The sequence below is a fragment of the Streptomyces ficellus genome, from assembly GCF_009739905.1.
GTDB lineage: Bacteria > Actinomycetota > Actinomycetes > Streptomycetales > Streptomycetaceae > Streptomyces > Streptomyces ficellus_A.
The window spans coordinates 2403101-2458792 of record NZ_CP034279.1 but is presented as its reverse complement, the minus strand read 5'-3'; the positions used below and the strand labels follow the sequence as shown (position 1 = coordinate 2458792).

The window sequence follows — 55692 nt, the reverse complement described above, 5'->3', positions numbered from 1 at the left end:
CTGCTCTCCCGCCGCCGCGGCAGCAAGATGTTCCTCGCCCACCCGCGCGCCATCGCCGCCTTCGGCCGCGAGTGCAACAGGCGGGGCCTGGTCCCCGGTTCCGTCGACGTCGCGGGCCACCAGATCCCGGCCTGGCGCGGCGTACCGATCTTCCCGTGCAGCAAGATCCCGGTCTCCGACGCCCGTACGACCTCGATCCTCTGCATGCGTACCGGCGAGGACGAGCAGGGCGTCATCGGCCTCCACCAGACCGGCCTGCCCGACGAGATCGAGCCGAGCCTCTCGGTCCGCTTCATGGGCATCGACGAGCAGGCGATCATCTCCTACCTGGTCACCGCCTACTACTCGGCGGCGATCCTCGTGCCCGACGCGCTCGGTGTGCTGGAGAACGTGGAAGTCAGCCGCTGGAGGTGACGCCCCGGCGAGGCGGCCCGGGTGCGGTGAGGCGGACGGCCGGTGCGGGGCCGGGACAGGGCCCGGCGCCCGGTCGTGCGCGGGCGCGCCCGCCGGTTCGCCGCATCCGCTCCGTCCGCCGTGACGCGGTGCGTGTGATCCGTGCAGTCCGCGCCGGCGTCGTCGCGCCCCTGTGCCCCTCGCTTGTTGCCCGTTGCCCGTTGCCCAAGGAAGTGATTGTGACCAGCACGGATATCGCGACGGCCGAGGGCCGGGGCGCCGTGGTGCTGCTCGACCGCACCCGCAGCGTCGTCACCCCGCAGCTGCGCTCCACCGTGGAGACCCTGCCCGGGTCGATACGGCGGGTGGCCATGTACCACTTCGGCTGGGAGCAGCCCGACGGCACGCCCGCCACCGGGCAGGCCGGCAAGGCGATCCGGCCCGCGCTCGTGCTCGCCGCCGCGCGGGCCCTCGGCGGCGACCCGCACACCGCCGTCCGCGCGGCCGCCGCGGTGGAGCTCGCGCACAACTTCACGCTCCTCCACGACGACATCGTCGACGAGGACCCCACCCGCCGCAGCAGGCCCACCGCCTGGGCCGTCTTCGGCGTGCCGGACGCCCTCATGGCCGGGGACGCCATGCTCGCGCTCGCGTTGCGGCTGCTCGCCGAGGACCGGCACCCCGCCGCCGCGACCGCCTCCGCGCGGCTCGCCGCCTGCGTGATCGAACTGTGCGCGGGCCAGCAGGCCGACTGCGCCTTCGAGGGCCGGGAGCCGCACGAGGTGACGCTCGACGAGTGCCTCGGCATGGCGACCGCCAAGACTGGCGCGCTGCTCGGCTGCGCCTGCGCCATGGGCGCGCTGTACGCGGGCGCTGACCCGGAGCAGGTCGCGGCGATGGACGCGTTCGGGCGGGAGGCGGGCCTGGCGTTCCAGCTGATCGACGACCTGATCGGCATCTGGGGCGACCCGGAGTGCACGGGCAAGCCCGCGGGGGCCGACCTTGCGGCCCACAAGAAGTCGCTGCCGGTGGTCGCCGCGCTCGCCTCCGGCACCGCCGCCGGCGCCGAGCTGGCCGAGCTGTACCGGCGGCCCGCACTGGACGCCGCCGACGTGCGGCGCGCGGCGGACGCGGTGGAGCGGGCGGGCGGCCGCGACTGGGCGCAGACGGAGGCGGCCGACCGGATGGCGCGGGCGGTGCAGCAACTGTCGCTGGCGGTACCGGACCTGACGGCGGCGGGTGACCTGCTGGCGCTGGCGGAGTTCGTGACCAGGCGTACGCGCTGACGGGGCGGGGGCGGGGCGCATGGTCGCCCCGTACCCGTACCTCCCCTGAGGGTCACCGGGGCGCGAGGGTCACCGGGGCGGGACGACCGTGTTCACGACCCGTTCCACGATCTGGTCCAGCTGCTCGACCGACAGCACTCCCGGCAGGGTGAAGTGCTCCAGCAGCACGCCCGTCATCGCCAGGTAGAGCATCAGCACCGTGTCCTCGTCCCCGGGCAGTCCGGCGTCCTGGTGGAAGCGGACGTTCTCGTCGAACTGGACGCGGACCGCGCGGGTCAGTTCGGCCTGGAGGGCCGGCCGGCGGGTCGCCTCCAGCCGTAGCTCCAGCATCGCCAGGTAGCCGGTGCGCTCGTCGTCCATCCGCCGCACCAGCCACTTCATCAGCTCGGTGACCAGCTGACGGCTGGGCTCCGGCCGCATGGCCTCGTCGACCTTCTCGGGTGCGGGGACCATGCGCGCGGTGATGCGGGAGCCCGCCTGGGTGAGCAGGTCGTCGCGGTTGGCGAAGTAGTTGGACGCCGTACCGGCCGGGACCCCGGCTCTCGCGTCCACGGCACGGAAGGTCAGCCCGCGGGCCCCCTCACTCGCCAGGACGTCGATGGCGGCGTCCAGCAGCGCCGTTCTGCGTTCCGGGTTCCTCGCCATACGGCGGCCTCCTCGAAAAAGCCCCTTGCGTAACCACTACACGTGGAGCACTATAGCTGTCGTGGTTGCGCGCCGCAGCCGCTACGACCAACGATCAACCGTCCCGGGGGGACCTCTTCATGCGCAAGCTCACTTACTTCGTCGCGTGCTCGATCGACGGCTTCATCGGCGACCCGAACGGCGACGCCAGTTCCTTCTTCCAGTTCGTCAAGGACGACTTCCTGCACTTCATCACCACCGAGTACCCCGACACCGTCTCGGAGGAGGGGCGGCGGATACTCGGGCTGGAGAGTGCGGAGAACAAGCACTTCGACACCGTCGTGCAGGGCCGCGGGAGCTACCAGCTGGGGCTCGACGCCAACATGCCGAGCCCGTACGGCCACCTGCGCGAGCTCGTTGCCTCGCGCACCATCGAGAAGTCCCCGCACCCCAACGTGGAGATCGTCACCGAGGGCCTCGTCGACCGGATCCGAGAGCTCAAGGCGGAGGAGGGCGGCAAGGACATCTGGCTGTGCGGCGGCTCGCAGATCGCCGGCGAGCTGGTCGACGAGGTCGACGAGCTCGTGATCAAGACGTACCCGCAGGTGTACGGCTCCGGGATGCCGATGTTCGGCTCCGGCTTCGCGATCGCGGACTTCGCGCTGGACTCCGTCCGCGCCTTCGACGACGGCATCGTGGTGCGCTGGTACAGCCGGAAGCGGTGACCCCGGTCCCGTGGTGAGCCGGGCCGCGCGGCGCCGCCCGATCCGCGCGGCGGGGCCCGATCCGCGCGGCGGGGCGTCGCGGCGCGGCGGGTCGTTGCGCCCGTCGGCGAGGCCCGTCCGCCCGGCGCGGGCGGGCGGCCGGCGGGCGAGCGACCCGACCCGGGCAAGAGCGTCAAGACCGGTCCAAGTCCGGCTCCCGGGGTGACCGGCCGCACGTCGGAGGCGGTCTACCGCTACAGTCCGCGCCATGTCATCGGAGTCGACGGAAGTCTGGACCGGCTGGTACCGGGACCGCCGCGGTGCGGAATCGATCGTGATCGCGACGGACGGGCGGCGGATCGCCACCCGTGTCAGGGGCGTGGAGTACGCGGGCGCGAGCCTCGACGGGCTGCGCGCGGCGGAGGAGAACGGCGGCCTGCCCTTGGCCGGCTGTGTGCTGGAATGGGACCTGCCCCTGCCGGTCCTCACCGACGGCGCCGCCCAACAGGCCACGCTCAGCTGTCTGTTGGCGCTGGGTGAAGCCCTGTCCGACGGCTCACCCGAGCGAGTGGATCTTCAGCTCACCCTGCACTGCGGGGGAGCGGCGTACGAATCGGGCCTGGCCGGTGGCGACTTCGACCAGGCCCTCGACCGCATCCTGCGCCAGCTGCCGCCCGGCAGCCGGTTCGGCCGCAAGCTCCTCGCGGACGCCGGGGCGGCGGCCTGACGAACCCCGACGGGCCGGGCGCCGTACGGCACCCGGCCCGCGGGTCGTGCCGGGCGGTGTTACGAGACCTTGGCCACGGCGGCGGCCAGACCGTTCCGCCACAGCGCGTCGACGCGGGAGCGCTCCTGCGCGTTCGGCTGGGCGTTCTGGCAGGACGTGCCGGGGCCGCCACCGGACATCAGCTCGCTGCACGGACCGGAGTAGTGGTCGGGCAGGCCGAGGACGTGACCGGTCTCATGGGCGGTGACGCGGGTGGAGTTGTACTGCTGGTTCTGCCGGTAGTCGAGGAAGATGTAGCCCCGCCCGTGCCCGTCGGTGCTGGCGTACGAGCCGCGCGAGTCGTTGCCCTCGTAGTACCGGAAGTCAGGGTTGCCGCCCTCCTGCAGCTTCACGTTGTTGACGGAGCTGTTCCAGATCTGGGTGGAGCGGGCTATCTGGGTGCGGAAGCTCGGGGCGCCCGTCGCGGAGTAGACGACGGTGACGGCCTGCGCGCCGGGGGTGGCGGCCCGCTTCTCGGCCACCGACTCCATGACGGCCGCGAAGAAGGCCCGGTTGGCCTTGGCCTCCTCGGCGGAACCGGCGTACGCGGCGGGGGATGCGTACGCGGCGTAGGAGGACGACGCCGCCGGTGCCACGGCCGGGGCCGGTGCCGCGGTGGCGGTCGCGGCCGGTACGGCTGCCAGTGCCGCGGCCAGGCTCACGGCAGCGGCCAGCACGGTCTTGGGGTGTCTCATGGGGGGCTCCTCGTGATGCTGAACGGCTGGGTGGGCCGTTCGGTTGGGGAGAGTGTCGAGGAGCGGACGGCCGGTGCGGATGATGTCAACGGGCGATAGAACCGGCACATCACGTCGTTCAAGTCCCCTGCCGTGTCTAGTGGTACGACCGTCAACCGTCCTACTCTCGGCTCATGGAGCTGGAGGTGAGACACCTGCGCGCGCTGTGCGCCATCGCGGACACGGGCAGCCTGCACAAGGCGGCGCGTCAGCTCGGCGTCAGCCAGCCGTCCCTGACGACCCAGCTGCGGCGCATCGAACACGCGCTCGGCGCCGAGCTGTTCGCCCGTGAGCGGACGGGCTGCCGGCCCACCCCGCTGGGCCACGCCGTCCTCAGCCGGGCCCGCCCGCTCGTGGCCGAGATGGCCGTCCTCGTCACCGAGACCAGGGCCGCCGCGGCCCGCGCCGACGGTGCCCGGCTGCGCGTCGGCTCCACCGCCAGCCGGGCGCTCGCGGGCTGGCTGCGGCGGCTGCGGGGCCGGCTGCCCGGCACGGACATCACGCTGCACATGGACGTCTCGGCGGGCGCCCTGCTGCGGGCGCTGGCGGCCGGGCGGCTCGACGTGGCGTTCGTCCACGAGGTCGAGGGGTGCCCGCTGCGCGTGCCGGAGGGACTGGAGCGGCGCGTCCTCGTGGAGCGGGAACCGCAGTTCATCTCCATGGCACGGGACCACCCGGCCGCCGCCGCGCCCGTCGTGGAGCTGGCCGACCTGGCCGCCGACCGCTGGATGGTCGACCCGACCGTGGACGGCGAGTGGGACGGGCTGCGCCGGGTGCTCGGCGCGGCCGGCATCGACCCGCCCGTCCTGCACGGCGACTACCACACGGCCACGTCGCTCATCGTGGCGGGCGAGGTGGTGGCCCCCTGCCAGCCGACGTCCGGGCCGCGCGACGACATGGCGATACGCCCGTTACGGGGCGACCCGCTGGCCGTGCGGCTGCTGCTCTACAGCCGCCCGGGAACGGACACCGACCCGGGGCTCGCGGAACTCGCGTACGCCGACCTGGCCGCCGCGTACCGCGAGGTCGCGCTGCGCACCTCGGCGTACCGCCAGTGGCTGCTGCGCCACGGCAGCCCGCTGGCCCAGGCGGCCTGACCCCCACGAAAGGCGCCCATGGGCCCCCTCACCCTCACCGACGGCGAGATCGTGCTGCGCGAGTGGACCGACGCCGACGTCCCCGCCATGGCCGAGCTGTTCGACGACCCCGCGGTCGCCCACCGCACGCCCCTCGCCAGTCCCTTCGACGAGGCCGCGGCGACCGCGTACCTGACGATGATCCGCCGCACCCGCGCCGACGGCACCCGGCTGCACCTGGCGATCACCCGGGACGGCGGCACCCCGCTGGGCGAGGTCCTGCTGGGCGTCACGAGCGGCGCCATCGGGTACGCCGTGGGCGCCGCCCACCGCGGCCAGGGCCTCGCGCACCGCGCCACGCGCCTGCTGACCGCCCACGCCCACGCCGTGCTGGGCCTGCGACGGGTGATCCTCCAGATCGAGCCGGACAACGCCGCCAGCACGGCCGTGGCGCGTGCGGCCGGTTTCCGCCCCACCGGCGAACCGCCCGCGACGGTACGCAGCAACGGCCGCCCCCACACACTCCTGACGTGGGCGCACGACGCCGCATACGCGCCCGGCGCCACCCCTTGAGCGCTGTCCCTTGAGCGCCGGCCCTCGAGCCCTACCCCTTGAGCGCGTCCAGCGTCGCCCGGGCGTCGGCCTCCAGCATCGCGCGGATCTCGTGCTCGGCCGGCGGGGCGGCCTTGTCGTCGGGGCCGCCGCCGAACCAGCTCCAGCGCATCTCGAACGTGAACCAGCCGTCCCGCACGGCCAGCGTCATCGCGCCGAGCGCGGGCTTGTCCGACCCGCGCCGCTCGGTCACCACGTACGCCTCGTCGCCGTATCCCTTGAGCGGCTCGGCCTCGTACGTGTACGTCTTGTCCGTCCTGTCCTCGTTGGCCAGCTGGAGCGAGGCGAACTCGCCCGCCGGGTCGGTCACCTTGTGCCATTCGGCGCTGGTGGACACGAAGACGCTGCTCAGTGAGTTCTCCCCGGCCTTGGGGTCTTCGAGGCTGCGGCCGCAGTAGCTCTGGTCGATCGCCTTCTGCTGGGAGGCGAAACGATTGTCCGAGTCGCTCTCCTCCACGGTGTACCGCTTGCCGAACGCCTTCAGGGGCGTGCTCTCGCACAGGTTCTCCTGGTACTGGTGCCCCGCGAAGTCCGCCTCGCCCCCGGACCCGAGGGTGCCCGTGGCGAACAGGGCACCCGCCCACACCGCCGAGGCCACCACCACACCCCCGAGCGCCCACACCCACCCCGGCACCCGCCTCCGCCCACCCGGCCCACCCGGCCCACCCGCGGGAGCCCCGAACGGCGCCGGCGGCACCTGCCCGTAGGGCGGCTGGGGCTGGGCGTACGGGTTGGGCTGCTGCGGCGGAACGTTCGGGTACGGGCTCTGCTGATACGGATTGGGTGTCGACATGCCCGCAAATCTACCGGCGCCCGCCCACCCTCAACGCCCCGCCCGCCAGAGCGGGATGACGGGGGAGGGAGCCCGGAACGTACGGAGCCCGGGCCGGGGCCGCGTACGACACCTCAGTCCCCGACGGGCAGGAGCTGCACCACGCCAACCAGCACGTTCTCCTCGCCGGCCTCGGCGTGGACGGCGCGAACTCTCCAGCGACCAGGGGGCAGCGAAACCCGCGCCTGAGCGGGGAATCCACCACCCGGGTACTCCGTGTCCAGCACATCGCCTGCTACGGCGGAGTCCATGAGGACGGCGGGACCGTCCGTGACCCACGTCCCGCACTCCTCCCACGGGGTGGCGGGATCTGCGAGGACAGTTTCGGCCACGGCCCTGAGCCCGGTTTCGGAGGGGGCGGCGAGCCGGCGGAGGAAGGCGTGATGCTCAGGCACGTAACAGGTGGTGGCGGGCTCGTCCCCCAGGACCAGCGCCCCCGCCCCCTCCTCGCCGACGGCGATCACCGCAGCCAGATCGTCCACCGCGCAGGCCCTGTCGTAGTCGTCCGGACCGTCCCCGTCCGCCATGACCATCCCGCTCTCCGTGCACCCACGCCATGTATCCAGCGCGGAGACCGGAAGCACGATCAAGGGACCACCCATCGACTCCACCCAGTCGAAGGGGGCGCGTGACGTCACGGCTGCGAGGGGCGAGGAGGCTCTCATGGCGGCAGTGTGCACTCAGGCACTGACAATGCCGGCGTCAACGGCATGCTCCGCCCGGAGCACACAACCGTACCCAGTGGCGCTGGAGGTCGACCTCGGCGACCACCACCGCGATCAGCTCGCCCTCGCGGACGAGTTGGGCAGGGGTATCAAAGGGCTCGTCGGTCAGCTCTGAGATGTGAAGGAGCCCTTCGACCTCCGGAGCGAGCCGCACGAACACGCCGAAGGGGATGATCTTGGTGATCCGACCTGTGACGACGCGGCCGACCTGGTCCGAGAAGCGGATGAGTGGATCTTCCTGCAGGGCTTTCAACGAGAGGGTGACCTGGCCGGATCGCGTTTCGGCGACAATCACCTCCGCCTTGATCCGCTGGCCGGCTTTGACGGCTTCCGAGGGATGGTCGATCCGAGACCACGTCAGGTCTGGCACTCGGATGAAGCCGGTACATAAGCCATCATCTCCACCCGACTCCGGGAAGCCTCACCTTGAGGAATCCGACCCACCTGGCCTTTTCGGCCCTGTCATCCGCAGGCCTCACGAGGACATCGGCTCCCTCGAACCCGACGACCTCCACCCTTCTCACGGGACCCGGCTGGAGCTTATTGAGCAGAGATCGCACGCGAGCGTAAGGAACTTCAATTGGCACAAGGGCGAGCCTAGATCGAACTCCGTTCAGAGCGTGCCCGTAATCGGTGCGGCGGACTGCGACGACCTCGCGCCCGTGGCGCTCAGCCGCGTGGAGGCTGCCCTGGCAGCATCCTCGTTTGCCGTCGGTGAGATCACCCCCGTGGCGGCCAGGACCCGTCCAGCAGTCGGGCCGCGGATTCCTCAGAGGGCTCGGGAGATCCAGCTTGGGAGCTGGATCTCCGAAAGCGCAAGGTGGCCTCCGCCTACCTCAAGTACGGTGAATCGGCATGATCGAATCCGAGATTGAGATCAGCGAGGGTCTGGTCCGCGACTTGCTTCGGGAACAGCATCCGGACCTGGCCGAGTTGCCCATCCGGGAAGTGGCGGGCGGCTGGGGCAACCAGATGTGGCGCCTCGGTGACGAGTTGGCCGTCCGGATGCAGCGGATGGACACGAGCCCCGATCTGCAGCTCAAGGAGCGGCGGTGGCTGCCGACTCTGGCCGCGCGCCTGCCGCTGCCGATTCCTGTCCCCCTACGGGACGGTGTGCCCTCCGAGCGCTTCCCCAAGATCTGGACCGTCATGACATGGGTCGAGGGCACGCCGCTGGACCACGGCTCGATCACTCGCGGCGACCACGCGGCCGAGACGCTGTCGGGTTTCCTCAGGGCGTTGCACGTGGAGGCGCCCGCCGACGCACCGACCGCTTCGGACTTCGGCGCTCACCCCAAGGACTGCACGGACGGCTTCGAGCACTTCTTCCAGGATGTTGCCCCTGCCGACCTTGCCGACGAGATCCGTGAAGTCTGGGGTGAAGCGGTGGCGTCCCCGGGGTGGGAAGGCCCACCGGTGTGGGTGCACGGCGACCTGCATCCCGCGAACGTCGTCGTCGCAGACGGGACATTGGCGGGTGTCGTCGACTTCGGCGCACTCGTCGCCGGCGACCCGGCGTGGGACCTCGCGGCCGCCTGGCTGCTCCTCCCCGCGGGCGGCGCCGCACGGTTTTTCAACAGCTACGCGCAGGCGGACGAGGCAGCGGTGCGCCGGGCGCGCGGACTGGCCGCAATGAGGAGCCTGTTCCTGATGGCGATGGGCCAAGCCGGGGATCGCGGCCTGCCTGGCGGCAAGCCGAACTGGGGGCCCGCAGGCCGGTCCGCGCTTGATCGTGTCCTGAAGGGCCTTTGACGTCGGCGTGGCTCGACGGGGCCTCCCCGGCGGCCATGCACGTGCCGACCGGTAGTCCCGCACCAGACGCCGGTGGGCGGTCAGCCGCGACAGCGTCCGCTCGCCTCGCCTACTTCCAGCCCTCGAGCGATACCTGGGGCCCGTCATTGAGGTAGCGGTGGAGGGCGCTGGCCATGGTGTCGACGAACGCCTCGGGAATGGCGGTGGCGTCGACCCACCGGACCTGGGAGTGCTTGTGGGGCTCGCGGTTTTCGGGTTCGCCGGTCCATGCGTGGGCTGCGAAGACGACCGTGAGGAAGCCGTTGGGGGCTTCGACGCCCCAGGCGCCGTGGATGATGTGGGCGACCTTGAGGGACTCGGGCTTCACCGTGAGGCCGGTCTCCTCGTAGAGCTCGCGGACCGCGGTTTCGGTGATGGGCTCGCCCGGCTCGCTCTTGCCGACGGGGAGGTCCCACATGCCCTGGGCGAACTTCGCGTTCTCGCTGCGCTGGAGGAGGACGACACGGTTGGTGGCCTTGTCGTGGACGATGACGGCCGCGACCAGCAGGGTCATTGATTCGAGCGCCGGCTTGAGGGCTTGGGAGCGGTCGTCGGTCTGCTGGGCCACGGTGTTCCCTTCGTCGGGCGGGTTGTTGGGCATGTTAGGCGAGGGCCTCGCGTGCGCGGCGGGCGAGATCGGCGGCGCCGGGAACGCGGCGGCGCTGGTAGACCGCGAGCGTGGAGCGGATCGAGGTGATCGCCTTGCGGGTCCGGTCGGAGGTCATGCCCTCCATGAGGACCAGGGCCTGGGTCCAGGCGGCGACGGCTTCGTCGGCGCGGGCCTGGGCGGCGAGGCTGTCGCCAAGGTCGGCGTGGGTGAGGGCGTGGACACGCTTGTACTTCGCGGGGTCCCAGCGGGTGAGCGCGTCCCGGTGCTGCTGTTCCGTGCCGATGTGGTCGGCGAGGTCGGTCAGGGTGCGGGCGGTGTGGCTGGCCACGGTGCCGGCGGCGGGGCCACTCACGCGGGAGTAGCTGGGCTGGGGACCGTCCTCGCGGAGGAGGGCGTCCTCGGCGGCGAGCAGGGCGCGCGCGGCCGATGAGTTCTCGTCGGTGGCGGCGTAGGCGCGGGCGTGGGTGATGTGGAGGAGGGCCTCGGTCTGGCCGTCGACGTGGCCGAGGCCGCGCCGCAGGGCGCCTTCGACGAGGTCGACGCAGTGGTGGGGCTGCTTGAGGCTGAGAGCCTGGTGGGCGAGGGCGCGCATCATCCAGGCGGCGTGGCCGTGGGGGTTGGCTTCGCAGGCGAGCTTGTAGCCGACCTGGTAGTAGCGCTGGGCGGCGCCTTCCTGGCCGAGGCCAGACCGCACCCGGACCGTCACGGGCGCCGGGTTGCGGCGGTCGTGCGGGCCGGGTGCGGACGGGCGGGCCGGGTGAAGGCTCAGGCCTTCTTGGTCTCCCAGAAGATCTTGTCGATCTGCGCGATGTAGTCGAGCGCCTTCTGGCCCGTCGCGGGGTCCTTCGAGCCCTTGGCCGCCGAGAGCGACTTCAGGGTGTCGTTGATGAGCTGGTGCAGCTCCGGGTACTTCTCGAAGTGCGGCGGCTTGAAGTAGTCGCTCCACAGGACGGAGACGTGGTGCTTGGCGAGCTCCGCGCGCTCCTCCTTGATGGTCGTCGCGCGCGCCTGGAAGTGCGCGTCGTCGTTGGCGGCCATCTTGTCCTGGATGGCCTTGACCGACTCGGCCTCGATGCGGGCCTGGGCCGGGTCGTAAACACCGCAGGGGAGGTCGCAGTGCGCGCTGACCGTCACCTTCGGGGCAAACAGGCGGGAGAGCATTGAGCTGTCCTTCCTCGTGATCGTCTTCTCAGGTGGGACATTACTCCGTGGCAGGCGGCTTTTCGCGGGTGCCCCCATGGGCTTACGACAAAAGTCCAGGGTGACCATGGGACTCGTGGAGGAAGGTCCAGGACGGTCCAGGAGGTGTGCCGGATGACGGAGCAGGGGCGCGAGCCCGAGCGGGGGCCGAGGGCGCCGTTCGGGGTCGCGGAGGTGACGGGGCCGTCGATGGTGCCCACCCTGCACCACGGTGACCAGCTGCTGGTGCACTACGGGGCGTCGGTGCGCGCCGGGGACGTGGTGGTGCTGCGGCATCCGCTCCAGCAGGACCTGCTCATCGTGAAGCGGCTGGTCGGGCTGCGGGACGGCGGCTGGTGGGTGCTCGGGGACAACCGGTCCGCCGAGGCCGTGGACAGCCGGGCCTTCGGCCCCGTACCGCCCGAGCTGGTGCTGGGGCGGGTGCGGGCGCGGTACCGGGGGATCCGGCCGGGGCGTCAGCGGTCGGTCGGCGTGGTGCTCTCCTGGCTGGTTTCGGCGGTGCGGCCGGTGCTCGCGGACCGTTCCGTCTCCAGGCGCTTCCGGGCCCGGTAGGCGGCGACGTTCGCACGGGTCGCGCAGCGGTCCGAGCAGTAGCGGCGGGACCGGTTGGTGGAGGTGTCGAGGTAGGCGTTGCGGCACGGGGCCGCCTGGCACAGGCCGAGCCGGTCGACGCCGAACTCGGTCAGGTGGAAGGCCAGGCCCATCGCCGCGATCGCCGCGTACCCGGCGGTGGCGTTGGACGGGTGGTCGGCGAGGTGCATGTGCCAGCGCGGCCGGCCCTCGTCGTCCAGGATGTCGTGGCCGGAGATCTGCGGGCTGACCGGGAACTCCAGCAGCAGCGAGTTCAGCAGGTCCACGGCCTGCGTGTGATCGCCGGCGTCGGCTGCGGTGAAGACCGCCCGCAGCCGCGCCCGTACCGAACGGAACCGGGTGACGTCCGCGTCGGTCGCGCGCCGCGCCATCTGCGAGGCCTCGCCGAACAGGTCGCGCACCACCTCCACGGAGGTCAGGGCGTCCTTGTTGCGCGCCGGCTCCTCGGTGTTCACCAGACGTACGGCGTAGTCCGAGTAATAGGCCAGTTCCACTTGTAGTCCTTACGGCGACGGTCTAGGGTCGGACAGCGAACTTGTAAGAGACAGGTCTGATACGAGGGTATTACGGAGGGTGGGGTTCGTGGTGGCGGAGACGGCGGCGGGAACGGACTGGCGGGCCTGGCAGGACAGCTGGGACCGGCAGCAGGAGTGGTACATGCCCGACCGCGAGGAGCGGTTCCGGGTGATGCTCGACATGGTCGAGGCGTTCACCGGCCCCGCGCCGAGGGTCCTCGACCTCGCGTGCGGTACGGGAAGTATCACGAAGCGGCTCTTCGACCGGTTCCCGGACGCCGTCAGCACCGGCGTCGACCTCGACCCCGCGCTCCTCGCGATCGCCGAGGGGTACTTCGCCGGCGACGAGCGGGTGACCTTCGTCCGGGCCGACCTCACCGACCCCGACTGGGTGCGCGCGCTGCCGTACGACTCGTACGACGCCGTCCTCACCGCCACCGCCCTGCACTGGCTGCGCACCGAGCCCCTGACCGCGCTGTACGGGCAGCTCGCCGGCCTCGTCCGGGAGGGCGGCGTCCTCATGAACGCCGACCGCATGCGCGACGGGACCACGCCCCGCATCGACGCCGCCGAACGCGCCCACCGGCACGCCGCCATGGACCGGGCCAAGGCCGCCGGCGCCGTCGACTGGGCCGCCTGGTGGGAGCTGGCCGCCAAGGACCCGGTCCTCGCCGCGCCCACCGCCGAGCGGTTCGCCCTCTACGGCGAGCACGCCGAGGGCGAGACCCCGTCCCTGGACTGGCACGCCCGCACCCTGCGCGCGTCCGGCTTCGCGGAGGCCCGGGCGGTGTGGTCCTCGCCGTCGGACGCGCTGGTGCTGGCGCTGAAGTAGCCGCGGGACGAGAGAAGGGGCGGTACGGGATTCCCGTACCGCCCCTCCGTGTGCGGCCTAGAGGACCTTCGACAGGAAGGCCTTCGTCCGCTCGTGCTGCGGGTTGGTCAGGACCTCGCGCGGGTGGCCGGACTCGACCACCACACCGCCGTCCATGAACACCAGCGAGTCGCCGACCTCGCGGGCGAAGCCCATCTCGTGCGTGACGACGACCATCGTCATGCCCGACTCGGCCAGGTCCCGCATGACGTCCAGGACGTCACCCACGAGCTCCGGGTCGAGCGCCGACGTCGGCTCGTCGAACAGCATCAGCTTCGGCTCCATCGCCAGCGCACGGGCGATCGCCACGCGCTGCTGCTGGCCGCCGGAGAGCTGGGACGGGTAGTTGCCGGACTTGTCGCCCAGGCCCACCCGGTCCAGCAGCTTCAGCGCCCGCTCCCGGGCCACCGCCTTGGACTCGCCCTTGACCTGGACCGGCGCCTCCATGACGTTCTCGACGGCCGTCATGTGCGGGAACAGGTTGAAGCGCTGGAACACCATGCCGATGTCCCGCCGCTTGAGCGCGACCTCGCTGTCCTTCAGCTCGTACAGCTTGTCGCCCTTCTGCCGGTAGCCCACCAGCTCGCCGTCCACGTACAGGCGGCCGGCGTTGACCTTCTCCAGGTGGTTGATGCACCGCAGGAAGGTCGACTTGCCCGAACCCGAGGGGCCGATGAGGCAGAACACCTCACCGGGTGCCACCTCCAGGTCGATCCCCTTGAGGATGTGGGCCGTGCCGTAGGACTTGTGCACGCCCTCGGCCTTCACCATGGCGGTCGTCATCGCGCCACCTCCGGGCGTCGCAGGGTCGACAGATTGGCCTTGACCTTCTGCCACGGGGTCTGGGGGAGCGCGCGCAGCGAACCACGGGCGTAGCGGCGCTCCAGGTAGTACTGGCCGACGCTGAAGATGCTGGTCAGCGTCAGGTACCAGAAGGAGGCCACGAACAGCATCTCCATCACCGCGTACGTGCGGCCGGAGATGATCTGGGCACTGCGGAGCAGGTCCGGGTACGAGACCACGGCCACCAGTGACGAGGTCTTCAGCAGGTTGATGAACTCGTTGCCGGTCGGCGGGATGATCACCCGCATCGCCTGCGGCAGCACGACCCGGCGCATGGTCTGCGTCTGGGTCATGCCGAGCGCGTGCGCGGCCTCGGTCTGGCCCTGGTCGACGGACTGGATGCCGGCCCGGACGATCTCCGCCATGTAGGCGCCCTCGTTGAGGCCCAGTCCGAGGAGTGCCACGACCAGCGGGGTCATGACGTCCGTCATCTCGTCCTTGTAGATGAACGGGATCTCGAAGATCGGGAAGATCAGCGACAGGCTGTACCAGAGCAGCAGCTGGACGTAGACCGGGGTGCCGCGGAAGAACCAGATGAAGAGCCAGGAGACGCCACCGGTCACCGGGTTCTTCGACATCCGCATCACGGCGAGCACGACGCCGAGCACCAGGCCGATGACCATCGAGATCACGCTGATCATCAGCGTCCGGCCCGCACCCGCGAGGATGTTGCCGTCGGTGATGTAGTCGCCGACCGTCGCCCAGCGGACGTTGCCGCCCGCGAAGGCGGAGACCAGCCAGACCAGGATCGCGAGGACGAGCGCGCCGCTGACGTAGCGCCCGTAGTGGCGGACGGGTATCGCCCGGATCGGCTCGGAGGAGTCGCCGTCCTCCTTGGCGACGCGCGGCGTACGCCCGGAGCCACCGGCGTCTCCTGCGTCCCCGGCCGTGGGCTCCTTGGTGAGCGTGGCCGCCCCCTTGGCGTCCGCGGGCGCGGCGCCCTTGCCGGCGGCGGCCGCGTCCTGGGGGGCTCCGCCCTTGGCCGTGCCGGGGGTCGCGTCGGCCACCGGGACGGCGTCGGCCACCGGGGTGGCGTCGGCGGGCTCGGGGGTCTCGGCGGTCTCGGCGGCGACCGGACCTGCCTGGGCGGGTACGGCGGGCGCGGTGCCCTTCGTGTCCGTGTCCGAGGCCGTGTCCGTGGCCACGGCCTTGGACGTGACCGAGTTCGCGGTCGTGACCGAGTCCCCGGCCGTGACCGTCTCGACGGCCTCGGCCGCGGCGGCGGCCGTGGCGGCCGTCTCGGTGGCCTCCGCCGCCTTGGCGGCAGCGGTCGCGGCCGTCGTGGCCCGCTTGGCCGGGGCCTTCTTGGCGGCCGTGGCCGACTTGGCCGCCGACTTGGTCGCCGTCGTCTTCCGCGTGGTGGCGGTCTTCTTGGCGGCCGTGGTCTTGCGAGGGGTGGTGGCCTTCTTGGCCGCCGTCTTCCTCGGGGTCGAGGTCTTCTTCGCGGCGGCGGTGCCGGCGGCGCCGGTCGTGTCGCCGCCGGTGCCGGCACCGGTGCCCGAGCCGGTACCCGTGCCCGGGTCCTCGGAGGGGGTGCCGGAGGACCCGGGGTTGAGCTTTTCAGTCACGATGACTGCCTTTCACACAGAGCGCGGGTGGATCACTTGCCGCCGTTGATCACGGCCTTGTCGATCGCACTCTGCGAGGCGCCCCACTTGTCCAGGATCTTCTTGTACGAACCGTCCGCGATGATCGCGTCGAGCGCTTCCTTGATCGCGTCCCGCAGCTGGGCGTTGCCCTTGTCGACGGCGATGCCGAACGGGCCCGCGTCGACCGGCTCGCCCGCCACCTCGAAGGCGTTGCCGGCGTCCGCGGTCTTCGCCACGTGCACGGCGACCGGGTAGTCGTTCAGGTCGGCGTCCGCACCGCCCGACTTCACCCGCACCTGCGCCTCGGCGTCCGTGTCCGGGGTCTCGATGGCGATCTTGGCCTTGCCGTCCTTCTCGCACTTCGCGGACTGCGCCTTGGCGGCGTCCGCGTACGTCGTGCCGAGCTGGACCGCGACCTTCTTGCCGCACAGGTCGTCGAGGGTCTTGATGCCCTTCGGGTTGCCCTTCTTGACCAGGATCGCGGTGCCGGACTGGAAGTAGTCGACGAAGTCGACGCCCTTGCCGGTCTTCTTGCCCTCGTCCAGGCCCTGCTGGCGGTCCTTGTTGTCCGTCATGCCGGACATCACGAGGTCGACGCGGCCCGAGTACAGGGAGCCGACCAGACCGTCGAACTTGCCGTTCTCGAACGTGAACGTCACGCCCAGCTTCTTGCCGAGCGCCTCACCGATCTCCGGGTCGATGCCGACGATCTTGTTGCCGTCCATGGACTCCATGGGGGCGTACGCGGCATCGGTGCCGACCTTGATGACACCGGACTTCTTGTACTTCTCCGGCAGCTTCGCGAACAGCGGGGCCGAGCTGCCCTGGGAGGCGGAGCCCGAGTCCTTGGCCTGGCCGGCCTCGGTCTGGTCACCGCAGGCGGTCAGCAGCATGGAGCCGGCGACCGCGATCGCGGCGACCGCGGCTATCCGGGACGTCCGGGGCGTCCCGGTCTTCGCGGCGGTCGTACAGCGGGTGGTGCTTGCGGTCATGGTCGGGTTCCTCCGGCGGGTGAGGGAGTTGCCAAAGCAGTCGCGCACGCACCATCGGGTGTCGCAACCGCGTGTGATTACGGCATCTTGCCATTCGGACTAGCCCAAACAGGGGGGCCCGCATGTCAAAATCGGATAACGGGAGACCCCCGAACCCCAACAGGCCGGTACATCAGGGCCGGACCTTCTTCGGGGTTGCCTTCTTCCAGCCGGAAAATCTCCGGTTGATCTCGTCATTCGGACGCGATAGCAGCCGCAAAACCGGTCTCGTGCGGACTTGTCCCTAAATCCGGCCATGAGTCATGTGACCGGACCCACGCTCTTCGCGGGGTCGAGGCTCATATGAGATACCGACTCGTCGTCGGAGCGGTCCGTCCGGTAAGAAGGATCCTTACACCCCTCATCCGGGGCTCAGGGCGCGTGTGCGGCGCGCCCGACGCGTGCGTACCTCCCCTGCCGGGCGGGCCAACCGCCTTCCGCAGGCACGGACGCGGTGCCCGCCCACCCCTCCTCAACCAGGAGTGGCCACCCTCGAACGAAATGACTTAAGGGGTCAACAAATGGCAGCGGAGATCGTCAATCCTCGCAGCGACAGTGACAACGGCACCGAGAGTGCCGACGAGCCCTTCGATCCGGCGTTCGCGCTGCATCGGGGCGGCAAGATGGCCGTCCAGGCGACGGTTCCCATCCGGGACAAGGACGACCTGTCCCTCGCGTACACCCCCGGCGTCGCCAAGGTGTGCAGCGCCATCGCCGAGCAGCCCGAGCTCGTGCACGACTACACCTGGAAGTCCCAGGTCGTCGCCGTCGTGACGGACGGTACGGCCGTGCTGGGACTCGGTGACATCGGCCCGGAGGCCTCCCTCCCGGTCATGGAGGGCAAGGCGATCCTCTTCAAGCAGTTCGGCGGCGTGGACGCGGTGCCGATCGCGCTCGCCACGACCGACACGGACGAGATCGTCGACACCGTCGTCCGCCTCGCGCCGTCCTTCGGCGGCGTGAACCTGGAGGACATCTCGGCACCCCGGTGCTTCGAGATCGAGCGCAAGCTCCAGGAGCGGCTCGACATCCCGGTCTTCCACGACGACCAGCACGGCACCGCCGTGGTCACCCTGGCCGCCCTGCGGAACGCCGCCAAGCTCACCGGCCGCGGCCTCGGCGACCTGCGCGCCGTGATCTCCGGCGCGGGCGCGGCCGGCGTGGCCATCGCCAAGTTCCTGCTGGAGGCCGGCCTCGGCGACGTGGCGGTCGCGGACCGCAAGGGCATCGTCAGCCGGGACCGCGAGGACCTCACCTCCGTCAAGCGCGAGCTGGCGGAGCTCACCAACCGCGCCGGGCTCTCCGGCTCGCTGGAGAGCGCGCTGGCCGGCGCCGACGTCTTCATCGGCGTCTCCGGCGGTACGGTGCCGGAGCCGGCGATCGCGTCGATGGCGCCGGGCGCCTTCGTCTTCGCGATGGCCAACCCGAACCCGGAGGTCCACCCCGACGTCGCGCACAAGTACGCGTCGGTCGTCGCCACCGGCCGGTCGGACTACCCGAACCAGATCAACAACGTGCTCGCGTTCCCCGGCATCTTCGCGGGCGCCCTCCAGGTGCGGGCCTCCCGCATCACCGAGGGCATGAAGATCGCCGCAGCCAACGCGCTCGCGGACGTCGTCGGTGACCAGCTCGCCGCCGACTACGTGATCCCCTCGCCGTTCGACGAGCGGGTCGCCCCGGCGGTCACCGCCGCCGTGGCCGCCGCCGCCCGCGCCGAGGGCGTCGCCCGCCGCTGACGCCCGGCCGCCCGGCCTGGTCCGGTTCGCCCGAGGGCCCCGTGCCGCGCTCCCCCCGAGGGACCGCGGTGCGGGGCCCTTCGGCGTGCACGCGCAGCGGCCCGCCCCGTACCGCTTGGACTTTCCCGGCCGGTCCTTGGACCGCCCGCCCGGTGTTCGCCGCCGCTCTTCCGGGGGTTCATGCGGGCCTGGTGTGATGCACCGCGCCGAGCCACACACCACGCAACAGCAGGACACAGGAGGCGCGTGTGAACCTGGTCGTCAACGGAGACGCCGAAAGCGGCCCCGGGGGTACCGCCCAGCCCGTCGGGACCGTCACCGGCTGGAAGATCGCGCAGGGCGCGCCCGCCCTGATCGCTTACGCCCTCGGCCAGGGCTACCCCACCGTCTCCGACCCCGGGCCCGCCCGGCGCGGCAGCCGGTTCTTCGCCGGCGGCGACGCGCCCCGCACCGCCCTGACGCAGGACATCGCCCTGCCCGCCACCGGACCCACCGGCCACCCGGCCGTCGACGCCGGCCGGGTGCGGTACGCGGTGACCGCCTGGCTCGGCGGATACGCCTCCCAGGACGACGGCGCCCGGCTGTCGGTGGAGTTCCGGGACGGCAGGGGCACCCCGGTCGCGCTCAGCGTGCTCGGACCGGTCACGGCCGCCGAGCGCAAGGGCCGCACGGGGCTGCTGGAGCGCACCGCCGGATCGCTCGTGCCGCCCGGCGCCCGCAGCGCGCGGCTGCTCCTCGTCCTCACCCGCACCGGCGGCGGCACGTCGAACGACGGCTACGCGGACGGGATCACGCTCACGCTCAACGAGGCACCGGCATGAGGCTCGACCGACGCAACCTGCTCAGGGCGGCGGCCGCCGCCGGTGCGCTGAACGTGGCCTGGCCGCTCAGCGCCGGCCTCTCGCCCGCCCGCGCGCGGGAGGCCGCCGAGGCGCTCGGCGCCGACTACGACCCGGCGCCCTTCACCCTGGGCGTCGCCTCCGGCGACCCGCAGCCCACGAGCGTCGTGCTGTGGACGCGCCTCGCGCCCGAGCCGCTCGCCGCCGAACAGGACCTGCCCGAGGTCGTCGAGGTCGGCTGGGTGGTGGCGGAGGACCGGGAGCTGCGCCGGGTCGTGGCCCGCGGCACGGCCCCCGCCTCCGTGACGCTCGGCCACAGCGTCCACGTACCCGTGAACGGGCTGGCGGCCGGGCGCCAGTACTGGTACGCCTTCACCGCGCTGGGGAGGACGAGCCGGGTCGGCCGGACGCGGACCGCCCCCGTCGGCAGCGTGTCGCGCGTACGGTTCGCCGCCGCCAACTGCCAGGCGTTCCACGACGGGTTCTACGCCGCCCACCGGGGCATCGCCCGTGAGGACGTCGACTTCGTCGTCCACCTGGGCGACTACATCTACGAGCACGGGCCGGTCGGCGGCGACCACGTACGGGACCACGAGGGGCCCGCCGTGCTCACGCTCGCCGACTACCGCCGCCGGCACGCCCTCTACAAGGGCGACGCCTCGCTGCGCGAGGCACACGCCGCCCACCCCTGGTTCCTCACCTGGGACGACCACGAGGTCGTCAACGACTACAGCGGTACGGGCGGCGGGGCGCCGTTCCTGCGGCGGCGGGCGGCCGCGTACCAGGCCTGGTACGAGAACATGCCGCACCGCGACGGCGGCGAGTCCGCGCTGCCCGACCCGGTGATCCACCGCGCCCGCCGCTGGGGCGACCTGCTGGAGCTGACCGTCCTCGACCTGCGCTCCCACCGCTCCGCGCAGAACCTGCCCGACGGCACCATCCTGGGCGCCGCCCAGAAGTCCTGGCTGAAGAGCGGCATCGACCGCGCGCCCGACTCGTGGCACGTGTGGGCCAACTCGATCATGCTCAGCCAGCTGCGCCGCAGCCCGGGCGGGTCGTACATGTTCACCGACCAGTGGGACGGCTTCCTCGCCGAGCGCAAGGAGGTGCTGAACCACGTCCACACCAGCGGCCTCGAAGACCTCGTCGTCATCACCGGCGACTGGCACTCCGCGTTCGTCGACGACATCCGGACCGACTTCGACGACACGTCGTCCCCGCTCGTCGGTACGGAGTTCACCGCCCACTCGGTGACCTCGGGCGCGTACGACGCCGCCTGGAACGCGACGAACGGCCCCCGCATGGGCCGGGCCAACCCGCACCTGAAGTACTTCGAGGGCAACCGCTACGGCTACGACGTCTACGAGGTGACGCCCCAGCGGTTCAGCGCCCACATGCGGGTCATCGCCGACCGCCGCGACCCCGCCTCCCCGGTCACCACCCTCACCAGCTTCCACGTGGACCGGGGCACGGCCGGCTCGTACGAGGACCCCGCCACGAAGAACAGCCCGGCCCAGTGGCGCCGCGACTGAGAGGGCACCGGGCGGACGTCCGACGCACATCACACCGGTGCGCGGTACCGCCGCGCACCGGTGGCGCCCTAGGGTCGGGGCCATGTTCGCTGCCTATGCCGCCCGAATCGACCGCGACCAGCCCCTGAACGGCCTTGAGCTGGGCGAACGCCCCGCCCCCGAGGTGCGCCCCGGCTGGACCACCGTCACCGTCAAGGCCGCCTCGCTCAACCACCACGACCTGTGGTCGCTGCGCGGGGTCGGCCTCGGCGAGGACAAGCTGCCGATGATCCTCGGCTGTGACGCCGCCGGCCTCGACGAGGACGGCAACGAGGTCGTCGTCCACTCCGTCATCGGCCAGTCCGGCCACGGCGTCGGGCCCGACGAGCCCCGCTCGATCCTCACCGAGCGCTACCAGGGCACGTTCGCCGAGAAGGTCGCCGTACCCAGCTGGAACGTGCTGCCCAAGCCGAAGGAGCTGTCCTTCGCCGAGGCCGCCTGCCTGCCGACCGCGTGGCTCACCGCGTACCGCATGCTGTTCACCAACGCGGGCGTGCGCCCCGGCGACTCGGTGCTCGTGCAGGGTGCGGGCGGCGGTGTCGCCACGGCGGCGATCGTGCTCGGCCGCGCCGCCGGCCTGCGGGTCTTCGCCACCAGCCGCGACGAGGCCAAGCGCAAGCGGGCGGTCGAGCTGGGCGCGCTGGAGGCGTACGAGCCGGGTGCCCGGCTGCCGCAGCGGGTGGACGCGGTGATCGAGACCGTCGGCGCGGCCACCTGGTCGCACTCGGTCAAGTCGCTGCGGCCGGGCGGCACCCTGGTGATCTCGGGCGCGACGAGCGGCGACCGGCCCTCGCACGCCGAACTGACCCGCATCTTCTTCCTGGAGCTCAGGGTCGTCGGCTCGACGATGGGCTCCAAGGACGAGCTGGAGGACCTGCTGGCGTTCTGTGCGACGACCGGGGTGCGGCCGGTGATCGACGAGGTGCTGCCGCTGGACCGGGCCCGGGAGGGCTTCGAGAAGATGGCCGCGGGCGACCTCTTCGGAAAGATTGTCCTCAACCCCTCTTGATGGACCGTCAGTTCCGCTGATGGGATCTCCGGCACTGCCGTCCGTGCCGGAGGTCCCGTATGCGCACCCTCGCCCTCGCACTCTCCGCCGCCCTGCTGACCCTCGCCGCCCCCGCGGCCCCTGGTCCCGCCCCGGCGCTCTCGGCCCCGGTCGCCGCCGAGCCCGGCATACCGCGTCTCACCGACGACCGGGGCCGCGTGCTGACCCTGCGCGGCTGGAACGTCGAGGACAAGACCAACCGGGGTGACGCGGCGCTGTCCGCCATCACCGAGAAGCACTTCCGCGACATGCGCGCCCGGGGCTTCAACTTCGCCCGGCTGCTGGTCTTCTGGGACGACCTGGAGCCGGTGCGCGGCCGGTACAGCGAGAGGTACCTCCGCAGGATCGAGCGGATCCTGGACTGGGCGGAGCGGTACGACGTCCACGTCCTGATCGATGCCCACCAGGACGTCTTCGGTCCCGCCTTCGGCCACCGCGGCATCCCCGGGTGGGCCACCCGCACCGACGGGCTGTCCTTCACCCCGCACCCGGACGACTGGTTCGCCGAGTACTTCGAACCGGCCGTGCAACGGGCCTTCACGCACCTGTACGAGGACGAGGACCTCAGGCGCGCCCAGGTACGCATGTGGCAGGTCCTGGCCGGTCGCTACGCGCACCACCCGGCGGTGCTCGGCTACGACCTGATCAACGAACCGATGGGCGAGCTGCGCGCGGGCGAGGACCTGCCGGCCGCGGCCCGCCGCATCGAGCGCGACCACCTCACCCCGCTGTACAACCGCCTCGCGGACGCCGTCCGTTCCGTCGACCGGGACAACTGGCTCTTCGTCGAGCCGACTCCGATCGTCGGGGAGGGCGTGCCGACCGGCCTCGGCCGGATCGAGGACCCGAAGGTCGTCTACGCCCCGCACTTCTACAACACGGCGATGGAGGCGGGCGCGGACTACGACCCCTCGGCGGGCTGGATCGAGGCGTACGAGGCCGCGGTGACGGCGTACCCGAAGGAGTACCGGGTGCCGGTCGTGGTGGGGGAGTGGGGCCCGCTGAACAACTCCTTGCCGAACATGGGCCGTTTCTACCGCGAGGCGCTGGCGTCGCTGAACCGCTACAGCTCCGGCTGGGCGGGTTACGTCTGGTGCTACGGCGGCGGCTACTGCGCGGTGGACGCCACGGGCGCCTGGCGCACCAACAAGGAACAGACGGCAGCCCCGTACGCGGAGGCGGTGGCGGGCCGCGTCGTCGAGCAGGGCCCGTCCCGCCTGACCTACGTCGCCGGTCGCGGCGGTGTGACGGAGCTGTCCCTGCCCTCCGCCGCGGCCGGCTGGCGGGTCACGCTGGAAGGGCGGGCCCGGCTGGTCCCGAGCCCGCCCGGCCGGGTGGCGGTGCGCGCGGTCCCGGGCGGCCGGGTCACCGTGACGGTGACCCGGCGTGACGGATGAGCGTCCGGCCCGGCGCGGGTCGGCCCTTCCGGAGCTGCCGGTCAGCCTTTGCGCAGGTGGACGGCCACCGTCTCGGCCACGGTCACCGTCCGGTCGTAGTCGGGGTCCGTCGCGCTCGCCCGGGCCTCGACCTCGACGTCACCGCGCTGGAAGGGCACGTCCCCGGAGGGAACGGCCGCGGCGGTCCAGGCGACCGGTGCGCCCGGCGCGCAGGCCACGGACGTGGCGTACGAGCCGCGGATGATCTTCCGCTTCTTCACCTGGGTGACGTCGCCGGTGACGTCGACCCGCACCGGCTTGTCGCAGCTCACGGTCCCGTGCAGGACCGCCTTGCCGTTCAGCGCGTTCGCGGTGCCGTCGAGCGCGACGGCGAGCCCGAGTCCGAGTTCGGCCGGCGGGGCGGGGTTGTTCACGTGGATCTCGCCGCGGGCGGCCGTGGTCCCGCCCTCGCAGTGCTGCTCGAAGGTGGCGTCGAAGCTCTTCACGTACCCCTGCGGGCCGAACTCCAGGGCCGCGATGGTGAAGGTGCCGGTGAGGGTGTTGCAGCCGCGCCCGTTGCCGCCGAGGGAGAGCCCGGGGCCGGCTTCGTTGAACGGGTGGCGGGTGGCGTCGGTGTACGTCCCCGGCGCCAGGGCCTTGCCCGTCGGTGCGGAGAAGTCCAGGTGCCACCAGTCGCCGTTGACGCCGTCGACGGCGACGGACACGGTCCGGTGGTCCTCGGAGCCGGTGATGGTCAGGCGGTCCTGGGAGGCGGTGGAGTAGGCGTAGGACTGGCCGCCGCTGACCCAGTCGCCCTCGTCGCCGGAGAAGGCGAAGGTGCCTTCGGTGACCGGCTGGGCGTGTGCCGCGGGGCCGGCGACGAGGCCGGTGGTGCCGGTGGCCATCGCGAGGGCCAGGGCGAGGACGGCGGTGAGGCGCGCGACGGCGCGCCGGGGTGTGCTCGGTCTCATGGGTGATCCCCCCTGAAGAGATGCAGGCGTGGGGAGTGTGGCAACCGGTGGTGCGGGGGGACAACCACGTTTCAGGAGAAGGTTGTTGATGTTTCAGCCAACCCTTACATGTCAACCAGGGTTGACTCTACGGGGGTGTCAACGTAAGTTGACATCATGACCGAAGCAACCGATCTCGCCGCACGCGCGGGTGACAGCGATCCCCGGGTCGGCCTCCGGGCCGTGACCGCGCTGCGGCGGCTGCTGGAGCGGCTCGAAGCCGTCCACGTCCGCAGTGCCCGGGCCCAGGGGTGGTCCTGGCAGGAGATCGCCGCCGAGCTGGGCGTCAGCCGGCAGGCCGTCCACAAGAAGTACGGGAGGCATTGATGTTCGAGCGATTCACCGACGCGGCGCGGAGTGTCGTCAAGGGAGCCGTGGTCCACGCGGAGCGGGCGGACGCCGACCGCGTCACGGAGGAACACCTGCTGCTCGCACTGCTCGACCTGGAGGGCACGCCCTCGTCCCACGCGTTCGCCGCGCTGGGGGTCACCGGCCGGCGGGCCTCGGTGGAGTCGGCCCTGGCGGAGGCCCGGCGCCGCGGCGGCCTGACCCGCGCGGACACGGACGCGCTGGCTGGCCTCGGTATCGACGTCACGGAGATCGTCTCCAAGGTCGAGGCTACCCACGGGGCCGGCGCGCTCGCGGGTGGCCGCAGGCCCAAGCGGCGGTGGACGAGCCACCGGCCCTTCACCCGCCCGGCGAAGGACGTGCTGGAGCAGTCCCTCCGCGTCGCCCTGGGCCGCGGCGACCGCCACATCGGCGACGAGCACCTCCTCCTCGCCCTCGCGGCCCGCCCCGGCGTCGTCGCGGACGTCCTCGCCGACCACGGCGCCACGTACGGGGCGCTGGACCGGGCCTTCTCGGCGGGCCCGGGCGAGGCGAAGGCCGGCTGACGCAACGGCGACCCGGGGGTGGCGTGCGGTGCGACGCGCAGGTGCCGGCCGCGAGCGGTGCCGTGCCGCGAGCGGTGCCGTGCCGCGAGCGGTGCCGTGCGCGGCGCACTCCGCCGGTGTGTGCCGGGTGCCGGGTCCTACGGCGGGGGGCGGGCCTCGACGGCACCCGCCCCCGGCCGGGTTCACCCCTCCGGGGCGCGGCGCTCAGTCCCGCGTCGTGCGGAGGAGCGCCGTGATGCGGCCCGCCGCGGTGGCGAGGTGGCGGCGGGCGTCGGCGAGCTGGGCGTCGGTGACGCCGTGGTCGCGGGCCGCGTCGCGGACGTCGTCGCGGAAGCGGTCCAGCAGGCGCTCCAGGTCACGTGACGGGTCGCCGGTGCCGCCCTCGTCGTGGGCCCACGACGGTGTGTCGACCGGCTCGGACTTCCCGTACGGCCCCCAGGGCGTGGCCGGTGCGGCGCCGCCCAGCAGGCCGCCCAGCCGGCCGGCGAGGTCGGCCAGGCCGTCACCGCCCCGCATCACGTGCTCCTGCACCTGCTGGGCCAGCCGCTGCATCTCGCGGCGGGCGGCGTCCTGCGCGTCCTTGGCCTGCTGCCGCGCCCGCTGGGCGTCCTCGCGGGCACGCCGCGACTCGTCCCGGGCGCGCCGGGCCTGGTCCTTCCACTCCTGCTTGGCCCGGCGCCACGTCGCCCACTCGTCCCCGCCGGGCGGCGGCGTGTGCCGGGACTCGCCCGCGGCGGCCCGCATCTCGCTGCGCAGCGTGCCCGCCGCGCCACGCACGTCGTCACGGATCTCGGCGGCGAGTTCGGCGACCGAGTCGCGGATCTCCCGCTCCAGGTCGGCCAGTTCACCGCTGCGCGCGGCGAGCTCCTCGCGCCCGGCGGCGGTGATCGAGTACACCTTGCGGCCGCCCTCGGTGGCGTGCGTGACCAGGCCCTCGGCCTCCAGCTTGGCCAGCCGGGGGTAGACCGTGCCGGCGGAGGGCGCGTACAGGCCCTGGAAGCGTTCCTCCAGGAGCCGGATCACCTCGTACCCGTGGCGCGGGGCCTCGTCGAGGAGCGTCAGCAGGTAGAGGCGGAGCCGTCCGTGCGCGAAGACGGGGGACATGTCAGAGCACCTTTCCGGTGGGGGCTTCCTCGGGCCGGCGGAGGAGCGCGATGGAGCCGGAGACCGTGGTGGCCCTCAGCCTGCCCTTGCCGTCACCGAGCGTGCCGGTGATCTTCTTGGCGCCCCACTGCCCGGTGACCCGCAGGTCGTCGAAGGCGCTGGAGACGGCGCCGCCGGTGGTCTGCGCCTCCACCCGGGCGTTCGCGGGGTGGGGGAGCCGGATGGCGACCGAGCCGGAGACGGTGGTGAGCCGGATGTCGGTGGGCTCCTCGGCCGGGTCCAGGTCGATCACCACGTCACCGCCGACCGTGTCCGCCTGTACGGAGCGCCCGGCGCCCTCGACGACCGTGAGGTCGCCCGACACGGAGTGGAAGCGGAGCCCGCCGGTCACGGCCTGGGACTCGACGTTGCCACTGACGGTGTCGGCGCGCACCGGGCCGGAGAGGCCGACGAGCGTGGTGTCGCCGCTGACCCCGCGGACGGTCGTACGCCCCCGGACGCCCGAGACGACGGCCTCGGCGCCGACGGAGCCGACCTCCACGTCCGCCCCGGCCGGAACGGCCAGGGAGACGACCGCGCTGCGCTGCCAGCCCTGGGGGTCGAGCCAGGTGAGGAGGTTCTGCCACGGCAGGTCCGCGTAGGCCACGGTCAGGGTGGAGCCCTCGCGGGTGACGATCAGCGGTGGTCCCTCGACGTCGGAGATCTCCAGCCGCGCGGGGCCCTCGTCGGTGCCCACGACGTTCACCGTCCCGCCCACGAGGCGCACGTGGACGGCGGTCACGGGTTCGTCGTCGAGGGTCATCTTCGTCGGCTCGGTGACGGACCACTCCGGCATGGGGCCTCCCTGGGACAGGACGCGACACGCAACATATCGCGTCTCCTTGCAGCACACGATATATCGCGGGCTTGGGAAGTCAAGAGCGTCGGAACCGGACAAATTGCCCTAGCGTATGGCGCATGAACGCGACTTCCGTGGGCGCGCTGCTGTTCTGCCGGGCCGACCGCACCTCCGTAAGGCCCCCGGCCCTGCTGCTGCGCGAGCGGCTGCTCCTCGCCCCGGCCGGCCCCGACTGGAGCGTGCTCGTCCCCGAGGGCGCGCCGTGGCGCGAGGGCGCCGAACCGGTCGACCGGGTCGTCGCGGGCTGGGCCGGAGCCCTCACGGTCGGCGTGACGTGGCCGGTGGTGGCCCTGTGGTGGGACACGGACCGGGCGGGCTGCGTCCTGGCGACCGGCTTCCGCCGCCCCGTCGGCTACACCTGGCTCGCGGACGGCACCCCCGTCGGCGAGGACGAGGCCATGCACACCTTCGCCGAGCGGCTCGGGCTCGACCCCGTCATGGACGCCCGCGACCTCGAACCCCTCACCCGGCCCGACGAACTCGCCGACGCCCCCGCCCGCCTGCTGGGCCTGGCCGCGGTACTCGCCCGGCACGGCCTGACCCTCCCGCCCGGCCTCGTCCCCGGCACGCCGGCCGTCCTGCTGTGGGCGGCCGCCCGGGAGCGGGGCGCGGAGCAGCTCGAATGGCAGGGCTGGCTCGACGCCGTACGCAGCGAACTGGACGCCGTCGAGGAGGGCCCGCTCGGCCCCTGGATCTGCGGCCCCCGCGCCCGCGCGCTCGCCACCGCCCACCTCGCGGCCGGGCTCCCGCTGCTCGCCTGGGCGCTCACCCGCCGCAGCCCCGGCTGGGCCGCCACCGCCACGCTGCTGGTCACCCAGGGCGCTCTGGGCCTCGCCTACGACCGCCTGCGCACCCGCTCCCGGGCCCCCCGGCCCGGCCCCGCGGTGACTACTCGGCGGTGACTACTCGTCCTCGTCCTCGTCGTCGAGGCGCGCCAGCCAGGTGGCCAGCCGCTCGACGGGGACCTCGAAGTCGGGGTTGAGGTCGACGAACGTACGGAGCTGCTCGGCGAGCCACTCGAAGGTGACCTCCTCCTCGCCGCGCCGCTTCTCCAGCTCCTCGATGCCACGATCGGTGAAGTACAAGACCTGCTCCCGGATGCCTGCTCGGTGTTCCCTCCCAGGGTATGGCGTCCCCCGCGAGGGAAACGCCCGAGGGCCCGGCTCCGCGCGATGCGGAACCGGGCCCCGGGGGGTCGTACGGGTACTGCGGGTCAGGCGTCGAAGACCTCGTTGACCAGCTGCACCTGCTCGGCCTGGTGGCGCTTGGCCGAGCCGACCGCCGGCGACGAGCCGTGCGGCCGCGAGATGCGGCGCAGGCGCTCGCCGTGCGGGATGTCGGCGCCGACCGCCAGGTCGAGGTGGTCGATCAGGTTGAGCGCGATGAACGGCCAGGCACCCTGGTTCGCCGGCTCCTCCTGGGCCCACAGGTACTTCTCGGCGTTCGGGTACTTGGAGATCTCGGCCTGGAGCTCCGCACCCGGCAGCGGGTACAGGCGCTCCAGACGGATGATCGCCGTGTCCGTGACACCGCGCTTGACCCGCTCGGCCTCCAGGTCGTAGTAGACCTTGCCGGCGCAGAAGACGACCTTGCGGACCGCGCTCGCCTCGACCGAGTCGTCACCGATCACCGGACGGAAGCCGCCGGTGGTGAACTCCTCCACCTTCGACGCGGCGGCCTTCAGGCGCAGCATCGACTTCGGCGTGAAGACGATCAGCGGCTTGTGGTGCGGGTTGTGCACCTGCCACCGCAGGAGGTGGAAGTAGTTCGACGGCAGCGTCGGCATGGCGACCGTCATGTTGTTCTGCGCGCACAGCTGGAGGAAGCGCTCCGGGCGGGCCGACGAGTGGTCCGGGCCCTGGCCCTCGTAGCCGTGCGGCAGCAGCAGCGTGACGCCGGAGGTCTGGCCCCACTTCTGCTCGGCGGAGGAGATGAACTCGTCCACGACCGTCTGCGCGCCGTTGACGAAGTCACCGAACTGCGCCTCCCACATGACCAGCGACTCGGGCCGCGCCAGGGAGTAGCCGTACTCGAAGCCCATCGCCGCGTACTCGCTGAGCAGCGAGTCGTAGACGTTGTAGCGGGCCTGGTCCTCGGAGAGGTACTGCAGCGGGGTGTAGTCCTCGCCGGTCTCCTGGTCCACCAGCACCGCGTGGCGCTGGCCGAAGGTGCCGCGGCGGGTGTCCTGGCCGGCGAGCCGGACCGGGGTGCCCTCCATCAGCAGCGAACCGATCGCCAGGGTCTCGCCCATGCCCCAGTCGATCGTGCCGTCCTCGACGGAGGCGGCGCGGCGCTGGAGCTGCGGCATCAGGCGCGGGTGCACCTTGACCCGGTCGGGGATGTTGACCTGCGACTCGGCGATCCGCTTCACGACCTCCTGGGAGACCCCGGTGGTGACGGAGACCGGGAACTCGGCCTGCGCCTCGGGGCTGTGCGCCGGGCCGGGCTGCGAGGTGGCCTCGCGGACCTCCGCGAACACCTTCTCCAGCTGGCCCTGGAAGTCCTGGAGCGCCTGCTCCGCCTCTTCCAGCGTGATGTCGCCACGACCGATGAGCGACTCGGTGTACAGCTTGCGCACCGAACGCTTCTTGTCGATCAGGTTGTACATCTGCGGGTTGGTGAACTGCGGGTTGTCGCCCTCGTTGTGACCGCGGCGGCGGTAGCAGATGAGGTCGATCACGACGTCCTTGTTGAACGTCTGGCGGAACTCGAAGGCGAGGCGCGCCACGCGCACCACGGCCTCGGGGTCGTCGCCGTTCACGTGGAAGATCGGCGCCTCGATCATGCGGGCCACGTCGGTCGCGTACATCGAGGAGCGCGACGACTCCGGGGCGGCGGTGAAGCCGACCTGGTTGTTGATGACGATGTGGACCGTGCCGCCGGTGCGGTAGCCCCGCAGCTGCGACATGTTCAGCGTCTCGGCGACGACGCCCTGGCCCGCGAAGGCCGCGTCGCCGTGCAGGGCGACGGGCAGGACGGTGAAGTCCGTGCCGCCCTTGTTGATGACGTCCTGCTTGGCGCGGACGACACCCTCGACGACCGGGTCGACCGCCTCCAGGTGCGAGGGGTTGGCGACCAGCGAGACCTTGATCTGCTCGCCGTCGAGACCGGTGAAGGTCCCCTCCGCGCCCAGGTGGTACTTGACGTCGCCGGAGCCGTGCATCGACTTCGGGTCGAGGTTGCCCTCGAACTCGCGGAAGATCTGCGCGTACGACTTGCCGACGATGTTCGCCAGGACGTTGAGCCGGCCGCGGTGGGCCATGCCGATGACGACCTCGTCGAGGCGCGACTCGGCCGCCGAGTCGATGACCGCGTCCAGCAGCGGGATGACGGACTCGCCGCCCTCCAGCGAGAACCGCTTCTGGCCGACGTACTTGGTCTGGAGGAACGTCTCGAACGCCTCCGCGGCGTTCAGCCGGCGCAGGATGCGCAGCTGCTCCTCGCGCTCCGGCTTGGAGTGCGGGCGCTCGACGCGGTCCTGGATCCACTTGCGCTGCTTGGGGTCCTGGATGTGCATGAACTCGATGCCGGTGGTGCGGCAGTACGAGTCGCGCAGCACGCCGAGGATGTCGCGCAGCTTCATCATGGACTTGCCGCCGAAGCCGCCGACGGCGAACTCCCGCTCCAGGTCCCAGAGCGTCAGGCCGTGCTCGGTGATGTCCAGGTCGGGGTGCTTGCGCTGGCGGTACTCCAGCGGGTCGGTGTCGGCCATGACGTGGCCGCGGACCCGGTAGGAGTGGATCAGCTCGAAGACGCGCGCGGCCTTGGTGACGTCGTCGTCGTGCGACGCGTCGATGTCCTTGAGCCAGCGGACCGGCTCGTAGGGGATGCGCAGCGACTCGAAGACGTCGTCGTAGAAGCCGTCCTCGCCGAGGAGGAGGTTGGAGACGATCCGGAGGAACTCGCCGGAGGCGGCGCCCTGGATGACCCGGTGGTCGTACGTCGACGTGAGGGTCATCACCTTGGAGATGCCCAGCTTGTTCAGGGTGTCCTGGGAGGTGCCCTGGAACTCGGCCGGGTAGTCCATCGAGCCCACGCCCATGATGACCGACTGCCCGGGCATCAGGCGCGGCACGGAGTGGACGGTGCCGAGGCCGCCGGGGTTGGTCAGCGAGACGGTGACGCCGGTGAAGTCGTCCATCGTCAGCTTGTTGTTGCGGGCGCGGCGGACGATGTCCTCGTACGCCTGCCAGAACTCGAAGAAGCCGAGCGTCTCGGCCTTCTTGATGCCCGCGACGACCAGCTGGCGCTCGCCGTTCGGCTTGACCAGGTCGATCGCCAGGCCGAAGTTCACGTGCTCGGGCTTGACCAGGACCGGCTTGCCGTCCTTCTCGCCGTACGAGTAGTTCATCGACGGCATGGCCTTGATCGCCTGCACCATCGCGTACCCGATGAGGTGCGTGAAGGAGATCTTCCCGCCCCGGGCGCGCTTGAGGTGGTTGTTGATGACGATCCGGTTGTCGAACAGCAGCTTCACCGGGACGGCGCGGACCGAGGTGGCGGTCGGCAGCTCCAGCGAGGCGTTCATGTTCTTGGCGACCGCGGCGGCCGGGCCGCGCAGCGGCACGTACTCGGGGCCGGAGGGCGCCTCACCGGCGGGCGCGGCCTTGGCGGCGGGCTTCGCGGCGGCGGGCTTGGCGGCCGCGGCGGCCGGCTTGGCCGGGGCGGCGGGCTGCGCGGCGGCCGGCTTCGCGGCCGGGGCCTGGGCGGCGGGCGCGGAGGCCGGGGCGGCGGGCGCCTGGGCGGCAGCGGCCTGTGCGGGTGCCGCTGCGGCCGGCTGCGCCGGGGCCTGTGCCGGGGCCGGGGCCTGGGCGGCGGGCGCGGTGCTCGCAGCCCCCGCGGCTACGGCACCCTCGCCCGCGGGCTTGTCCGCCGAGCCGGACGGGGCGCCCGGCTTGTAGTCGGCGAAGAAGTCCCACCAGGCACGGTCGACCGAATTGGGGTCCTGGAGGTACTGCTGGTAGATCTCGTCGACGAGCCACTCATTGGCACCGAACGCGGCGGCAGGGTTCGAAGATCCCTGCCCGTCCTGGTCGGTCGAGATACTCGAGTTACTGGGGGACTGAGACGACACGGCGGCAACCGCCCTCTTCCGCTTCACAAGGTGATGGACAGCGGAAATAAAGGCTACGCCTCCCTGGCCGGGACGTGCAGGCCGGGCGGGCCATCGTCGCGTAGATCACATCTGAGGACGTGTTTCGGCGCTATTAATGGCGGGAAACAAGCGTGGTTGCCCTGCGAATGGGTAGGAGGTCGCGCGGCTGCGGCCGGGACTTGCGCGCAACCGTGACCGCGTCCTGCCCATGTCTACGCAGAACGAGCCCCTCCGGTTCGAACCCTACGTCAACCCCGGGGCTTCGGGATCCCCGGAAGGGTGACCTGAATCCGGCATCCACGTGCGGATTCGGCCACGCCGATACGTCCGCCGTGCAGATCGACCGCCCAGCGGGCGATCGCCAGCCCCAGGCCCGTACCGCCGTCGCTGCCCGGACCGTGCGGCGCGTCGACCCCGCCCCGGTTGAACCGCTCGAAGACCTTGTGCCACTCCGACTCCGGAATGCCCGGGCCCTCGTCGACGACCTCCAGGTCCAGCGACTCCGGCTGCCGGCCGCGCCGCGCCCGTACCGTCACCCGGCCGTGCGGCGGCGAGTGCTTCACCGCGTTGTCGATCAGGTTCGCCACCACCTGGTGCAGCCGCTCGCTGTCCGCGTGCGCGGTCAGCTCCGGCGGCGACACGTCCAGGTGCAGGTGCACGTCGGTGCGGGTGTGGCTGCCGGAGCCGGAGCTCAGCCCGCGCTGCGCGGCGGCCAGGTTGGCCTCCTTCAGCACGCCCGACAGGTACGGCCACACCTCGAAGCGCCGTGCCCGGAGCGGTACGACACCGTTGTCCAGCCGTGACAGGTCCAGCAGCGTCTCCACCAGCCGGCCCAGCCGCTCCGTCTGCTTCAGCGCCGTGCGCATCGTCTCCGGATCGGCGGCCGAGACGCCGTCCACCACGTTCTCCAGCACCGCGCGCAGCGCCGCGATCGGCGTGCGCAGCTCGTGGGAGACGTTCGCCACCAGCTCCTTGCGGTGCCGGTCCACCGCCTCCAGGTCGTCCGCCATGCGGTTGATCGTGCAGGCCAGGTCGCCCAGCTCGTCCCGGCGGCCGGCGCCGCGCACCCGGCGCGTGTAGTCGCCGTGCGAGATCGCCTTCGCCACCGTGTTCATCTCGTCCAGCGGGGCCGTCAGGCCGTGCGCCACGAACTGGGTGATCAGCAGCGTGGCGATCACCGAGAAGACGGTGATGAAGCGCAGCTCGGTCTCGGTGCGCAGGGCCACCATCAGCAGCCCGGTCGTGATGAAGACCGAGACGACGACGAGTGAGCCCAGTTTGGTCTTGATCGAGATGGCGATCGAGACCGGGCGCAGCCGGGACCGGAGCGATCTCATGGCGCGGGCGTCTCCAGTGCGTAGCCGACGCCGTGGACCGTACGGATCCGCTCGGCGCCGATCTTGCGGCGCAGCGCCTTGATGTGGCTGTCCACGGTCCGGGTGCCCGACGCGTCCGCCCAGTCCCACACCTCGGCCAGCAGCTGCTCGCGCGAGAGGACCGCGCGGGGCGTGTTCGCCAGGCAGACCAGCAGGTCGAACTCGGTCGGCGTGAGGTGGACGTCCTCGCCCCTGACCCGGACGCGCCGCTGCGCGTGGTCGATCTCCAGTTCGCCCAGCCGCAGGATGCCGCTGCGGGGCGTGACGGCCGCCTGCGCGGCCCGCTCCACGCGCCGCAGCAGGACGTGGACGCGGGCGGCGAGCTCCCGCATCGAGAACGGCTTGGTCATGTAGTCGTCCGCGCCCACACCGAGACCGACCAGCATGTCCGTCTCGTCGTCGCGGGCCGTCAGCATCAGGACCGGCACCGGCCGCTGGGCCTGTACCCGGCGGCACACCTCCAGGCCGTCGAATCCCGGCAGCATGATGTCGAGGACCATGAGGTCCGGCTGCCACGCCTCGGCGGCGTCCACGGCCGCCGGGCCGTCGGTGGCCGTCTGCACCAGGAAGCCCTCGGCCCGCAACCGGGCGGAGATGGCCTCGACGATGGTGGTGTCGTCCTCGACGACCAGCACGCGGCGCTGTGTTCCCGGCGCGACCGCCGTGCCGGTGTTGCTGGTGTGTGTCTGCTCCATCGCCCCGCCCCTGTCGCGTCCTGCGCGAGCGTGTAGATCCGTGTGTTCGGTCAGCAGCGTAAAGGCACCGACCGCGTCCCGGCTACGCAGGGCGAACGGCGAGGTGGACCACGTCCGGTACGCCCCGGGCAACCGGGACCTCTTCGGTTCTTACCCCGCTGAATCCGGCATTCCGCAATGACTCTTCGAAATCGGCGGACGGCCGGGCCGACCAGACGGCGAGCACTCCACCGGGGTTCAGCCTGGCCGCGCAGGCCGCCAGACCGGCCGGCGAGTAGAGGCTGTCGTTGTCCTCCGTGACCGTCCAGTCGGGGCCGTTGTCGATGTCCAGGCACAGCGCGTCGAAGGTGTCGGGGGATCCGTGCACGTACGCGACGAGGTCGCCGTGGACCAGCACCGTGCGCGGATCGGCGAGCGCCTCGCCGGAGATGCGGGCGAGCGGGCCCGAGCGGTGCCAGTCGATGATCGCCTCCTCCCGCTCGACCACCGCGATACGGCCCCACGCGGGCTCGGCGGCGGCGTGCGCGAGCGAGAACCCCACCCCGAGCCCGCCGACGAGCACGGCGGGGTGCGGCCGCGCCCCGAGCGCCCGGAGCGCGGCGTCGACCAGCAGCCGCTCGGACCGGCCGTCGGAGGTGTCCATCAGGAACGTGCCGTTGGCGATGATCTCGAAGTCCGCGCCGCGCCGACGCAGCACCACCTCGCCGTACGGCCCCACGCGGCGGTCGAGCGTCACGGGGTCGGGAACCGGTGTCGTCGGGGGCGTCGTCGCCTGTGTCGTCGCAGCCATGATCCTGAGCGTAGCGACAGCCGCCGGGCGGGGGCCGGGTCTTTTCGCGCTGCCCGGGACGCCGGCTTCCGCACCGCTGCTGACGGGGCTTCATGAACGCCTCCGCCGTTTCTGTGACGCAGGTCATGGACGCGCGCGGACATGATCGCGTTGGGTGGGGCAAGCATGATCCGGGGGCTGTACGGGGGATTCGTCGGCAACAGGAAAGGGCGGCCTCGCGTGCACCAGCTCCGGACGCGCGGTACGGACGACGGCGTCGAGCTGCTGAGGGGCATCCCGCGGCAGCGCACGGCCATGGCCACGGCCGGTGGCGACGGTGCCGCCGTGGTGGCCGCGCCCGGACGGGTGCCCGGGTGGCGCCGGGCGGGGCGGTTGCTGCCCACGCCGACCGGAACGCCGTTCACCTTCGGCTACACCCTGGTCCTGCTCGCCACCTCCCTGTTCGACGAGTACGGCGACCCCGCGACCGTCAGCGGGCTGCTGCACGCCTCCAGTACGGACGTGGCCCATCTGTCGCGCACGCCGCTGCTGGTGCTCGCCGCCAGCGCGCTGTGGGTGGCGGGCGGGTTGTTCTCGCCGTACGCGATCGGGTTCGTCTTCGTCCTGACGGCGCTGGAGCGGCGCATCGGGGCGTGGCGGGCGGCCGCCGTGTTCCTGCTGGGGCACGTGGTGGCGACGCTCGCGACGGAGATCCCGGTCGCGCTGTCCGTCCTGGCCGGGCACCTGCCGGGCACGTCCCTGCACCGGCTCGACTACGGCATCAGCTTCGGTCTGATGGCCTCCGTGGGCGCGCTGGCCGGACTGCTCGGCCCGGTGGCGCGCGGATCCGTACTGGCGTGGGTGTCCCTGATGCTCCTTCAGGACCTGGTCGCCTTCGAGGACCCCCTCACCAACTGGGGCCACCCGCTGGCCCTGGTCGTCGGCGTCGCCTGCTGGCCGCTGCTGCGCCGGACGACCCGTACCTAGCTCCCCTTACCTGGCTCCGTACGATCCCGGTCAGCGCTCCGTACGATCCCGGTCAGCGGTCCCTGGTACCGCCAGCCCAGCGCGCCGTAGAGCGCCCGGCCGTCGGTGGTCGCGGCGAGGACGCCGGTCGTGGCGCCCGCGCGGGCGCCGGCCGTCTCCAGGGTGCGCAGCACGGCGCGGCCGAGCCCCCGGCGCCGGTGGCCGTCGTACGTCTCGACCTGGTCCACGACCGCCGTGGCGCCGGTGGGGGCGATCTGCCCGCGGGCGGCGAGGGTGCCGTCGGGCGCGAGGATCCGGACCCGGTAGACCCCGTCACGGGTGGCGGTCTCCGTCGCGTACCCGTCCGGGAGGGCGGGGGCGGCGGTGGCGCGCAGCGCGGTGAACATCATGAACCCGGGGTCGTCGGGCACGGTCCAGCCGGGGGTGATCCAGCCGGCGGCCCGCTCCGGTGCGGCGAGGATCTTGAGCCAGGCGCCCGGCTCCGTGACGTTCTCGCACAGCTTGCGCACGGAGACCTCGTCGGGCTCCGGCAGGACGTGCCGGAAGACGTGGTGCGGCAGGCCGACGTCGATGCGGTAGCCCCACGGTTCCTCGACGGCGGCGGGCGTGCCGCGGGAGACGGTCCATCCCGCGACCCACGCGGATGTAATGGTTGCAGAGTCCATAGGTCTATTACATCCGGCGATTGGGTGCGGCGCCAGAGGGTTTCTGTGTGTCAAATGGTGACAAACGGGGCATTGTTGGGCACTCCTTGATTCGCCGACGACGAGGTGGCCGGGTACCGGCGCCCGTCGCGCGGACCAGAGATCGAAGGAGAAAGAACGCAGCATGAAGACCATGAGCAGCACCCTGAAGCGGCTGGCCGTCCCGGCCCTGGTCGCGGGCATGGCCCTTCCCGTCGTCCTCGCGGCGCCGGCGACCTCCGCCGAGGCGGGTGCCACGGTGACCCGCTACAGCGGGGTCGTCACCCTCAACGCCCGCACCGGCGTGGAGAACCGGGTCACCTTCTCCGCCAACGCGGCCCGCGAGCTGGTGGTGCGCGACACCTCCGGTCTGAAGGTGGGCCCGGGCTGCCGGCGCGTCGGGACCGACGGCACCTCGGCCGTCTGCGGTTCGCTCTCCGCGGTCACGCAGGTCCGCGCGATGCTCCGGGACCGGAACGACGCCGTACGGGTCGGCGTCGCAGAGGCGAGCGTCATCGACGCGGGCAACGGCCGGGACTTCGTGCAGACCGGCGCGGCGAACGACACGATCAACGTCCGGGACGGCGAGGGCGGCGACCGGGTCGAGACCTGCGGCGGCGGCACGAACGACACCTTCTTCGCCGACGCGGCCGACGTCATCCCCATGAGCTGCGAGGTCCGGTTCTTCGACTAGCCGACCAGGCTTCCGGTCGTCGCAGGCCCGGCGGTTCTCGTCCCGCCGGGCCTGCGGCGTGCCCGGACGCGCCCGGGCACGCCGTGGAGGTCAGGGGCGCGGCGCCTTCACGCCGTGCGCCGCCCGGTACTCCGCCGCCAGCCACGGCCCGAGGTCCTCGATGAGCGCGCCCAGCACCGTGGGGTCCGCGGCGGCCGGGTGCCGGCCCACCCGGACGGCCGTCCGCATCTGCGCGGCCCGCCGCGGGTAGTAGCCGCCGAACACCGCCGCCATCTCGTCCAAGTCGCTCGTCCAGTCGCCCCAGCGCGGCATCACCAGCGTGAAGCCGGTACGCACCAGGTGGCGGCCCACCCAGCGGCCCAGCCGCCCGCGCTCGGCGTCCGTCGTGGCCTCGGCCAACCGCCGCCGCCAGCGCGGCAGGAGCAGCGCGAGGTCGCCGTTCGTCTCGCGGGCGAGCAGCGAGGTGGGCCGGTAGCGGGGCAGCCGCCCGGCGAGGTCCTCGCCCAGCAGCGGGGTGCACAGGCACGCGACGAAGAAGCCGAGGTCGTACCGTTCCCGCTCGCTCAGCAGCGTCCCGGAACTCGTCAGCAGGGTCCCCACGCCGTCGATCTGCGGGAAGCGGCGGTCCAGTCCCGCCTCCAGGTCCCGGACGGCCGCCCGGTCGGCCTCCGCCGGCTCCTCGCGCAGCGCGACCAGCAGGTCGAGGTCGGAGACCCCGACGGTGGCGGTGCCGCGCGGAATGCTGCCGTAGAGGTACGCGCTGTGGAGGAGGGCGGGGCCGAACGTCTCCGCGAGGCACGCGCGAGCCGCCTCCACCACCGGCGCGAACGCCTCGGGCACACGGTCGAGCGCGCCCTCGCGGGCCAGGGTTCCGTCCTCGTTCAGCACGGGCTCCACTCTGCCCGCACCGGGCCCCGAGTGATGATCGCTCAGAGCGAACAGTGCGCGGGGAACACCCGGGCGGTCATGAGCATTGAGTCAGTACAGCTCAACTTGACTGCCGAAGGGGAGATCATGGCTTCGACGTCCTCACCGCTCACCCTGCCCGTGCTGCCGCTCGACGACGAGGTCGTGCTGCCCGGGATGGTGGTGCCGCTGGACCTGTCCGACACCGAGGTGCGCGCCGCGGTGGAGGCCGCCCAGGCCGCCGCCCGGTCGTCGGGGGCGCCGGGCAAGCCACAGGTGTTGCTGGTGCCGCGCATCGACGGGACGTACGCGGGGACCGGTGTCCTCGGCACCGTCGAGCAGGTGGGGCGGCTCTCCGACGGCGACCCCGGCGCGCTGATCCGTGGCCGTGGCCGGGTGAAGATCGGCGCCGGTACGACGGGGCCCGGTGCGGCCCTGTGGGTGGAGGGAACCACCGTCGGCGAGTCGGTGCCCGACCCGCTGCCCGGCGCGGTCGCCGAACTCGTCAAGGAGTACAAGGCGCTCGCCACCAGCTGGCTGAAGAAGCGCGGCGCCTGGCAGGTCGTGGACCGGGTCCAGCAGATCGACGGCGTCTCCGCCCTCGCCGACAACTCCGGCTACTCGCCCTTCCTGACCGCCGCTCAGAAGGTGGAGCTGCTGGAGACGGAGGACCCGGTCGCCCGTCTGAAGCTCGCCACCGAGCAGCTGCGCGAGCACCTCGCCGAGCAGGACGTCGCCGAGTCCATCGCCAAGGACGTCCAGGAAGGCGTCGACAAGCAGCAGCGCGAGTTCCTGCTGCGCCGTCAACTCGACGCCGTACGCAAGGAGCTGCGCGAGCTCAACGGTGACGGGGACGGCGAGGAGTCCGACGACTACCGGGCCCGCGTCGAGGCGGCCGACCTCCCCGCGAAGGTGCGCGAGGCCGCGCTCAAGGAGGTCGACAAGCTGGAGCGGTCCAGCGACCAGAACCCGGAGACCGCCTGGATCCGCACCTGGCTCGACACGGTGCTGGAGATGCCGTGGAACGAGCGCACCGAGGACGGGTACGACATCAAGGGCGCCCGGGACGTCCTGGACGCCGAACACGCGGGCCTGGAGGACGTGAAGGAGCGCATCACCGAGTACCTCGCGGTGCGCAAGCGGCGTGCCGACCGGGGCCTCGGCGTCGTCGGCGGGCGGCGCGGCGGGGCCGTCCTCGCCCTGGTGGGGCCGCCCGGCGTCGGCAAGACCTCGCTGGGCGAGTCCGTCGCGCACGCGATGGGCCGCGGCTTCGTCCGGGTCGCGCTCGGCGGCGTACGCGACGAGGCGGAGATCCGGGGCCACCGGCGTACGTACGTGGGCGCCCTGCCGGGCCGGATCGTACGGGCGATCAAGGAGGCCGGGTCCATGAACCCGGTGGTCCTGCTCGACGAGATCGACAAGGTCGGCTCCGACTTCCGGGGCGACCCGGCGGCGGCCCTGCTGGAGGTCCTCGACCCGGCGCAGAACCACACCTTCCGCGACCACTACCTGGAGGTCGAGCTCGACCTGTCGGACGTGGTCTTCCTCGCCACCGCCAACGTCCTGGAGGCCATCCCCGAGGCCCTGCTGGACCGCATGGAGCTGGTCCGCCTCGACGGCTACACCGAGGACGAGAAGGTCGTCATCGCCCGCGACCACCTCCTGCCGCGCCAGCTGGAGCGGGCGGGCCTGGAGCCCGGCGAGGTGACGCTGGACGAGTCGGCGCTGCGCAGGCTCGCCGGTGAGTACACCCGCGAGGCGGGCGTGCGGAACCTGGAGCGGTCGGTCGCCCGGCTGCTGCGCAAGGTCGCGGCCCGGCACGAACTGGGCGAGCAGGAGCTGCCGTACACCATCGGCGCGGACGACCTGCGCGGGCTCATCGGCCGGCCGCACCACGTGCCCGAGTCCTCCCAGGACCCGGCCGAGCGCCGCACCTCCGTGCCCGGTGTCGCCACCGGACTCGCGGTCACCGGCGCGGGCGGTGACGTCCTGTTCGTCGAGGCGTCGCTGGCCGACCCCGAGACGGGCGCGGCCGGGCTGACGCTGACCGGCCAGCTCGGTGACGTGATGAAGGAGTCCGCGCAGATCGCGCTGAGCTTCCTGCGGTCGCACGGCGCCGAACTGGAGCTGCCCGTCACCGGCCTGAAGGACCGGGGCGTGCACATCCACTTCCCGGCGGGCGCGGTGCCCAAGGACGGCCCGAGCGCGGGCATCACCATGACGACGGCCCTCGCCTCCCTGCTGTCGGGGCGGCTCGTCCGCGACGACGTGGCGATGACGGGCGAGGTGTCCCTGACCGGGCGGGTGCTGCCGATCGGCGGGGTCAAGCAGAAGCTGCTGGCCGCCCACCGGGCGGGCATCACCACGGTGATCATCCCCAAGCGGAACGAGGCGGACCTGGACGACGTCCCGGCCGAAATCCTCGACAAGCTGGAGGTCCACCCGGTCACGGACGTCCGGCAGGTCCTGGAACTGGCCCTCGCCCCCGCGAGGACGGAGGTTCCCCTGGCCGCCTGACCCCGAGCCCCGGGGTCCCTGTGACCCCGGGGCCGCCTGGGCTCCGGGCCCGGCCAGGGCCCTGGGCCCCGCCGCAGCCACTCCCGTGACGGGGCCTCAGAGGCGGGCCGGGGCCGGCGGCGCGGGGGTCGCCGCGGCCTTCACCGCGCGGTCGTACAGGGCGCGCGTCCTCGCGTCGAAGACGACCGCCGTCGACTCCGTGTCCGTGTCCCCGCCGCTCAGGACACCGATCAGGCGGCCGTCGGCGAGCCACGGGCTGCCGCTCGTACCGTCGAAGAAGCCGTCGCACTCCATCCGCATCGACCCGGCCAGGTCCGGGTCCCTGCGGGTGTCGGTGGTGCACGTGACGGGCGTGCCGTCCGGGTTGTGGTCCGCGTTGGGGTAACCGGTCACCGTCACGCGCCGCTCGGGGCCGGACGTCCAGTCGGGCCGGGCCGCGCCCACCACCTGTTGCACCTGGCGGCCCCGGCTGTCGGGGTCCAGCGTCAGGAACGCGTAGTCGTGGGCGTCCGCGTCGTCACCGGCGGCCTTCCACGCGTCGGCCACCTGCACCGTACGGACCTTCCACGTGCCGTACGGGGTCCGGCCCGCGCCCTTGCCGCCGTAGCCCGGGGCGAACGAGAAGTCCGAACTGGCCGAGCCGTCCGCGTACACGCAGTGCGCGGCGGTCGCGACGACGTTGCCGCGCGGGCTGTCCACCACGCTCGCGGTGCACCAGTGGCCGTCCTCGTCCAGGAGCACCCCGACCGTCGGCAAACCCGCGGACGCCGCCGCCGAACGCTGCGGCGCCGGCTTCCCGCTCGCGACGCCCCCGGGCGAACCGCCCGCGCGCGGGGCCGAATGGGACGCGCCCCCGCACGCGGTGGCGGTGGTCACGACGGCGACGATCCACAACAACGGCCTCTTCCAGCGCATACCGCACATCCTTGCCCATCGCCCGGCCCGTCATCCAGCCATCCCCGCGACGCCGCCCGCGCCCCCGCCTGGAACCGGGTCCGGGCCCCCAGCGACTCCAGCAGCCCGCTGATCCGCCGCCGTGCCGTGTGCACATGGACGCCCAGCCGGCGGGCGATCGCCTCGTCCTTCAGCCCCGCCGCGAGCAGCGCCAGCAGTTCGCGCTGCGGCTCGGGCAGGGCGGCCCCCGGCCCGGGCAGAGCAGTCCCGGCCCCGGCCCCCGTCCCCGTCCGGGTTCCGCTTCCGTCCGTGGCGGGCAGCGGGACGGCCCGCTCCCACACGGCCTCGAACAGCGGCAGCAGCACCCCGCACAGCAGCCCGTCACCGATCACCAGCGCGGTGGCCCGCGGACCCGCGGCGTCCGTCGGTGGCAGCAGCGTCACGCGCCGGTCCACCGCCACCAGCCTCGCCGGGACGTCCGCCGCCACCCGCAGCCGCAGCCCGCGCCCCACCAGGCCGGACAGCGCCCGCACCCGGTCCGGGTCGGCGAGCCCGGCCCGGTCCAGCACCGCCCGCACCTCCACGCCCCGCGCCAGCAGCGACTCGACGTCCAGCGCGGTGAAGGGAGGGCGGTCCAGGATCACGACCTCCCGTTCCGCCCCCTCCAGCAGCCGCCCGGCCCGCTCGGCGACGGCCCGCCCCGTCACCACCTCGACCCGCCCCCGGTCACCCCCGGGGGCGTCGGCGTCCCCCGCGAGCCGGTCGGCGGCCAGCCGCAGCCGCGCCAGCTCGGCCGACCTCAGATGCAACTCGGCCTGGCGGCGGTGGATCAGCGTACGGATGGCGGCGGCGGGCGCGGCCGGGTGCGGCAGCGCGTCGCTCTCGCAGGACGACGGGTGGGGCGGCCGGGCGAAACCGTGCTCGACGAGCCGTTCCAGCGCCTCGTCCAGCTGCGTGCGCGGCAGGTCGAGCAGCCGCGCCAACTCGTCCGCCCCGTCCGCCTGTTCCCGCAGCAGTGCCTCGTAGGCGCGCTGCTCCGTCCTGCCCAGGCCAAGAGTGGTCAGTTCTCCCTGGATCATGCGTCGGATTCTCACTCCGTCTTCACAGGCCACACAAGTGTGCGTGTCCACTTCTCAACCCCTCCCGTCCGTTGCCGCCCCGCCGGGACCACGGCTTGCATGGCCATGACCACCTGAACGGCTGACCAGCACGTGGGAGGGGTACGGACTGTGCGCAAACCCAGCACGCCCGGCACAACCGGCACGCATTCGGTGAGATCCGGCATACGGGCCGGGGCCCGGGGAGCGGCGCTGCTCGCCGCCGCAGGGCTTCTGATCACCGCGGTTCCGGCCTCGGCGGCGACCCCGCCGGCCACCGAACCGCCCGCCGACGTCATCCCGGGGGCGACCACCGAGACGCCCGCGCTCGTCGACGGCATCCGGGAAGCGGCCGACGCCGGAGCCCGCCCGGCGGACGCGGCGCGCGAGCACCTCGCCGCCAGGGAGAGCCGTTACAAGATCGCCGAACCGGGGCGCGATCTCGCCCCCGTACAGACGCTGAAGCGCGGTGCGGAGGAGACCGTACGGCTCCAGCAGAAGCACAAGGGCGTGCCGGTGCTCGGCGGGCAGTACGTCGTCCGGATGGAGACCAAGGGCGGCAAGCGGGTCGTCACCGGCACCTCCGGCAAGTACTTCACGGACCTCGCGACCGGTGTGACGCCGACCGTCGCCGAGGAGGTGGCGGTACGCCGCGCGGTCTCCGCGACGCAGAGCAGGCTCGGCGGCCACCGGCTGGCGCTCGCCGACGCGCGGCGGGCCGAGAAGCGCGAACAGCCGCTGCACGGCACCGCCGGGGGCCTCGTGGTCATCCCGCGCGGCGAGGGCGTCCTCACCTACCACGTCACCGTGCGCGGCACCCACCCGCTGACCGGCGCGCCGGTGCTCCAGCACGTGTACGTGGACGCCCGGGCCGGGTTCCCGGTGCTCCAGTACAGCGGCATCAAGACGATCACCCCGCCGAAGGCCCCGACGGGCAAGGCCCTGTCCGCCAAGGCCGCGACCGCCCGGGCGGCGAAGGCCCCGGCCGACGACCCGGCCGCCCCGCACCCGGGCATGGCGGGCAGCGGCACGCTGCTGAACGGCACCAAGGTGGACCTCGACGTCCGCAAGGCCGCCGACGACCGGTATGTGCTGGCCGACCACGCCCGGATGGCCGCGGGCAGCAAGAACGCCCTCACCACCTGGGACGCCCGCGACAAGGACGTCTCCGAGGTGCTGGGCGGCTGGCCCGCCGACCTCAAGGAGTTCGGCTCGCCGACCCCGCAGTTCGGCGCGGACGCCACGGACTCGGGCGCGGTCGACGCGCACTGGGCGGCCGGGCAGGTCTACGACTACTACAAGCGGCACCACGCGAGGGACGGCCTCGACGGCCGCGGCTCGGCCGTCAACTCGCTCGTCGGTGTCACCCAGTTCGGCATGCCGTACGTCAACGCCTTCTGGGACGGCACCAAGATGGTGTACGGCTCCGGAGACGACGACTACAAGCCGCTCTCGGCCGACCTGGACGTGGTCGGCCACGAGATGACGCACGGCGTCGTCGAGAACAGCGCCAACCTGGTCTACGCGGGCCAGTCCGGCGCCCTCAACGAGGCCGTCGCCGACTACTTCGGCAACGCCATCGACGTCACGCAGTCCGGCATGGCGATGGACCACCCCGAGTCGGGCCTGATCGGCGAGGACCTGTGCCGTACGGCGGCGCCCCGCGCCTGCGCGCTGCGCGACATGAACGACGGCGCCACCACGTCCAAGAACTTCCTCGGCGCCACCTTCGGCACCGACAACGGCGGCGTGCACCTCAACTCGACGGTCTTCTCCGGCGCGCTGTGGGACATGCGCCAAGACCTGGGCGCCGAGCTGGCCGACCGGATCGTGTACAAGGCGCTGACCGAGTACATGACCCCGCTCGACGGCTTCACCGACGGCCGCAACGCGGTCCTCGCCGCGGCGAAGGACCTGGGCGTCACGGGTGCGCGGCTGAACGTCGCCAAGCGGTCCTTCAACGCCCACGGCATCGTCGCCGGCTGGGAGGACGCCCTGGGCGTCGACTCCGACGAGCTGTTCGGGAAGCTGAACATCTCCGGCACCGGTGTGCAGGCGGGCGGCGGGTGGTGGACGGTCGCCAAGTCCAACGACGACGGCACCGAGCCGTACTCGGTCTACGCCGGGCGCGCGGACGGCAAGGGCGCCCCGAAGCTCATCAGCCCCAATGACGGCCGCTACCACGTCTACCCGGCCACCGACGGCAAGACGGTCGTCTGGGCGGCATACGGTGCGGCGAGCGTGGACGTCCTGTCCCGGCCGATCGCGGGCGGGCCCATCAAGAGGCTGTACACGTCCACCACCACGGACGTCGGCGGCCTGCGGGTCGACAACGGCGTGACGGTGTTCGAAAGCCTCGGGTTCTTCACCCGCCACGTCGTCCACCTGCGCCCGGGCGACACCAAGCCCACCTACGTGGACGGCAACGACGACGACGTGCTGACCGCGCTCCCGTCCATCGCCCACGGCCGGATCGCGTACGCCAAGCTGTACCCGGAGGGCGGCGACTACCGCCTCGGCGTGGAGCTCCTGGACCTGAAGACCGGGAAGAAGACCCTGACCGAGCGGCTGGACGAGCCGCAGACTGTGGGGCAGACCGGGCTGAACGGCAGCAACGTCTTCTGGCTCACCGAGAACAACGTCGCCGACGACGGCCGGATGGGCATCCGCCGGGCGAACCTCGACGGCACCGGCACGTACGACATCAGCTCCGAGCACAAGCCGGGCGCGCTGATCGCCTCCGACCTGACGGTCTCCGAGACGGCGGTCACGGTGAACGCGACGCTGCCGGACACCCAGTACCGCAACGAGACCCTGCCGAAGAACTGGCAGCTGACCACCGACGGCAGCCGCCAGGAGCGGGTCTCCTGCAACCGGGGCGAGCAGCTCTCCCCGGCGGCGCTCGACGGCACCAAGGTCGTCTGGATCGACGGTACGACGGGCTGGACGAACCTCGTCACCCGCGACCGCCCCGCGGGCCGCTGCGGCTGACCCCTCCCGCTCACCGCTTCCCCCAGGAACCCCCCGGCGCCCCTCGGCGCCGGGGGGTTCCCCGTCGCGGACGAGGGATTCGGTACGGCCGGTGGTCCGTGCCTGCGAAATACTGAACGTTCGGAGCCGGAGAAGAGCCGGGGCAAGCGCGCGAGGGGTATGGACGTGCAGGAGAGTCAGACGGACACGGAACACGGCGACGAACCGGGCGCCGGAACCGGCGACGAACCGGGCGCGGACCACGAATACCTCGCCCTGGAAAGGGAGTTGTCCGTCTTCCTCCGGCGCGCCCGCGCCTCGTCCGGCGAAATGGCCCGCGAGGTCCACCCCGACCTCGAACCCGCCGCCTACGGCCTCCTCGTCCGCCTCGACGAGGCCGGCACCCAGCGCGCCACCGGACTCGCCGGGTACTTCGGAGTCGGCAAGGCCACCATGAGCCGCCAGCTGCGCGCCCTGGAGGACCTCGGGCTCGTCGCCCGCGACCCCGACCCGGCCGACGGCCGCGCCTCCCTCGTACGCCTCACCGACGAGGGCCGCGACCGCTTCCGCCGGGTACGCGACGCCCGCCGCGCCCGCTACCGCCGCAAGCTCGCCGGCTGGGACCGCGCCGAGGTGGCCGAACTGGCGCGGCTGCTGCACCAGCTGAACGCCGGCTCCGAGAGCTGACACCACCCCAGGCGGGTGCGGGGCGGCGGGCGACATTTTGCGAAGTCCATAACGGACGGCCCGTGGCCGGAAGCGCACCCTCCCCTTCATCATCGACCGATGATCAAAAACGCACTCGGCATCGTCCTCGCCGGCGCCACCGCCCTCGTCGCGCCCGCCCCACCCGCAACACCCACCGCCCACGCCGCTCCCGCCCACGCGAGCGACTGGCAGCGCGTCGGTGACGGCATCACCTCCGGGATCAGCGGCATCGCCGTCGACCGCGTGGACGACGGCACCGCGGACCTGCTCGCCGTGCGCGACAACAAGAAGCCCGGCGAGAACCGGCTCGTGGCCCTGCGCGTGCGCCCGGGCGCCGAGCCGCGGGTGCGCCCCGTCGCCTGGCCGGGGGAGCAGCCGGTGGACCTGGAGGCGATCGACGCCGTACCGGGCCGGCCGCACGAGTACGTCGCGCTCGCCAGTGACGGCACCGCCCACCGGATCCGCTGGGAGCGCGGCCAGGCCGCCGTGCGGGTCCTGGCCTCGTTCTCCGTGCCGGGCGTGTCGCGGGACGACAACTACGAGGGCTTCGCGCTCGCCGCCGCCCCGGGCGGGAGGACCGTCGCGGTGTGGGCCGACCGGGGGCAGGACGAACGGCCCGCGACCCTCTCGGCGGCCCGCTGGGACCCGCGCGGCAACACCTTCGGCCGGCCGGTCTCGGCGGAGTTCCGCGTCCCGTACCCGGCGCGGGCCGTACGGCACATATCCGACGTGGAGGTCTCCGCCACCGGCCGGGTGACGGTCTCCTCGGCGTCGGACCCCGGTGACGACGGCCCGTACGACTCGGCCCTCTTCGACGCGGGCCGCGTGGCCGGCGGCCCCGGCGACCACGTCCGCCTGACCGTGCACGGCTCCCCGCGCCGGCTCGCCACCTTCCCGGGCCACAAGATCGAGGCCCTCGCCTGCCTGCCCCGCTCCCGCGCGGGCCTCGTGGGCACCGACGACGAGAACGGCGGCGGCTCGCTGACCGCGACCGCCACGGGCGTCTGCCGCCCGTGACCCGGTGAGCCCCGGCGGGCAGGGGTGGAGGCCGGGGCCGGGGCGGCGCCGTCAGATCTCGACGTGCACCACCGTCGCGTCGTCGTGCCTCTTCCAGCGGTACGCGTACGAGGACGACGCCTCCAGCTCCCGCACCCGGGCGATCAGCCCGCGCGGGCCCTCCTTGTCCACCACCGCGAAGCAGTCCGCCCAGTCGCCCATCCCGAACACCTCCGTCCAGCGCGTCGCCCCGTCCGTCATGGCGACCAGCGCCCGCACCTCCGCCGCCGGCACCCGGCCCGTCACCGCGCGGGCGGCGACCTCCGGATCGGCTGCGGCGGTGAAGAAGCCGCCCTCCTTGTTCCGCACGGTGCTGTCCGTGATCGCGTGGGACGCCAGCGAACCCGGCGGCAGGCGGTCGAGCCGGTCGTCCACCACCGCCCGTACCGCCCCCTCGGGCGACTGGAGCAGCAGGACGGAATCGGCCAGCACCAGGTACTCGACACTCACCGCACTCCAGCGCGCCAGGACCACCGTCGCCTGGGGCGTACGGACGTGAGAAAGGTCACACGAGTCGCGGTGAACGTCGGCGGTGCGCCGGATTGCCTCCGACAGGATCTCGGCCAGCGTCAGCTCCGGGCGTGAACCGGACAGTTCGGTCAGGGCGCCGCCCAGTCTCGCGGTGTACCAGGGCACCGAGTGCACACAACCGTCATCGTCGATCGGAGGTGTGACCCCGTCCAGCACCACCAGCGTGCCGCCCTGGCCGGACGCGGGTACCGCCACGGAGGCCCAGTCCTCGTTGGGGCGTTCCGGCGCGCCCGGGACGGAGGAGATCGCGGTCTGCATGGACCCAGTCTGCATGACTTCTTCACGCCACCCACAGAAGGCCGGAATTGGCCTGTACAGGCAGGTCAGCTTGCCTGTAGGCGCCGGAACCCGGCCCTCCGGCGAGGTGCGGGCGGGCATCCTGCCAAAGCCCGCGTGGATCTTTCAACCCATCGGGCCGCGCACCCGCCCGGCACGTGCCCGGGGGAGTTGTTCGCCAACTCAGGAGTGTTGTTCACTCGTTCGGGTGGCGGAGTGGCCGACGTATGCCTCCTCCCAGAACGGCGCTGGGATGGTCGAGGCCGTACCAGGGGTTGGGGGGCTGATCGCCATACGTGACCGGTCGTCACCTCTGCTTCATGGGCGGACGAGTTCAAGAATGTGAGCACCGGTGCAGAAGCGCAGTGAGACTCCCGGCGACCCTCAGGCACCGGGCGGCCGCCGCGTACGCGTGCGCAGCCGGCTCGTCGTCGGCGTCGCGCTGGTCGGCATCACCGTCGTGGGCGCCGGCGCCCCGGCCGTGCTCGCCGCCTCCGGCGACCTCAACGACTCCCAGCGGCTGGTCACCCTCGCCGAGCTGAACCGGCAGGCGGTCACCCTCGCGCACTCCCTCGCGGACGAGCGCGACGAGGTCACCGCGTACATCGCCGGAGGGCGCCGGGCCGGGAACGGCGACGAAGCGGCGGACGGGAACGGGGCCGGGACCGGGACCGGCGGTGACGGAGCCCAGGGCGCCGACGCGGCCCAGGCGCCCTCCCTCGACGCCACCCACCGCGCCCGCGTCGACCGGCAGATCGACGAGATCCACGCCGACGCCCCCGCCGGTCTCCGCCGCGAACTCGCCACCCTCCCCGACATCCGGCGCACCGCCGTCACCGGCAAGGGCACCGCCCTGGAGGCGCACCGGGCGTACAACGAGGTCATCGGCAACCTCCAGGCCCTGGCCGCCGAGCTCGCCGCCAAGACCCCCGCCCGCGCCGCCGACGCGGGCTCCGGCACCCGCGCGCTCACCGAGCTGGGCCGGGCCGTCGACCAGGCCTCCGCCACCCGCGGGCTCCTGCTCGGCGCCCTCGCCGTCCCCGGCGCCAAGAAGTCCGAGCTGGTCTACGACCCCCTCACCGGCCGGTACGTCGAGCCCGCCGACCCCGCGGGGGACGCGGCCGACCGCACCCGCGACGCCCTCAGCGCCGCCGCCCACACCGCCCGCGTCCGCGAGCGGGCCGCCCTCGCCGACTTCGACCAGGACGCCCCGCCCGCCGCCCGCGACTCCCTCGCCGCCACGGTCACCGGCCCCGACGTCAAGAGCGCCGAGACGTACCTCACCCGCCTCACCGACCAGCCCGAGCTGTCCGAGAGCGAGCGGAAGACCGACCGGGCGAAGCTCCGGGCGGCCCTCACCGCCCGCGTCGAGCAGATGCGGGGCGTCGAGTCCTCCCTCGCCACCGGCGAGGTGCGGCGCATGGAACAGCTCCGCGACGACGACGTCACCGCACTCGAACTGAGCATCGCGCTGCTCGGCGGCTGCCTGCTCGTCGCGATCGGCGTCTCGACCGCCGTCGCCCGCACCCTCACCCGGCCGCTCGCCGTCCTGCGCATCGGCGCCGCCCGCCTCGCCGAGGCGCCGCAGACGGAGGAACCGGTCCGGTTCACCGGCCGCAACGACGAGTTCGCCCAGGTCGTACGCTCCCTCAACACCCTGCACGGCAAGCTGGCCGACCTCGGTGCCCGCGCCGGGAAGCTCGACGCCGAACGCGACGACGCCGTCGCCGCCCGCGAGGCCCTCGTCGCCGAGCTCGCCGCCCGGCGCACCGAGCTGCGCGACCGCACCGCCGAGACCCTCGCCGAGCTCGAAGCCCTGCGCGGCAGCGTCCACCACACCTTCGTCAACCTCTCGCTGCGCACGCTCGGCCTCGTCGAACGCCAGCTCGCCGTCATCGAGAAGCTGGAGGAGCGCGAGCAGGACCCCGAGCGGCTCGGCACCCTCTTCAAGCTCGACCACATGGCCACCGTCATGCGGCGGCACAGCGAGAACCTCCTCGTCCTCGCCGGCCACGAGCACAACCACGCCCACCAGGGCCCCGTCCCGCTCGTCGACGTGCTGCGCGCCGCCGTCAGCGAGATCGAGCGGTACGAACGCGTCACCATCCAGTCGCTGCCGCCGCACGCCTACGTGGCCGGGTTCGCCGCCGACGACCTGAGCCACCTGCTCGCCGAGCTGCTGGAGAACGCCACGTCGTTCTCGCCGCCGGACGCGAAGGTCCAGCTCTCCGGCTGGCTGCTGGAGAGCGGCGAGGTGATGCTCTCGGTCGAGGACGAGGGCATAGGGATGACCGAGGGCCGGCTCGCCGAGCTGAACGCCCGCCTGGCCGACCCCGAGGCCCGGCCGGAGCCGGACGCCGACCGGGACGGCGAGGGCCTCGGCATAAGGGTGACCGCGCTGCTCGCGGCACGGCACGGCGTACGGGTCCAGCTGCGCGACCAGAAGCAGGGCGGCGTGACGGCGGTCGTCGTCCTCCCGCCCGCGCTGCTCCCGGACGCCCCGCCGACCGCCCTGCCCCCGTCGGTCGCCGTCGCGGGCACGGCGCCTGCGCTGAACCTGCCGGGTTCGGTCGCCGAGGCCAACTCCAACACCCTGCACGGTGCCCGCACGGCCCGCGACCCGCTGGTCGACGCCGCCGAGGCGACGCTGCGGGCCGACGCGGCGGAACCCACCGAGGCGCCCGCGCCGGAGACGGACCAGCCGGAGACGGAACAGCCGGAGACGGAACAGCCGGAGGGCGACGAGCCCGCCGGTCCCGAGACCACCCTTCAGGTCCGCGCCCCGCGCGACCCGGAGCGGGAGTCCGAGCCGGAGCCCGAGCCGGAGTCCAAGTCCGAGCCGGAGCCCGAGCCCGAAACACACGAGCGGGCCGACGCGCACGACACCGCCGACGCGCACGACACCGCCGACACGCACGACGACGACGGCGACGAGTCCGGGGCGGCACGCGCCCACGAGCCCAAGTGGGAACGCGTCACCGACAAGGGGCTGCCCAAGCGGACGCCCAAGGTCGTCGAGCCGACCGCGCCGCGCGCCGAGCGCAAGGGCGGGGTCGACGCCGAGGCGCTGCGCCGCCGGCTCGGCGGGTTCCACCAGGGCGCCAAGGACGGCCGCCGCGACGCCGAGGCCGAAATCGCGGAGAACACCCAGCAGACGGAAGCGGTACGTACCGAAGAGACGGGGGACACAGTCGAGGAGGCACGCAGTTGAGTGCGAGGACCGGCAGTACCACCGGCACGGCGACGTTCGGACTGAGCAGCGAGGCGAAGAACCTGCACTGGCTGCTCGGCAACCTGGTCGAGGAGGTGCCAGGGGTCCGCTCGGTCGCCGTCGTCTCGTCCGACGGGCTCCTGCTGCTGTCCTCCGACCCGGCGGACCGCGGAAGCACCGCCGCGGCCGGGGAGGCCCGCTCCGACGGCCCCCGCGGCGCCGCCGCCGACCTCGCCACCATCGTCTCCGGCATCGGCAGCCTCACCATCGGAGCGGCGAAGCTCATGGACGGCGGCTCCGTCAAGCAGACGATGGTCGCGATGGAGGAGGGCAGCGTCTTCGTCATGTCCATCAGCGACGGCTCCCTCCTCGGCGTACACGCCACGCCCGACTGCGACATGAGCGTCGTCGCGTACCACATGGCGCTCTTCGTCGGCCGCGCCGGACACGTCCTCACACCCGAACTCCGCAGCGAGCTGCGCAAGTCGATGGAGAGTGCCGCATGACGTCCGCATCCGCCGCCGGCCGGCTGCCGGTCCGGGGCGGCGGGCGCCGTCCCGCCCGCGTCCGCCCCTACTCGCTCACCGGCGGCCGCACCCGCTTCGGTCACGTCCTGCTCGTCGAGACGTTCGTCGCCGCGCTCGAAGCGCCCGGGGAGCGCAGGGAACTGGCGAACGGCGGCCTCACCGCGCGCGTCATGCCGGAGATGCGGGCCATCGTCGAGATCTGCCGCCGGATGCGTACCGTCGCCGAGATCTCCGCGCTGCTGAAGATGCCCCTGGGGGTCGTCCGGGTGCTGCTCAGCGACCTGGCCGACCAGGGGAGGATCCGCGTGTACGGGACCGGTCACGGCACCGGCCAGCCCGACCGCGCACTGCTCGAAAGGGTGCTGAGTGGCCTCCGCCGTCTCTGAGATAGCCGTGGACGAGGACGGGGCGCAGCCCTGGCAGCTCGACCACACCCGCGCCCCCATCGCGACCAAGGTCGTCGTCGCGGGCGGCTTCGGTGTCGGCAAGACGACCTTCGTCGGCTCGGTCTCCGAGATCACCCCGCTGCAGACCGAGGCGCTGATGACCCGGGCCAGCGAGGACACCGACGACCTGGCGGCGACGCCCGACAAGCTCACCACCACCGTCGCCATGGACTTCGGGCGGATCACGCTCGACGACGACCTGGTGCTGTACCTGTTCGGGACGCCCGGGCAGCAGCGGTTCTGGTTCATGTGGGACGACCTGGTGCGCGGGGCGATCGGCGCGGTCGTCCTGGCCGACACGCGGCGGCTGACGGACTGCTTCCCGGCCCTCGACTACTTCGAGAGCTGCGGCCTGCCGTACGTCGTGGCGGTCAACCACTTCGAGGGGACCGAGCTGTTCGAGGCGGAGGACGTGCGCGAGGCGCTGACCGTCCCCGAGGACGTACCCGTAGTGATCATGGACGCCCGGAAGCGGATCACGGTGGTCGACTCCCTGCTGGCGCTGGTCGCCCGTGCCCTCGAAACCACCCCTGAGTAAGGAAAAGAGACCCTTCGATGCGGAAGATACTCATCGTCGGAGCCGGGCAGTCCGGTCTCCAGCTCGCCCTCGGACTCCAGTCGCGGGGGTACGAGGTCACCCTGATGTCCAACCGCACGGCGGACGAGATCCGGACCGGCCGGGTCATGTCCACGCAGTGCATGTTCCACACCGCGCTCCAGCACGAGCGGGACCTCGGCATCAACTTCTGGGAGTCCCAGGCCCCGCGCATCGAGGGCCTCGGCGTCTCGGTCGGCGCGCCCGACGGCTCGCGCCCGGTCGACTGGGTCGGCAAGCTCGACGGGTACGCCCAGTCCGTCGACCAGCGCGTGAAGATGGCCGGCTGGATGGAGACCTTCTCGCAGCGCGGCGGCCAGGTGGTGATCCACGGCGCGGCGGTCTCCGACCTGGACTACTTCTCCCGCACCTACGACCTGGTGCTGGTGTCCGCCGGCAAGGGCGAGCTGGTGTCGATGTTCGGCCGGGACGCCTCCCGCTCCCCGTACAGCGAGCCGCAGCGCGCGCTGGCGGTCGCGTACGTCCACGGCCTCGGCCCGCGCCCCGAGCACCCCGACTTCGACGCGGTCCGCTGCAACCTGGTGCCGGGCGTGGGCGAGCTGTTCGTGATGCCGACGCTGACGACCAGCGGCCGGGCGGACATCCTGTTCTGGGAGGGCATACCGGGCGGCCCGCTGGACGTCTTCCAGGGCGTCAAGGACCCCTCCGAGCACCTGGCGCTGACGCTGGAGCTGATGGAGCGGTTCACGCCCTGGGAGTACGCGCGCGCCACCAAGGTCGAGCTCACCGACGCGGGCGGCACCCTCGCCGGCCGCTACGCCCCGACCGTCCGCAACCCCGTCGGCCGGCTCCCCGGCGGCGGCCTGGTCCTCGGCGTCGCGGACGTGGTCGTGGCCAACGACCCGATCACCGGCCAGGGCTCCAACTCGGCCTCCAAGTGCGCGGCGTCGTACCTGTCGTCCATCGTGGAGCACGGCGACGGGCCGTTCGACGAGGCGTGGATGCGGCAGACCTTCGACCGCTACTGGGACACCGCCCAGCACGTCACCAAGTGGACCAACGCCATGCTCGGCGTCCCCCCGGAGCACGTCCTGAACCTCATCGGCGCCGCGGGCGGCCTCCAGCCGGTCGCGAACCGCTTCGCCAACGGCTTCAACGACCCGGCCGACTTCGAGAACTTCTTCTACGACCCGGAGAAGACGGCCGCCTACCTGGCGTCGGTCACCGAGGGCTAACGACACTCGGCCAGTCTGGCTGGATTGCTCGTCGCACTGACCAACTGCCGTGCTATGTCGACCATGGTCGCCAGCTGAGGACTGCCGGCTGCCCAACCACCATCGGTTGGGCAGCTGTTTGTCCTACTTTGCCACCACGACGCCCTATGTGCCATCGCTGTATCGCGCGGCCGAATCTCTCGTCCACGGTCGGCTACAGCAACACGCGCATCGTGGCCATACCGGCTGGTAGTTCTCGTTTTCTCCTCCGGACCCACTCCATGAGGGGCTAGCCTGCTGCCTGACAGCTGTGAGAGCAGCCATTCCTCTTGGGAAAACGCACGGGGGCATGCTGATGGACCGCGTCACCAAAGTCTACTTGGACACGTTTCGGCAAGAGCAGTCGATCGAGTCGGCGCCGGAATCTACTGCCTTTGAGCTGTTCGCTGACTACTGTGTCATCTCTGATGCTTACGATGATGAATTCAATGTCACCGATGTCCATACAGGCGGCGGAAATGATCTGGCCATTGATGGAATCGGCATCATCGTGAACGGGACACTCGTTAACTCGACGGACGAGGTCGTCGGAGTGCTAGGCGTCAGCGGCTCGCTGGACGTGACGTTCTGCTTCATTCAGGCCAAAACGTCGAGCAAGTTCAGCGGAGATCAGATTTCAGGATTCTTCGATGGTGTCGACGAATTCTTCGAAGAGTCGATCAGTCTCCCGGTCAATACTGAAGTCGCCAAGTGCCGCGATATCATGCAGGTTATTTATGAGAGCAGTCTTAAATTCCGCAGAGGGAAGCCACAGTGTCGGTTGAACTACGTTACGACGGGCCAGTGGAAGTCTGACGACTACTTGGCCGCCAAGATTCGCGGACGGGTTAACAAACTTAAAGACACGGGTCTGTTCTCGGATGTTGTGTTCACTCCGATGGGGGCGGACGAACTGCATGCCAGTTACTTGCGCACAAAGAACAGCGTAACGACTGAGTTTGTCTTCCCTGGGAAGGTTCTTCTGCCGGACATTTCTGGTGTAGCAGAAGCGTACCTAGGTGTTCTTCCAGCAAAGGAGTTCATCAAACTATTGACGGACCATGCTGGAAATATCCGGAAGTCCTTGTTCAACGACAACGTGCGCGACTTCCAGGAGTACAACTCCGTAAATGCAGACATTCAGAAGACGCTGCGCGATGACTCTTCTAAGGGTCGT

The 55692-nt window shown here is 72.1% G+C and carries 52 protein-coding genes and 2 pseudogenes (2 of these 54 only partly in view); 29 read left to right on the top strand and 25 right to left on the bottom strand.

From position 1 onward, the window contains the following. Window positions 1-414, top strand: partial view of a family 2B encapsulin nanocompartment shell protein gene (locus EIZ62_RS10465; RefSeq protein WP_156692433.1) — the 3' portion only. The gene continues 1002 nt to the left of window position 1, outside the view; 414 of the gene's 1416 nt are visible here — the last part of the coding sequence; its start codon lies beyond the left edge, outside the window; the stop codon is at window positions 412-414. A 212-nt stretch (window positions 415-626) separates the two neighbouring features. Then, complete coding sequence (locus tag EIZ62_RS10460) at window positions 627-1679, top strand: family 2 encapsulin nanocompartment cargo protein polyprenyl transferase (protein ID WP_425281809.1); 1053 nt, start codon at window positions 627-629, stop codon at window positions 1677-1679. A gap of 69 nt (window positions 1680-1748) precedes the next feature. On the opposite strand, the gene EIZ62_RS10455 is transcribed toward EIZ62_RS10460, so the two are convergent. After that, on the bottom strand, window positions 1749-2324 hold the full coding sequence (locus tag EIZ62_RS10455; protein ID WP_156692431.1) for a TetR/AcrR family transcriptional regulator: 576 nt from the start codon (window positions 2322-2324) through the stop codon (window positions 1749-1751). 119 nt (window positions 2325-2443) lie between these two features. Here EIZ62_RS10455 and EIZ62_RS10450 point away from each other — a divergent pair, with 119 nt between their 5' ends. Together EIZ62_RS10450 and EIZ62_RS10445 are read left to right on the top strand one after the other, a co-directional pair. Then, on the top strand, window positions 2444-3028 hold the full coding sequence (locus EIZ62_RS10450) for a dihydrofolate reductase family protein (protein ID WP_156692430.1): 585 nt from the start codon (window positions 2444-2446) through the stop codon (window positions 3026-3028). 247 nt (window positions 3029-3275) lie between these two features. Continuing rightward, window positions 3276-3734 carry a DUF6304 family protein gene (locus EIZ62_RS10445; protein ID WP_156692429.1) on the top strand — a complete coding sequence of 153 codons (459 nt, stop codon included), beginning with the start codon at window positions 3276-3278 and terminating at the stop codon, window positions 3732-3734. A 59-nt stretch (window positions 3735-3793) separates the two neighbouring features. Here the strand turns inward: EIZ62_RS10445 and snpA are convergent, their stop codons facing one another. Beyond that, window positions 3794-4468, bottom strand: a complete 675-nt coding sequence (gene snpA, locus EIZ62_RS10440) for a snapalysin (protein WP_156692428.1) — start codon at window positions 4466-4468, stop codon at window positions 3794-3796. A gap of 173 nt (window positions 4469-4641) precedes the next feature. Between snpA and EIZ62_RS10435 the strand changes: the two genes are divergently transcribed. Together EIZ62_RS10435 and EIZ62_RS10430 are read left to right on the top strand one after the other, a co-directional pair. Next, window positions 4642-5604, top strand: coding sequence for a LysR family transcriptional regulator (locus tag EIZ62_RS10435; protein WP_208827869.1), 963 nt, complete (start codon window positions 4642-4644; stop codon window positions 5602-5604). A gap of 18 nt (window positions 5605-5622) precedes the next feature. Beyond that, window positions 5623-6156 carry a GNAT family N-acetyltransferase gene (locus EIZ62_RS10430; RefSeq protein ID WP_156692427.1) on the top strand — a complete coding sequence of 178 codons (534 nt, stop codon included), beginning with the start codon at window positions 5623-5625 and terminating at the stop codon, window positions 6154-6156. A 31-nt stretch (window positions 6157-6187) separates the two neighbouring features. On the opposite strand, the gene EIZ62_RS10425 is transcribed toward EIZ62_RS10430, so the two are convergent. The 3 genes from EIZ62_RS10425 to EIZ62_RS10415 form a co-directional block, all read right to left on the bottom strand. Further along, complete coding sequence (locus tag EIZ62_RS10425) at window positions 6188-6988, bottom strand: hypothetical protein (RefSeq protein ID WP_156692426.1); 801 nt, start codon at window positions 6986-6988, stop codon at window positions 6188-6190. 113 nt (window positions 6989-7101) lie between these two features. After that, window positions 7102-7692, bottom strand: a complete 591-nt coding sequence (locus EIZ62_RS10420) for an Imm21 family immunity protein (protein WP_156692425.1) — start codon at window positions 7690-7692, stop codon at window positions 7102-7104. A 37-nt stretch (window positions 7693-7729) separates the two neighbouring features. Beyond that, complete coding sequence (locus EIZ62_RS10415) at window positions 7730-8122, bottom strand: S1 RNA-binding domain-containing protein (RefSeq protein WP_244375606.1); 393 nt, start codon at window positions 8120-8122, stop codon at window positions 7730-7732. Between the two features lie 485 nt (window positions 8123-8607). On the opposite strand from EIZ62_RS10415, the gene EIZ62_RS10410 reads away from it, so the two are divergent. Then, window positions 8608-9504: an aminoglycoside phosphotransferase family protein gene (locus tag EIZ62_RS10410; protein WP_156692424.1), complete on the top strand. Its 897-nt coding sequence runs from the start codon at window positions 8608-8610 to the stop codon at window positions 9502-9504. A gap of 109 nt (window positions 9505-9613) precedes the next feature. On the opposite strand, the gene EIZ62_RS10405 is transcribed toward EIZ62_RS10410, so the two are convergent. The 3 genes and pseudogenes from EIZ62_RS10405 to sodN all read right to left on the bottom strand — a co-directional run bounded on the left by EIZ62_RS10405 (window position 9614) and on the right by sodN (window position 11314). After that, window positions 9614-10144 carry an NUDIX domain-containing protein gene (locus EIZ62_RS10405; protein WP_156692423.1) on the bottom strand — a complete coding sequence of 177 codons (531 nt, stop codon included), beginning with the start codon at window positions 10142-10144 and terminating at the stop codon, window positions 9614-9616. Window position 10145: 1 nt separating this feature from the next. Then, window positions 10146-10835: pseudogene (locus EIZ62_RS10400) on the bottom strand (NsdA family TPR-like regulatory protein); the annotation flags it as partial. Window positions 10836-10918: 83 nt separating this feature from the next. After that, a complete protein-coding gene (sodN, locus tag EIZ62_RS10395) occupies window positions 10919-11314 on the bottom strand; it encodes a superoxide dismutase, Ni (protein WP_156692422.1) in 396 nt (131 codons plus the stop codon). 153 nt (window positions 11315-11467) lie between these two features. Between sodN and sodX the strand changes: the two genes are divergently transcribed. Next, complete coding sequence (sodX, locus tag EIZ62_RS10390) at window positions 11468-11905, top strand: nickel-type superoxide dismutase maturation protease (RefSeq protein ID WP_156692421.1); 438 nt, start codon at window positions 11468-11470, stop codon at window positions 11903-11905. Here sodX and EIZ62_RS10385 read toward each other — a convergent pair. Continuing rightward, on the bottom strand, window positions 11809-12438 hold the full coding sequence (locus EIZ62_RS10385; protein ID WP_156692420.1) for a CGNR zinc finger domain-containing protein: 630 nt from the start codon (window positions 12436-12438) through the stop codon (window positions 11809-11811). The genes sodX and EIZ62_RS10385 overlap by 97 nt on opposite strands. A gap of 91 nt (window positions 12439-12529) precedes the next feature. On the opposite strand from EIZ62_RS10385, the gene EIZ62_RS10380 reads away from it, so the two are divergent. Further along, complete coding sequence (locus EIZ62_RS10380; protein WP_208828194.1) at window positions 12530-13291, top strand: class I SAM-dependent methyltransferase; 762 nt, start codon at window positions 12530-12532, stop codon at window positions 13289-13291. A 57-nt stretch (window positions 13292-13348) separates the two neighbouring features. Here EIZ62_RS10380 and EIZ62_RS10375 read toward each other — a convergent pair whose 3' ends face one another. From EIZ62_RS10375 to EIZ62_RS10365, 3 genes are all read right to left on the bottom strand, one after another. After that, a complete protein-coding gene (locus tag EIZ62_RS10375) occupies window positions 13349-14113 on the bottom strand; it encodes an amino acid ABC transporter ATP-binding protein (protein WP_156692419.1) in 765 nt (254 codons plus the stop codon). Further along, entirely contained in the window at window positions 14110-14982 is an 873-nt protein-coding gene (locus EIZ62_RS10370) for an amino acid ABC transporter permease (RefSeq protein WP_244376173.1), read from the bottom strand. Before EIZ62_RS10370 ends, EIZ62_RS10375 begins: the two co-directional genes overlap by 4 nt. 791 nt (window positions 14983-15773) lie before the next feature. Continuing rightward, entirely contained in the window at window positions 15774-16754 is a 981-nt protein-coding gene (locus EIZ62_RS10365; RefSeq protein ID WP_156692418.1) for an ABC transporter substrate-binding protein, read from the bottom strand. A 560-nt stretch (window positions 16755-17314) separates the two neighbouring features. Between EIZ62_RS10365 and EIZ62_RS10360 the strand changes: the two genes are divergently transcribed. The 5 genes from EIZ62_RS10360 to EIZ62_RS10340 all read left to right on the top strand — a co-directional run bounded on the left by EIZ62_RS10360 (window position 17315) and on the right by EIZ62_RS10340 (window position 23384). Beyond that, window positions 17315-18529 (top strand): NAD(P)-dependent malic enzyme, encoded by a 1215-nt coding sequence (locus EIZ62_RS10360; RefSeq protein ID WP_156692417.1) that lies wholly within the window; start codon window positions 17315-17317, stop codon window positions 18527-18529. A 248-nt stretch (window positions 18530-18777) separates the two neighbouring features. Next, window positions 18778-19350, top strand: coding sequence for a phosphoesterase (locus EIZ62_RS10355; protein WP_156692416.1), 573 nt, complete (start codon window positions 18778-18780; stop codon window positions 19348-19350). Further along, window positions 19347-20900: an alkaline phosphatase D family protein gene (locus tag EIZ62_RS10350; protein WP_156692415.1), complete on the top strand. Its 1554-nt coding sequence runs from the start codon at window positions 19347-19349 to the stop codon at window positions 20898-20900. The genes EIZ62_RS10355 and EIZ62_RS10350 overlap by 4 nt, the downstream gene beginning before the upstream one ends. An 82-nt stretch (window positions 20901-20982) precedes the next feature. Then, window positions 20983-21948 (top strand): zinc-binding dehydrogenase, encoded by a 966-nt coding sequence (locus tag EIZ62_RS10345; protein WP_156692414.1) that lies wholly within the window; start codon window positions 20983-20985, stop codon window positions 21946-21948. A gap of 59 nt (window positions 21949-22007) precedes the next feature. Continuing rightward, the gene (locus EIZ62_RS10340; protein WP_156692413.1) at window positions 22008-23384 is read left to right on the top strand and encodes a glycoside hydrolase family 5 protein; all 1377 of its coding nucleotides are present in this window, start codon (window positions 22008-22010) and stop codon (window positions 23382-23384) included. Window positions 23385-23425: 41 nt separating this feature from the next. Here the strand turns inward: EIZ62_RS10340 and EIZ62_RS10335 are convergent, their stop codons facing one another. Beyond that, entirely contained in the window at window positions 23426-24334 is a 909-nt protein-coding gene (locus EIZ62_RS10335) for a hypothetical protein (protein ID WP_156692412.1), read from the bottom strand. Window positions 24335-24490: 156 nt separating this feature from the next. On the opposite strand from EIZ62_RS10335, the gene EIZ62_RS10330 reads away from it, so the two are divergent. Both EIZ62_RS10330 and EIZ62_RS10325 read left to right on the top strand, forming a co-directional pair. Continuing rightward, window positions 24491-24700 carry a helix-turn-helix domain-containing protein gene (locus tag EIZ62_RS10330; RefSeq protein WP_156692411.1) on the top strand — a complete coding sequence of 70 codons (210 nt, stop codon included), beginning with the start codon at window positions 24491-24493 and terminating at the stop codon, window positions 24698-24700. Further along, window positions 24700-25266: a Clp protease N-terminal domain-containing protein gene (locus EIZ62_RS10325; protein WP_156692410.1), complete on the top strand. Its 567-nt coding sequence runs from the start codon at window positions 24700-24702 to the stop codon at window positions 25264-25266. Before EIZ62_RS10330 ends, EIZ62_RS10325 begins: the two co-directional genes overlap by 1 nt. Before the next feature lie 204 nt (window positions 25267-25470). Here EIZ62_RS10325 and EIZ62_RS10320 read toward each other — a convergent pair whose 3' ends face one another. Together EIZ62_RS10320 and EIZ62_RS10315 are read right to left on the bottom strand one after the other, a co-directional pair. Beyond that, complete coding sequence (locus EIZ62_RS10320) at window positions 25471-26370, bottom strand: PadR family transcriptional regulator (RefSeq protein WP_156692409.1); 900 nt, start codon at window positions 26368-26370, stop codon at window positions 25471-25473. Window position 26371: 1 nt separating this feature from the next. Next, the gene (locus EIZ62_RS10315; protein WP_156692408.1) at window positions 26372-27205 is read right to left on the bottom strand and encodes a DUF4097 family beta strand repeat-containing protein; all 834 of its coding nucleotides are present in this window, start codon (window positions 27203-27205) and stop codon (window positions 26372-26374) included. 122 nt (window positions 27206-27327) lie between these two features. On the opposite strand from EIZ62_RS10315, the gene EIZ62_RS10310 reads away from it, so the two are divergent. Continuing rightward, on the top strand, window positions 27328-28170 hold the full coding sequence (locus EIZ62_RS10310) for a hypothetical protein (RefSeq protein ID WP_156692407.1): 843 nt from the start codon (window positions 27328-27330) through the stop codon (window positions 28168-28170). On the opposite strand, the gene EIZ62_RS10305 is transcribed toward EIZ62_RS10310, so the two are convergent. From EIZ62_RS10305 to EIZ62_RS10285, 5 genes are all read right to left on the bottom strand, one after another. Next, window positions 28171-28353 carry a DUF6104 family protein gene (locus EIZ62_RS10305; RefSeq protein WP_003961784.1) on the bottom strand — a complete coding sequence of 61 codons (183 nt, stop codon included), beginning with the start codon at window positions 28351-28353 and terminating at the stop codon, window positions 28171-28173. Window positions 28354-28481: 128 nt separating this feature from the next. Continuing rightward, on the bottom strand, window positions 28482-32342 hold the full coding sequence (locus EIZ62_RS10300; RefSeq protein ID WP_156692406.1) for a multifunctional oxoglutarate decarboxylase/oxoglutarate dehydrogenase thiamine pyrophosphate-binding subunit/dihydrolipoyllysine-residue succinyltransferase subunit: 3861 nt from the start codon (window positions 32340-32342) through the stop codon (window positions 28482-28484). 269 nt (window positions 32343-32611) lie between these two features. Next, window positions 32612-33700, bottom strand: coding sequence for a HAMP domain-containing sensor histidine kinase (locus tag EIZ62_RS10295; protein WP_156692405.1), 1089 nt, complete (start codon window positions 33698-33700; stop codon window positions 32612-32614). Continuing rightward, a complete protein-coding gene (locus EIZ62_RS10290) occupies window positions 33697-34434 on the bottom strand; it encodes a response regulator transcription factor (RefSeq protein ID WP_156692404.1) in 738 nt (245 codons plus the stop codon). The genes EIZ62_RS10295 and EIZ62_RS10290 overlap by 4 nt, the downstream gene beginning before the upstream one ends. Before the next feature lie 82 nt (window positions 34435-34516). Continuing rightward, a complete protein-coding gene (locus tag EIZ62_RS10285) occupies window positions 34517-35224 on the bottom strand; it encodes a spermidine synthase family protein (RefSeq protein WP_156692403.1) in 708 nt (235 codons plus the stop codon). Window positions 35225-35443: 219 nt separating this feature from the next. Here EIZ62_RS10285 and EIZ62_RS10280 point away from each other — a divergent pair, with 219 nt between their 5' ends. Next, window positions 35444-36190: a rhomboid-like protein gene (locus tag EIZ62_RS10280; protein ID WP_208827867.1), complete on the top strand. Its 747-nt coding sequence runs from the start codon at window positions 35444-35446 to the stop codon at window positions 36188-36190. Here the strand turns inward: EIZ62_RS10280 and EIZ62_RS10275 are convergent. Next, window positions 36187-36855 carry a GNAT family N-acetyltransferase gene (locus EIZ62_RS10275; protein WP_156692402.1) on the bottom strand — a complete coding sequence of 223 codons (669 nt, stop codon included), beginning with the start codon at window positions 36853-36855 and terminating at the stop codon, window positions 36187-36189. The genes EIZ62_RS10280 and EIZ62_RS10275 overlap by 4 nt on opposite strands. Window positions 36856-37027: 172 nt before the next feature. Here EIZ62_RS10275 and EIZ62_RS10270 point away from each other — a divergent pair, with 172 nt between their 5' ends. Beyond that, window positions 37028-37567, top strand: coding sequence for a hypothetical protein (locus tag EIZ62_RS10270; RefSeq protein ID WP_156692401.1), 540 nt, complete (start codon window positions 37028-37030; stop codon window positions 37565-37567). Between the two features lie 90 nt (window positions 37568-37657). Here EIZ62_RS10270 and EIZ62_RS10265 read toward each other — a convergent pair whose 3' ends face one another. Continuing rightward, window positions 37658-38455 (bottom strand): nucleotidyltransferase domain-containing protein, encoded by a 798-nt coding sequence (locus tag EIZ62_RS10265; RefSeq protein ID WP_341873938.1) that lies wholly within the window; start codon window positions 38453-38455, stop codon window positions 37658-37660. Window positions 38456-38581: 126 nt separating this feature from the next. Between EIZ62_RS10265 and lon the strand changes: the two genes are divergently transcribed. Next, entirely contained in the window at window positions 38582-40990 is a 2409-nt protein-coding gene (gene lon, locus EIZ62_RS10260; RefSeq protein ID WP_156692399.1) for an endopeptidase La, read from the top strand. A 96-nt stretch (window positions 40991-41086) separates the two neighbouring features. On the opposite strand, the gene EIZ62_RS10255 is transcribed toward lon, so the two are convergent. Then, on the bottom strand, window positions 41087-41905 hold the full coding sequence (locus EIZ62_RS10255) for a trypsin-like serine protease (RefSeq protein WP_156692398.1): 819 nt from the start codon (window positions 41903-41905) through the stop codon (window positions 41087-41089). After that, window positions 41863-42963: a helix-turn-helix domain-containing protein gene (locus EIZ62_RS10250; RefSeq protein WP_156692397.1), complete on the bottom strand. Its 1101-nt coding sequence runs from the start codon at window positions 42961-42963 to the stop codon at window positions 41863-41865. Before EIZ62_RS10250 ends, EIZ62_RS10255 begins: the two co-directional genes overlap by 43 nt. A gap of 192 nt (window positions 42964-43155) precedes the next feature. Between EIZ62_RS10250 and EIZ62_RS10245 the strand changes: the two genes are divergently transcribed. The 3 genes from EIZ62_RS10245 to EIZ62_RS10235 all read left to right on the top strand — a co-directional run bounded on the left by EIZ62_RS10245 (window position 43156) and on the right by EIZ62_RS10235 (window position 47676). Beyond that, window positions 43156-45972 carry a M4 family metallopeptidase gene (locus EIZ62_RS10245; protein ID WP_156692396.1) on the top strand — a complete coding sequence of 939 codons (2817 nt, stop codon included), beginning with the start codon at window positions 43156-43158 and terminating at the stop codon, window positions 45970-45972. 159 nt (window positions 45973-46131) lie between these two features. Next, window positions 46132-46638, top strand: coding sequence for a MarR family winged helix-turn-helix transcriptional regulator (locus tag EIZ62_RS10240; RefSeq protein ID WP_425281808.1), 507 nt, complete (start codon window positions 46132-46134; stop codon window positions 46636-46638). A gap of 99 nt (window positions 46639-46737) precedes the next feature. Then, window positions 46738-47676 (top strand): hypothetical protein, encoded by a 939-nt coding sequence (locus EIZ62_RS10235; RefSeq protein WP_156692395.1) that lies wholly within the window; start codon window positions 46738-46740, stop codon window positions 47674-47676. A 51-nt stretch (window positions 47677-47727) separates the two neighbouring features. On the opposite strand, the gene EIZ62_RS10230 is transcribed toward EIZ62_RS10235, so the two are convergent. Continuing rightward, window positions 47728-48504: a protein phosphatase 2C domain-containing protein gene (locus EIZ62_RS10230; RefSeq protein ID WP_156692394.1), complete on the bottom strand. Its 777-nt coding sequence runs from the start codon at window positions 48502-48504 to the stop codon at window positions 47728-47730. A gap of 370 nt (window positions 48505-48874) precedes the next feature. On the opposite strand from EIZ62_RS10230, the gene EIZ62_RS10225 reads away from it, so the two are divergent. The 6 genes and pseudogenes from EIZ62_RS10225 to EIZ62_RS32410 all read left to right on the top strand — a co-directional run. After that, complete coding sequence (locus EIZ62_RS10225; RefSeq protein ID WP_156692393.1) at window positions 48875-51733, top strand: sensor histidine kinase; 2859 nt, start codon at window positions 48875-48877, stop codon at window positions 51731-51733. Continuing rightward, window positions 51730-52239: a roadblock/LC7 domain-containing protein gene (locus EIZ62_RS10220; RefSeq protein ID WP_156692392.1), complete on the top strand. Its 510-nt coding sequence runs from the start codon at window positions 51730-51732 to the stop codon at window positions 52237-52239. The genes EIZ62_RS10225 and EIZ62_RS10220 overlap by 4 nt, the downstream gene beginning before the upstream one ends. Further along, window positions 52236-52646, top strand: a complete 411-nt coding sequence (locus tag EIZ62_RS10215; RefSeq protein WP_156692391.1) for a DUF742 domain-containing protein — start codon at window positions 52236-52238, stop codon at window positions 52644-52646. Before EIZ62_RS10220 ends, EIZ62_RS10215 begins: the two co-directional genes overlap by 4 nt. Next, window positions 52627-53244, top strand: coding sequence for a GTP-binding protein (locus EIZ62_RS10210; RefSeq protein ID WP_156692390.1), 618 nt, complete (start codon window positions 52627-52629; stop codon window positions 53242-53244). Before EIZ62_RS10215 ends, EIZ62_RS10210 begins: the two co-directional genes overlap by 20 nt. A 17-nt stretch (window positions 53245-53261) precedes the next feature. After that, entirely contained in the window at window positions 53262-54497 is a 1236-nt protein-coding gene (locus EIZ62_RS10205; RefSeq protein WP_156692389.1) for a styrene monooxygenase/indole monooxygenase family protein, read from the top strand. 328 nt (window positions 54498-54825) lie between these two features. Next, a pseudogene (locus EIZ62_RS32410) lies at window positions 54826-55692 on the top strand (AIPR family protein) (it continues 870 nt past the right edge of the window).

Excerpts from the sequence above, each read along its gene's own strand:
- EIZ62_RS10455 (WP_156692431.1), bottom strand. The coding sequence starts at position 2,324 with ATGGCGAGGAACCCGGAACGCAGAACGGCGCTGCTGGACGCCGCCATC.
- EIZ62_RS10450 (WP_156692430.1), top strand. The coding sequence starts at position 2,444 with ATGCGCAAGCTCACTTACTTCGTCGCGTGCTCGATCGACGGCTTCATC.
- EIZ62_RS10445 (WP_156692429.1), top strand. The coding sequence starts at position 3,276 with ATGTCATCGGAGTCGACGGAAGTCTGGACCGGCTGGTACCGGGACCGC.
- snpA (WP_156692428.1), bottom strand. The coding sequence starts at position 4,468 with ATGAGACACCCCAAGACCGTGCTGGCCGCTGCCGTGAGCCTGGCCGCG.
- EIZ62_RS10435 (WP_208827869.1), top strand. The coding sequence starts at position 4,642 with ATGGAGCTGGAGGTGAGACACCTGCGCGCGCTGTGCGCCATCGCGGAC.
- EIZ62_RS10430 (WP_156692427.1), top strand. The coding sequence starts at position 5,623 with ATGGGCCCCCTCACCCTCACCGACGGCGAGATCGTGCTGCGCGAGTGG.
- EIZ62_RS10425 (WP_156692426.1), bottom strand. The coding sequence starts at position 6,988 with ATGTCGACACCCAATCCGTATCAGCAGAGCCCGTACCCGAACGTTCCG.
- EIZ62_RS10420 (WP_156692425.1), bottom strand. The coding sequence starts at position 7,692 with ATGAGAGCCTCCTCGCCCCTCGCAGCCGTGACGTCACGCGCCCCCTTC.
- EIZ62_RS10410 (WP_156692424.1), top strand. The coding sequence starts at position 8,608 with ATGATCGAATCCGAGATTGAGATCAGCGAGGGTCTGGTCCGCGACTTG.
- EIZ62_RS10405 (WP_156692423.1), bottom strand. The coding sequence starts at position 10,144 with ATGCCCAACAACCCGCCCGACGAAGGGAACACCGTGGCCCAGCAGACC.
- sodN (WP_156692422.1), bottom strand. The coding sequence starts at position 11,314 with ATGCTCTCCCGCCTGTTTGCCCCGAAGGTGACGGTCAGCGCGCACTGC.
- sodX (WP_156692421.1), top strand. The coding sequence starts at position 11,468 with ATGACGGAGCAGGGGCGCGAGCCCGAGCGGGGGCCGAGGGCGCCGTTC.
- EIZ62_RS10375 (WP_156692419.1), bottom strand. The coding sequence starts at position 14,113 with ATGACGACCGCCATGGTGAAGGCCGAGGGCGTGCACAAGTCCTACGGC.
- EIZ62_RS10365 (WP_156692418.1), bottom strand. The coding sequence starts at position 16,754 with ATGACCGCAAGCACCACCCGCTGTACGACCGCCGCGAAGACCGGGACG.
- EIZ62_RS10360 (WP_156692417.1), top strand. The coding sequence starts at position 17,315 with ATGGCAGCGGAGATCGTCAATCCTCGCAGCGACAGTGACAACGGCACC.
- EIZ62_RS10350 (WP_156692415.1), top strand. The coding sequence starts at position 19,347 with ATGAGGCTCGACCGACGCAACCTGCTCAGGGCGGCGGCCGCCGCCGGT.
- EIZ62_RS10345 (WP_156692414.1), top strand. The coding sequence starts at position 20,983 with ATGTTCGCTGCCTATGCCGCCCGAATCGACCGCGACCAGCCCCTGAAC.
- EIZ62_RS10340 (WP_156692413.1), top strand. The coding sequence starts at position 22,008 with ATGCGCACCCTCGCCCTCGCACTCTCCGCCGCCCTGCTGACCCTCGCC.
- EIZ62_RS10335 (WP_156692412.1), bottom strand. The coding sequence starts at position 24,334 with ATGAGACCGAGCACACCCCGGCGCGCCGTCGCGCGCCTCACCGCCGTC.
- EIZ62_RS10330 (WP_156692411.1), top strand. The coding sequence starts at position 24,491 with ATGACCGAAGCAACCGATCTCGCCGCACGCGCGGGTGACAGCGATCCC.
- EIZ62_RS10325 (WP_156692410.1), top strand. The coding sequence starts at position 24,700 with ATGTTCGAGCGATTCACCGACGCGGCGCGGAGTGTCGTCAAGGGAGCC.
- EIZ62_RS10320 (WP_156692409.1), bottom strand. The coding sequence starts at position 26,370 with ATGTCCCCCGTCTTCGCGCACGGACGGCTCCGCCTCTACCTGCTGACG.
- EIZ62_RS10315 (WP_156692408.1), bottom strand. The coding sequence starts at position 27,205 with ATGCCGGAGTGGTCCGTCACCGAGCCGACGAAGATGACCCTCGACGAC.
- EIZ62_RS10310 (WP_156692407.1), top strand. The coding sequence starts at position 27,328 with ATGAACGCGACTTCCGTGGGCGCGCTGCTGTTCTGCCGGGCCGACCGC.
- EIZ62_RS10295 (WP_156692405.1), bottom strand. The coding sequence starts at position 33,700 with ATGAGATCGCTCCGGTCCCGGCTGCGCCCGGTCTCGATCGCCATCTCG.
- EIZ62_RS10290 (WP_156692404.1), bottom strand. The coding sequence starts at position 34,434 with ATGGAGCAGACACACACCAGCAACACCGGCACGGCGGTCGCGCCGGGA.
- EIZ62_RS10285 (WP_156692403.1), bottom strand. The coding sequence starts at position 35,224 with ATGGCTGCGACGACACAGGCGACGACGCCCCCGACGACACCGGTTCCC.
- EIZ62_RS10275 (WP_156692402.1), bottom strand. The coding sequence starts at position 36,855 with ATGGACTCTGCAACCATTACATCCGCGTGGGTCGCGGGATGGACCGTC.
- EIZ62_RS10270 (WP_156692401.1), top strand. The coding sequence starts at position 37,028 with ATGAGCAGCACCCTGAAGCGGCTGGCCGTCCCGGCCCTGGTCGCGGGC.
- lon (WP_156692399.1), top strand. The coding sequence starts at position 38,582 with ATGGCTTCGACGTCCTCACCGCTCACCCTGCCCGTGCTGCCGCTCGAC.
- EIZ62_RS10255 (WP_156692398.1), bottom strand. The coding sequence starts at position 41,905 with ATGCGCTGGAAGAGGCCGTTGTTGTGGATCGTCGCCGTCGTGACCACC.
- EIZ62_RS10250 (WP_156692397.1), bottom strand. The coding sequence starts at position 42,963 with ATGATCCAGGGAGAACTGACCACTCTTGGCCTGGGCAGGACGGAGCAG.
- EIZ62_RS10240 (WP_425281808.1), top strand. The coding sequence starts at position 46,132 with ATGGACGTGCAGGAGAGTCAGACGGACACGGAACACGGCGACGAACCG.
- EIZ62_RS10235 (WP_156692395.1), top strand. The coding sequence starts at position 46,738 with ATGATCAAAAACGCACTCGGCATCGTCCTCGCCGGCGCCACCGCCCTC.
- EIZ62_RS10230 (WP_156692394.1), bottom strand. The coding sequence starts at position 48,504 with ATGCAGACCGCGATCTCCTCCGTCCCGGGCGCGCCGGAACGCCCCAAC.
- EIZ62_RS10215 (WP_156692391.1), top strand. The coding sequence starts at position 52,236 with ATGACGTCCGCATCCGCCGCCGGCCGGCTGCCGGTCCGGGGCGGCGGG.
- EIZ62_RS10205 (WP_156692389.1), top strand. The coding sequence starts at position 53,262 with ATGCGGAAGATACTCATCGTCGGAGCCGGGCAGTCCGGTCTCCAGCTC.